Origin of the sequence: Serratia sp. PGPR-27 (assembly GCF_022678525.1) — a bacterium.
In the GTDB taxonomy this organism is placed as follows: domain Bacteria; phylum Pseudomonadota; class Gammaproteobacteria; order Enterobacterales; family Enterobacteriaceae; genus Serratia; species Serratia nematodiphila.
This window is the reverse complement of sequence record NZ_JALBYS010000011.1, coordinates 1-55,491: the sequence shown is the minus strand read 5'-3', so window position 1 is coordinate 55,491 and position 55,491 is coordinate 1. Positions and strand designations below refer to the sequence as shown.

The following is a 55,491-nucleotide window of genomic DNA, read 5'->3' as shown; positions in this document are numbered from 1 at the left end:
GGCGATGCGCCCGACGCCCAATGCGGCGAAGGCGTCGCGGCAGCGTTGCAGCGGGGCTTCGGCGCTGCGCGGCGGCGTGTCGCGCCCATCAAGGAAGGCATGCAGATAAATGGCTTTGGCGCCGCGTTGGGTGGCCAGCTTGATCATGGCCAGGATGTGCTCGTCATGGCTGTGCACGCCGCCCGGCGACAGCAGACCCATGATATGCACCGCCTTGCCGGCCGCTACGGCCTTATCGACGGCGGCGGTCAGCACCGGGTTGGTGAAGAAGTCGCCGTCGGCGATCGCTTTGTCCAGCCGGGTCAGATCCTGGTACACGATGCGCCCGGCGCCCAGATTGACGTGGCCGACTTCGGAGTTGCCCATTTGCCCATCGGGCAGGCCGACATCCAGCCCGGAGGCGGCGATCAGCGTATGCGGCTGCTCCCGCCACAGACGATCCATCACCGGGGTGCCGGCGTTCAGGATCGCGTTGTCCTGTCGCTCTTCACGGTGGCCGTAACCGTCCAGGATCACCAGGACCATCGGTTTTTTGTTGTTCGACATTGCATTGACCTCTTATGAACTTTTTAAGCTGCGAATAGCCATGCGCCCGCCGCAAGCATGGCTATTCGCCCTCGAAAAACCGGCTGATTTTACACCGCCGCCGGCGATAAATAGCCCAAAGAGATCAAGGTTGCGGCGAATCGCGCGGGCTTTTATGCTCTGACCTCGGGAATTTCTCAGCGCAGCCCGCAGTTTCTACAATCGCGCTTGCTTATTGGCTGTATTTGCCGCACTCGGCAGGTATACTCTGGAACCTTGACTTATTTATCCCTTAACTGACGGGAGTTGTTACACCCCATGCTGCAAGAAATTATGCCATTCGTAAGCAGACACCCTATTCTGAGCCTGGCTTGGATCGCTCTGCTGGTCGCCGTGATCGTCATGACCTTCAAAAGCCGTTTCTCCAAGGTCAAAGAGATCGCCCGCGGTGAAGCCATTCGCCTGATCAACAAAGAAGAAGCCGTGGTGGTCGACACCCGCAGCCGCGACGATTTCCGCCGTGGTCACCTGGCCAACGCCATCAACCTGACCGCCAGCGAAATCAAAAACGGCAGCCTGGGCGAGCTGGAAAAACACAAAGCGCAGCCGATCATCGTCGTGTGCGCCAACGGCACCGCCTCCCGCGAGCCGGCGGAGAACCTGAGCAAGGCCGGTTTTGAAAAGGTGACTATGCTGAAAGACGGCATTGCCGGCTGGAGCGGAGAAAACCTGCCGCTGGTGCGCGGTAAGTAACCGTTTAACCTATTTGAGGTGGCAATCCATGGCTAACATTGATATCTACACCAAAGCGACCTGCCCGTTCTGCCATCGCGCCAAGGCGCTGTTGAACAGCAAGGGCGCGGCGTTTAACGAGATCGCCATCGACGGCGATAGCGCCAAGCGCGAAGTGATGATCGAGCGCAGCGGGCGCACCACCGTGCCGCAGATTTTCATCGACGGCCGGCATATCGGCGGCTGCGATGATTTATATGAACTCGATGCTCGCGGCGGCCTGGATCCGCTGCTTTAAGCAGCTTGCCGGTTCACCGAGTGTCAATAAGGACGTTTAACCAAGGGTATTACTCACATGTCAGAACAAAACAGCACCGAAATGGCTTTCCAGATCCAACGTATCTATACCAAGGATATCTCCTTCGAAGCGCCGAACGCGCCGCAGGTTTTCCAGCAGGAATGGCAGCCGGAAGTTAAACTTGATCTGGATACCGCGTCCAGCCAGCTGGCTGACGAAGTGTATGAAGTGGTACTGCGCGTAACCGTGACGGCGACCCTGGGCGAAGAGACTGCGTTCCTGTGCGAAGTGCAGCAGGCTGGCATCTTCTCGGTAGCAGGCATTGAAGGCACGCAGCTGGCGCATTGCCTGGGTGCATACTGCCCGAACATCCTGTTCCCGTATGCGCGCGAGTGCATCACCAGCCTGGTTTCCCGCGGCACCTTCCCGCAGCTGAATCTGGCACCGGTCAACTTTGACGCGCTGTTCATGAACTATCTGCAGCAGCAGGCGGAAGGCGAAGGTGCCGCACCACATCAGGATGCCTGATGAACACCGTCAATGCTTCAATGACTGTTATCGGTGCCGGCTCGTACGGCACCGCATTGGCCATTACGCTGGCGCGTAACGGCCATTCCGTGGTGCTGTGGGGGCACAACCCCGCGCAAATTCAAACGTTGCAGCACGATCGCTGCAATCAGGCGTTTCTGCCCGATGTTCCCTTCCCCGATACCCTGCTGCTTGAAGCCGATTTGGCGCGTGCGCTGGCCGCCAGCCGCGACGTGCTGGTGGTGGTGCCGAGCCACGTGTTCGGCGACGTGCTGCGCCAGCTGAAGCCGCATCTGCGCCCGGATGCCCGCATCGTGTGGGCCACCAAAGGGTTGGAAGCGGAAACCGGCCGCTTGCTGCAGGACGTGGCGCGTGAGGCGTTGGGCGAGGCGATCCCGCTGGCGGTGCTCTCCGGGCCGACGTTCGCCAAAGAGCTGGCCGCCGGCCTGCCGACGGCGATCGCGCTGGCGGCGACCGATGCGCAGTTCGCCGACGATCTGCAACAGCTGCTGCACTGCGGCAAGAGCTTCCGCGTCTACAGCAATCCCGACTTCATCGGTGTGCAGCTTGGCGGCGCAGTGAAGAATGTGATCGCCATCGGCGCCGGCATGTCCGACGGCATCGGTTTCGGCGCCAATGCCCGTACCGCGTTGATTACGCGCGGGCTGGCGGAAATGAGCCGTCTGGGTTCTGCGCTGGGCGCCGATCCTTCGACGTTCATGGGCATGGCGGGGCTGGGGGATCTGGTGCTAACCTGCACGGACAACCAGTCGCGCAACCGTCGCTTCGGCATTATGCTGGGGCAGGGTAAAGGCGTGCAGGAAGCGCAGGACAGTATCGGTCAGGTGGTCGAGGGCTATCGCAATACCAAAGAGGTGTTGGCGTTGGCGCAGCGGCACGGTGTGGAAATGCCGATCACCGAACAGATTTATCAGGTGCTTTACTGCCACAAGGACGCCCGCGAAGCGGCGCTGAGCCTGCTGGGGCGAGCCCGAAAGGACGAAAAACCCAGCGCGTGACATAAAACGATATGTCGGGGCAGCTGAATGCTGACCCCGCAAATGACCTGGGCCGCTTCGCGCTACCGTGTGAAGCGGCCCGTTTGGCAAGGTAAAGGGGTATGTGATGTCGTCAGAAGAGTTGGAACAGGTCTGGAACAGCATTAAATCAGAAGCGCGAGCACTGGCTGATTGTGAACCGATGCTGGCCAGCTTTTTCCATGCGACGTTGCTCAAGCACGAGAACCTGGGCAGCGCGCTCAGCTATATGCTGGCCAACAAGCTGGCCACGCCGATCATGCCCGCCATCGCGGTGCGTGAGGTGGTGGAAGAGGCCTACAAGTCTGACAACCAGATGATCGTTTCGGCGGCGCGCGATATCCTCGCGGTGCGCCTGCGCGACCCGGCGGTCGATAAATACTCCACGCCGCTGCTTTACCTGAAGGGGTTCCATGCGCTGCAGGCTTACCGCATCGGCCACTGGCTGTGGCAGCAAGGGCGGCAGGCGCTGGCTATCTACCTGCAAAATCAAATTTCCGTCGCCTTCGGCGTAGACATCCACCCGGCGGCGACCATCGGTTGCGGCATCATGCTCGACCACGCCACCGGCATCGTGATCGGTGAAACGGCGGTGGTGGAGAACAACGTTTCTATCCTGCAGTCGGTCACCCTGGGCGGTACCGGTAAAACCAGCGGCGACCGTCACCCGAAAATCCGTGAAGGGGTGATGATTGGCGCAGGCGCCAAAATTCTCGGCAATATCGAAGTGGGCAAGGGCGCGAAGATCGGCGCGGGCTCGGTGGTCTTGCAGGCGATACCGCCGCACACCACCGCCGCCGGCGTGCCGGCGCGCATCGTCGGGCGGCCGGAGAGCGATACGCCGTCGATGGATATGGACCAATACTTCAACGGCACCAACCACGGCTTCGAGTACGGCGACGGCATCTAAGCCGTGGTTGCGGGTTCATTCAGGGGGAGCTTCGGCTCCCCCTGTGTTTTTCAGGCGGCGGTCAGCCCTGTTTCGGGAACGTGACGATGTCGTTGACCATGTCATCGATCGCCGCTTTAACTTCTTGTTCCGTGACTGGCGCACTGTCGTTGTTGACGGTTTTGCCGTAACTCTTGCGCACCACTTCCAGCACCGTTTTACCGCTATCCTGATCGATCAACTGCGCTTCCAGGAACAGCGTGGTGTTTTGCGTCCGGTGGCCAGTGGCGGCCATGGTGCTGGCCACCACGGCCGCTACCGGCACCACTTCATAGAATTTCATATCCTCATCTTCGGCAGACACGGCGGTAATCGCGACTTTGGCCAACAGCACGCGGGAACCTGTCGGGTTATTCAAAACGGTAGTGCGCTCGGCCACCGCTTTTCTCACGCTTTGGTCGGTATAGTTTCTAATTTTGTCCAGCGTTTGTTGGCTGACGCGGGCGGTGGGTTTAGCCGCCGGGTAATAAACCACGGGAGCGACATACACGCCGCGATAATTCGACTCTTTAAAGGTGGGATCGATCCAACGCAGCGTTTTATGGCCGCTTGGCGAGCTGGTTTCCTGCAGCTTGCTGTAGTCCGGCAGGAACCCCGAATATTGATTCGTTTGGGTGACTTTGGACGAGCAGCCCGCCAGCAACAGGCCCGCCGCCAGAACCGCCATGGCAACGCTCAAACGTTGTTTCTTCATATGGTTTCCTATGATGAGTGGTGATTACCCTTACAAAACATAGCGCATTATCTGCGCCTCATCGGGCTTTTTCGGGGCCGGGCGTGCCCTGCTGCGGCCTTTTTTCAGGATCGTGATGCGCCGCCGGTTTTCGCCGCCAGTGCCGGTGATAAGGCGGCGAGCAAGGCGTCCGCTCTGACCAGCGCCTGGCGTTGCTCAGCTTGCCACCGGGGCAACAAGGGCCAGAGATCCGCCTGATGCTCGGCTTGCAGGCACCAAACCTCCCGGTCGTGCCAATCACCGAGGGCGTTCTGCGCCGCTTTCAGGCTCGCCATCGCGGCGGGGGAGAGGGGAAGGCGCTGCGGATAGGCTTCAGCCGCGTAACGCAGGCGTTTTATCAGCAGCCGCAGGCGGTGGCGATCGTAGCCGGTATCGGCCAATGCCCGGCGCAATTGCCGTTGTTGGCGCTGCAGGTGTTTATTCAGGCGGTGTTTGGCGACGCGTTGCGCGCTGCGGCGAAAGCGGCGCGGCCAGGCGTGCAAAAGCGAGGGAAAGCCGATGAGCTGCGGATGGGTGAGCAGTTGACGGTAGCGGGCCTGAAATTCGCTCTGGCGCACGTTGGCCTGCCAATCGAGGCGATGTCGCGCCAGTTCGGCGATCAGCACCTCGAGATCGCGCAGCGGCGTCGTGAGCCTGCCCAATTCGGCGGCGGCCCGATCGAGCCGGGTTGCGCCGGGGCAGCCGCGTAACGGGCGCAGTAGGCTGCGAATGCGGCGCAGACAGACGCGCAAGTCGTGCAGCGCTTCGCTGTCTTGCGCCTGTTGCAGCCGCAACAGCGCCTCGTTCAGCGCCGGTTCGAGCCGGCGAAGCTGGGTGACAATCTCTGCGACGAAAGCCATATGCCGTGCCTGGAAAGGATGACTCTTCCAGTATGGCGCGACGTCGCGGATTACGCCTTGATCAGCGCACCGGCATAGCCCAGCTGCCGCCAGGCTTCATACACCACCACCGATACGGCATTCGACAGGTTCATGCTGCGGCTTTGCGCCTGCATCGGGATGCGGATTTTTTGCTGCGCGGGCAGCGCATCGAGGATGTCGGCAGGCAACCCGCGCGTTTCCGGGCCGAACAGCAGGTAGTCGCCGGCCTGGTAGCTGACGGCGCTGTGCGCCGGCGTGCCTTTGGTGGTGAGGGCAAACAGCCGCTGCGGGTTTTCGGCGGCGAGAAAGGCGGCGTAATCGGCATGGCGGCTGACGCGGGTGAACTCATGATAGTCCAGCCCGGCGCGGCGCAGGCGTTTGTCGTCCCACGGGAAACCCAGCGGTTCGATCAGGTGCAGATTAAAGCCCGTATTGGCGCACAGGCGGATGATATTGCCGGTATTGGGTGGAATTTCGGGTTCAAATAAAACGATGTTCAGCATGTTGCAGGCCCCTCGTGAACGAGGGGCGCAGGATAGCAAACTCTTACTGTTCTGTCTTAGACGATAGGCGTTGATGATGCAGCGGCAGCCACAGCACCAGCCGCAGACCGCCAAGCGGGCTGTCTTCGGCCTTCACCCAGCCGCGATGCTGATTGACCGCCGCCTCGACGATAGCCAGGCCAAGGCCGGTGCCGCCGGACTCACGGTCGCGCGCCTCATCGGTGCGGTAGAACGGACGGAAGATCTGCTCGCGGTCTTCGGCGCTGACGCCGGGGCCGTCGTCGTCAACCTGGATAGTCACGCCCTGATTGTCGGCGCTGAACGCCACGGCGATGCGGGTGTGCGAATAACGCAGGGCGTTGCGCACGATGTTTTCCAACGCGCTGTCCAGCGCGCTCGCGTTGCCGAACAGCGTCCACGGACCGGGCGGCGCAGCGATCTCCAGCTGCTTGCCCATCTGTTCGGCTTCGAAACGGGCGTTATCCAGCACGTCGGCCCACAGTTCGTTGGCCTTCAACTGCTCGCGCGCCAGCTCGCCCTTCTGCTGCCCGCGCGACAGCGCCAGCAGATCGTTGATCATCGAATCCAGCCGTTGCGCTTCGGTTTCGATGCGCGCCAGCTCGTGGCCTTCGCCGTGGCGGCGGCGCATCAGCGCGGTGGCCAGCTGCAGGCGAGTCAGCGGCGTGCGCAGCTCGTGCGAGATGTCCGAGATCAAGCGTTGCTGGGCGTTCATCATGCGTTCCAGCGCGCTGACCATCTGGTTGAAGCTGGCGCCGGTGGCCAGAAACTCCTGCGGGCCGGCCTCCAGTTCCGGATGCTGTTTCAGGTTGCCGCGCGCCACGTCATCGGCGGCGTTCTTCAGCTTGCGCGCCGGTTTCGCCAGGCTCCAGGCCAGCCACAGCAGCAGCGGGGCGCTGATCAACATGGTGACGATCAGCAGCAGCAGCGGCCGGTCGAACATCAGGTTGATGAAATCGGATTGCGGGCTGTTGGCGGGGCGGATCAGGTACAGCTGGTAGTTGTCTTCGCCGTCGCGCACCGCGAACGGCCCGACCAGTTCGACGCGGCCGTATTTTTTCTTCTTCGGATGATCCGAATTGTCGGATTGGCCGATGAAGTTGCGGACGATCTGCATTTCATTGCGCTGCGCGCCGATCACCCGGCCTTCGCTGGTGACCAGCAGCAGGCGTTGGCCCGGCGGCGCCCATTTGTCAATGGCGCGGAACAGGCGGCGCCACCACATCAGATCGTTGGCCGGATCGTTTTGCAACTCGGCCTCGACGTGCTGTTCCAGCATCAACCCCTGCCGCTGCTCGCTGTCGAGCAGCGAGGTCATTTGGCGGGAGTCGAGCTTGGGCACCATCAGCACCAGCATTAGCACCAGGGCTAACGTGAACCAGAAAATGGCGAAGATGCGTGCCGTCAAACTGTTGATCATGTTGCAGATACCATCAAATAACCACGTCCGCGCAGGGTTTTGAACCACGGATGCCCGTCTTTGCGATCCGGCAGCTTACGCCGCAGGTTGGAGATATGCATGTCGATGGCGCGATCGAACGGAGTCAGGCGTTTGCCCAGCACTTCCTGGCTCAGCAGTTCGCGCGACACCACTTGGCCGAGATGTTGCGCCAGCAGATACAGCAAGGTGAACTCGGTGCCGGTCAGATCCAGCACCTGGCCGTCGAAGCTGGCCTCCTGGCGGCCGGGGTTCAGCTGCAGGCCATCGACATCCAGCGTCGGGGCGCCGCTGTCGACCTGCTGCTGCTGTTCGCTCCAGTTGGAACGGCGCAGAATGGCGCGAATGCGCGCGACCAGTTCGCGATCGTTGAAGGGTTTCGGCAGGTAATCATCGGCGCCCAGCTCCAGGCCCAACACGCGGTCCAGTTCGCTGCCGCGCGCGGTCAGCATGATGACTGGCGTCTGGTGATGTTGGCGCAGTTCTTTCAGCGTATCGATGCCGTTTTTCTTCGGCATCATGATGTCGAGCAGCAGCAGATCGACGGAGCTGTCCAGCAGCGACAACGCCTGCTCGCCATCGTGCGCGACGACGATATTAAAACCTTCCATTTCAAGCAGTTCTTTTAACAGCGAGGTCAACTCGCGGTCGTCGTCAACTAACAGAATCTTGTTCATTATGATTTACCTCCAGACGCAAAATACGTCATCAACTGTTGCCATTCCATGACTTTACGTAGTTTTACATGCACTGACGCAGGTTTTCAGGTGCGGCGGTACACTGCTCCTCGTTGATTCGCAAAGTGAGAAAGCTTGAGGAGTTGAAATGCGTAAGGTGACCGCATTAGTTATGGCATCACTGCTGGCAATTGGTTCGACCGCTGCCTTCGCTGCCGACACTATACCGGACACAGCCCAACCTCCCGGCAACGACGCGATGACCCGAATACCCGGCCAGCACCATATGTTCGACGGTGTCAGCCTCAGCGAACAGCAGCGCCAGCAAATGCGCGATTTGATGCGCCAGGCCCGGCACGATCTGCCAGGTGTCAATGTAGCTGAAATGGAAGCCATGCATAAACTGGTGACCGCAGAGAAATTTGACGAAGCCGCCGTGTATGCCCAGGCGGAAAAGATGGCCCAACAGCAGGTCAAGCGCCAGGTCGAAATGGCCCGGGTGCGCAACCAAATGTATAACCTGCTGACGCCAGAGCAAAAAAGTGTTTTAGACCAGAAACATCAGCAGCGCATGCAGCAGATGGAGCAACAAATTTCTGGTTTGCAGCAAGCTTCTGCCCAGAAGTGAAGTACGACTGAGTAGTCCCCTGTTTTTCCTTGCCATAGACACCATCCCTGTCTTCCCCGCCATGATGGCGGGGTTTTTTTTATCCGACATTTCGCTATATTGAGCGCCATACCTTTTGACCGGGATCCCTCAATGGAACAGCGCTATGCACGCCTGGTAAAGTCCGCTGCGTTGGCCGCTACCGTGCTGGCGTCGTCGCTGTTGTTCATCAAAATCGTCGCCTGGTACCAGACCGGTTCTGTCAGCCTGCTGGCGGCGCTGGTGGATTCGCTGGTCGATATCGCCGCCTCGCTGACCAACCTGCTGGTGGTGCGCTATTCGCTGCAGCCTGCCGATGCCGAGCACACCTTTGGCCACGGCAAAGCGGAGTCGCTGGCGGCGCTGGCGCAAAGCATGTTTATTTCCGGTTCCGCCCTGTTTCTGTTTCTCACCGGCTTCCAGCATCTGTATGCACCGCAAACGCTGCGCGATCCCGGCGTTGGGGTCGTCGTGACGGTGATCGCGTTAGTCAGCACCCTGATGCTGGTCACCTATCAACGCTGGGTGGTCAGAAAAACGCGCAGCCAGGCCGTGCGCGCAGATATGCTGCATTATCAGTCAGATGTCATGATGAATGGTGCTATTCTTATCGCTCTTGGGCTAAGCTGGTACGGCTTCCAGCGGGCGGATGCGCTGTTTGCACTGGGCATCGGCGTTTACATCCTGTATAGCGCGCTGCGCATGGGCTACGAAGCGGTGCAGTCGCTGTTGGATCGGGCGTTGCCGGATGACGAGCGCCAGGCGATTATCGCCGTGGTTTCCTCCTGGCCCGGCGTGAAAGGCGCGCACGATCTGCGCACGCGGCAGTCGGGGCCGACGCGTTTCATCCAGCTGCATCTGGAGATGGACGACACGCTGCCGCTGCGCGAGGCGCACCGGTTAGCCGATCAGGTGGAACAGGCGTTGCGGCACCGTTTTGCGGGGGCGGACGTCATCATTCACCTGGATCCGTGCTCCGTGGTGCCGCCGGGTAGGCAGGGGCATTGGGAGCTATAATCATATAGAGGCATAGCGCAAAGTATTATCATGAATATCTGAGTTAGCTCAGCGTGCCATGCGGCGTTTTAACCGTTATATTGCGTGACTTGAATCAATTCAGCTGGGTGTTTTTGATATAATATCCAGCAATAAGCCATAAAGCTGGTTTTCTGCAGCCGGAGAGGTTTCAAGACGATCGGCGGAGACAGAATTCTTAAGAAATTGCATCTACACAGTTCAGAGGTAGTCATGATCAAGAAAATCGGTGTACTGACGAGCGGCGGTGATTCGCCGGGTATGAACGCTGCAATCCGCGGCGTTGTGCGTTCTGCGCTTTCAGAAGGTCTGGAAGTTTTTGGTATTTACGATGGCTACCTTGGCTTGTACGAAGATCGCATGGAGCAGCTGGATCGCTATAGCGTGTCCGACATGATCAACCGTGGCGGCACCTTCCTTGGTTCGGCCCGCTTCCCGGAATTCAGGGATGAAAACGTGCGCGCCAAGGCGATTGAAAACCTGAAGAATCGCGGCATCGACGCGCTGGTGGTGATCGGCGGCGACGGTTCCTACATGGGCGCCAAACGCCTGACGGAAGAAGGCTTCCCGTGCATCGGTCTGCCGGGCACCATCGATAACGATGTCGCCGGCACCGACTACACCATCGGTTACTTCACCGCGCTGGAAACCGTGGTGGAAGCGATCGACCGCCTGCGCGATACCTCCTCGTCGCACCAGCGCATCTCCATCGTGGAAGTGATGGGCCGTTACTGCGGCGATCTGACGCTGGCGGCGGCGATTGCCGGCGGCTGCGAATTTATCGTGCTGCCTGAAATCGAATTCAACCGCGAAGATCTGGTGTGCGAAATCAAGGCCGGTATCGCCAAAGGCAAAAAACACGCCATCGTGGCGATCACCGAGCACATCTGCGATATCGATGAGCTGGCGCGCCACATTGAGCAGGAAACCAAGCGTGAAACCCGCGCCACTGTGCTGGGCCACATTCAGCGCGGCGGTTCGCCGGTCGCCTATGACCGCATCCTGGCCTCGCGCATGGGCGCCTACGCCATCGAACTGCTGCTGCAGGGGTACGGCGGCCGCTGCGTCGGTATCCAGAACGAAAAAATGGTGCATCATGACATCATCGACGCGATCGAAAACATGAAGCGTCCGTTCAAGGGCGACTGGCTGGAAACGGCGAAAAAGCTGTACTGATACGCCACTCACCGCACGACAAAAAAGCCTCCGCTCCCGGGGGCTTTTTTATGCTCGCCGGTGACATATTCCAGAATCATCTATCCCAAAATTTTTTATTCTTTAGTTGCCGGGAAAGTTTCTGGCAGGCTCTGATGCTAAATCAACCGATTGAGGTTGCGCTTAATTTTCTGGGAGAGCCTGTCGATGCGTAAATGGGGTGTAGGTCTGACATTGGTGCTGTTGGCGTCCGGCGCCATGGCGAAGGATATTCAGTTGCTGAACGTGTCATACGATCCGACGCGTGAGTTCTATCAGGCTTACAACACGGCATTCAGCAAGCACTACCAGGCGGAAACCGGCGACAAGGTGACGGTGCGCCAGTCGCACGGCGGCTCCGGCAAGCAGGCGACGTCGGTGATCAACGGCATCGAGGCCGACGTGGTGACGCTGGCGTTAGCCTATGACGTCGACGCTATCGCCGAACGCGGGCGCATCGAGAAAGACTGGATCAAACGCCTGCCGGACAATTCGGCGCCTTACACCTCGACCATCGTCTTCCTGGTGCGCAAAGGCAACCCGAAACAGATTCATGACTGGCCTGATTTGATCAAGCCGGGCGTGTCGGTGATCACACCAAACCCGAAAACTTCCGGCGGCGCCCGCTGGAACTACCTGGCCGCCTGGGGCTACGCGTTGCACCACAACAACAACGATAAGGCCAAGGCGCAGGACTTCGTCAAAAACCTGTACAAGAACGTCGAAGTGCTGGATTCCGGCGCGCGCGGCTCGACCAACACCTTCGTTGAGCGCGGCATCGGCGACGTGCTGATCGCCTGGGAAAACGAAGCGTTGCTGGCGGAGAAAGAGCTGGGCAAAGACAAGTTCGAGATTATCACCCCGAGTGAATCGATCCTGGCCGAACCGACGGTGTCGGTGGTGGATAAGGTGGTCGACAAACGCGGTACCCGCGAGGTGGCGACCGCCTACCTGAAATATCTGTATTCGCCGGAAGGGCAGACTATCGCGGCACAGCACTATTACCGCCCGCGCGATGCGGCGGTGGCGGCCAAGTTCGCCGGGCAGTTCCCGCAGTTGAAGCTGTTCACCGTGGATGACACCTTCGGCGGCTGGACCGAAGCGCAGAAGGTGCACTTCGCCACCGGCGGCGTATTCGACGAAATCAGCAAACGCTGATGCCGTTTAAACGGCAATAAAAAACCCCGGCTTGCCGGGGTTTTTTTATGGCAAGCCTAAGGCAATCAGGCTTTTTTCGCTGCGGCAGCGGCTTTGACGATCACGGCGAAAGCGTCGGCTTTCAGCGAGGCGCCGCCAACCAGCGCGCCATCGATGTCCGGCTGGGAGAACAGCTCTGCGGCGTTCTTGTCGTTCACCGAACCGCCGTACTGGATGATGATTTCAGCGGCAACCGCGGCATCGTGCTTGGCGATGTGATCGCGGATAAATTTGTGCACGGCCTGCGCCTGCGCAGGGGTGGCGGATTTGCCGGTACCGATGGCCCAGACCGGCTCATAGGCGATCACGGTGCCTTTCATCGCCGGTGCGCCCAGCGTTTTCAGCACGGCGTCGATCTGGCGCGCGCATACTTCTTCGGTTTTGCCCGCGGCGTTTTCCGCTTCGGTTTCACCGATGCACAGCACCGGGATCAGGCCGGCTTCTTTCAGCACGGCGAATTTCTCGGCGATCACTTCGTCGCTTTCTTTGTGGTAGGTGCGACGCTCGGAGTGGCCGATGATGATGTACTGAGCGCCGACGTCTTTCAGCATGTTGGCGGAAACTTCACCGGTGAAGGCGCCGGACAGGTTAACGTCCACGTTCTGCGCGCCCAGCGCGATGCGGCTGCCGGCCAGCGCGTGCTTGGCCTGATCCAGATACATCACCGGCGGGGCGATGGCGACGCCACAGCCGTCAACGCTGCTCAGCTCATTGCGCAGACCGGCGATCAGTTCGTTGACCATGTGAGTGCTGCCGTTAAGCTTCCAGTTACCCATAACTAATGGATGACGCATGTTTTTTCCTCCAACTAGGGAACGCGAGAGTCGAAATGACAACTGCCGGACCGGCAGTTTACCTGCCCAACAGTATAGAGATCATTAAGCGCGAAGGCTTTGCTTTTCGTCATTAAATGCCGCGCCGTTACGGCTCGGAAAGCGCCAGCTTAATCGGTTCAACCGCGAAGGTGACGCCTTTATCGCCGTTGTCCGAGACGACATAGCGAATGGCGCCGACCTGCTGTTGGTAAAAACGCGATCCTTTGCCTTTTTCCAGCAGGCTGTTCACCTTGTTCTGGCTCTGTTCCACCGTCAGCGCCGGTTCGAACTGACGCATCAGCGCCGCCATGTAGTTGATGGCGATGGCGCGCGCGGCTTTTTCTTCATTGGCCTGCTGCAGCGGCAGATGCGTGATCTGCAACGTTTTGATTTTACCGGTACCTTTCTCCAGTGCGGTGGAGGCGTACAGGTTTTCGTTGAGTTTACTGGCGGCGCGCGTCAGCAGCGGCGAATCGTCTTCGGCGGCGGGAATGGCGCGGAATTCGCCAATCGGCAGCTTGGGGTTGTCGCGATTGTATTTCTCGCGGAATTTGACCACCGTCAGATCGAAGGTCGGCGCCCCGGCCAGCAGGTAAGGCGCGGTCGGTTTCGCTTCGGCGGCGGGCGGTTCGGCCCAGGCGCTGGCGGCGGCCTGCAGCAGGCAGGCGATGGCGAGGGTTTTTCTCAGCATGGCGTATGGCATCAAGGACAAAGATGGCTCCGATTAAAGCGATAACCCGCAGGCCTTGTCAAAGATCCCACGCCATTATCGGTTCGCTGACGAGAAAGCTGTGCGGCGCGCCGCGTTATGCAAGGCGGAAAACTCGGCCCGGCAGCGCCTATGTTACACTGCGGCGCAGAATATGGGCAGGCTTAGAGCGCAGGAATCGATGACGTTACAACAGTGGTGTTTTTCTTTTAAGGGCCGCATCGGGCGGCGCGACTTCTGGATCTGGATGGGGCTGTGGTTGGTGCTGATGGCGGCGGCGTTTACGCTGGCCAATTATCAATTGATCGCCATCCAATCCATCGCCTTCTTTATCGTGGCGCTGCTCTGGCCGACGGCGGCGGTGCTGGTCAAACGTCTGCACGATCGCAACAAGGCCGGCTGGTGGGCGTTGCTGCTGATCCTGGCGTGGATGCTGGCGGCGGGCAACTGGCAAATGCTGGCGCCGATCTGGCAATGGGGCGTCGGGCGTTTCATCCCGACGCTGATTATCGTGATGATGACTATCGATCTGGGTGCCTTCGTCGGCACGCCGGGAGACAATCGGTTCGGCCCGGAAGCCGAACCGGTGAAGTTCCGCTGATCCTCGGGTTACCAGTAGTGCTCGCTGGTGATGTGGCCCGGTTTGCGGCGCAGGTGCTTGCGCATTTGGCGGTGGTCTTTCAGCGTTTGCTGGGTGTCCCGCACCATCTGCGGGTTGCCGCACAGCATCACGTGGCTGGTTTCGGCGTCGATGGTCAAGCCGATCGCCGCTTCCAGCCGGCCGTCCTCGATCAGCGCCGGCACGCGGCCGGTCAGTGAACCGGGCGTCTCTTCACGGCTGACGACGGTCTGGATGCGCAGCTTGCCGTTGTAGCGTTGCTGCAGTTGCTGCATCAGCGGCAGGTAGCTCAGATCGCGCGCAAAACGCGCGGCGTGCACCAGCACCAGGTTGTTAAAGCGTTCCAGGCCGACGCCTTGCTGCAGAATCGATAAATAGGGGCCGATGGCGGTGCCGGTCGCCAGCATCCACAGCGTGTCGCAGTCGGGCACCTCATCCAGCACGAAGAATCCGGCCGCTTCTTTAGTCACCATGACATCCGAACCTGGCCGCAGCTGATTGAGGCGCGGGCTCAGTTTGCCTTCCGGCACCGTCACCAGATAGAACTCCAGGTTGGCGTCATCGGGGGCATTGACGTAGGAGTAGGCGCGTTGCACTCGTTCGCCGTCGATCTCCAGCGCCAGTTTGGCGAATTGCCCGGCGGTGAAAGGATCGATGGGGGCATTGACCACCAGGCTGAACAGCCCGTCGGTCCATTGTTTTACCTGCGTAACCTTGCCGTTTACCCATTCAGCCATACTCTAAAGCTCCCGTGGTCGAATCAAATAAGCACAATGTCGTGAGCCGGAAATGGCGTGCGTGGTGCGCTCTATCCGGTAGTCGTTGCCGAACAGGCGGTGAAACAGCTGCAGCTCGGAATTGCACAGGCTGCTGCAGTTGGAACCGGCCACGCCGATCGGACAGTGGTTTTCCACCAACAGCGCACCGTGCGGATGATCGAGCAATTCAGCCATGTAACCATCATGTTGCCGCAGACGCACCAATCGGGCTAACCGCTCTTGGTGGCTGCGCTCGGCGGACAGCTCTTCGGCATAACGCAGATAAAGCTGCTCTTCGCGCGCGTTCAGCAACGGTTCCACGCCGGCGCCGCCAAACAGCCGCAGCGCGGATGCCCGCAGCCGTTCCTGATCGGCGGCCGCAAAAGCGTGCCCTCGCGCTGTCAGCGACCAGTAGCGCGTCGGGCGGCCGACCTTGCTGCGCGCTTCTTCGTAACAAACCAACTCACGTTTTTCCAGGGATTGCAGATGTTGTCGGATGCCCATCGGCGTGATGTCCAGACGCTCCGCCAGCATTTTGGCCGAGTGCGGGCCGAGCGCCTTTAACTGCAATAAAATCAGCTCAGGTGTTTTCATGAACCAAATCCCTATGGTGTTATTTTATTTCAAGTTGATGAAAATAATTATCGATTAAATGCTAAAGCGCGGCTACTGCAAGGGCGCTATTTTTAACTCCAAAGCGTTAGACGTACAGTTTAATTTACGAGCCTGGTCGGGTTTGCTGCCAGTGTGACCTGGATCAATATCTGTCTGAAACTCGCTAAAAAAATCAGATTTGATTAGTTTATGCCGCCATAGAGGGCTGCTCGCCGTTCTGGCTGCTGCAACGGCCATACCGGGACGCTGTGACGAGTTGAAACGTTAACGAAGATAATGAGAAAACTAGAGAATTTTCACCTGCTGGTGATGCTTATCCTGTTGGTCGCCGTCGGCCAGATGGCGCAAACCATTTATGTTCCCGTTATTGCTGATATCGCCCACGATCTGTCGGTTCGCACCGGCGCCGTGCAACGGGTGATGGCGGCGTATCTGCTGACCTACGGTTTCTCCCAGCTGATTTACGGGCCGATATCGGATCGTATCGGGCGCCGCCCGGTGATCCTGACCGGCATGATGATCTTCCTGGTCGGTGCGCTGGGCGCGCTGCTGTCCACCAACCTGACGATGCTGGTTGCCGCCAGCGCGATTCAGGGCATGGGCACCGGCGTGGCGGGCGTGATGGCGCGCACCATGCCGCGCGATCTGTATGCCGGCACCGCCCTGCGCTACGCCAACAGCCTGTTGAACATGGGGATTTTGGTTAGCCCGCTGCTGGCGCCGGTGATCGGCGGCGCATTGGCGATGGTGTTCGGCTGGCGCGCCTGCTACGCCTTCCTGCTGGCGCTGTGCGCCTGCGTCGCCTTCGCCATGTTCCGCTGGCTGCCGGAAACCCGCCCGGTGCAAACGGAAAAACGTCGCATGCTGGCCAGTTTCCGCCAGCTGCTGGGTGACAGCACCTTCAGCTGCTATCTGGTGATGCTGATCGGCGCGCTGGCGGGGATTGCGGTATTCGAGGCCAGCTGCGGCGTGTTGATGGGCGGCGTGTTGGGGCTGAGTGGGCTGACCGTCAGCATCCTGTTCATTCTGCCGATCCCGGCGGCGTTTTTCGGCGCCTGGTACGCCGGGCGCGACGGCAAGACCTTCCACACGCTGATGTGGCATTCGGTGATTAGCTGCCTGCTGGCGGGGGCGATGATGTGGATCCCGGGCTGGTTCGGCGTGATGAACATCTGGACGCTGATCGTGCCGGCCGCGCTGTTCTTCTTCGGCGCCGGCATGCTGTTCCCGCTGGCGACCACCGGGGCGATGGAGCCGTTCCCTTACCTGGCCGGCGCGGCGGGCGCACTGGTGGGCGGGATGCAGAACATGGGGTCCGGTCTGGCGACCTGGCTGTCCGCCATGTTGCCGCAAACCGGGCAGTTCAGCCTCGGCTTGCTGATGTTCGCGATGGCGCTGCTGATCCTGCTGTGCTGGTGGCCGCTGTCCAATCGTATGCAGCATCAGGGGCATACCGCATAACGACAGGGCGCCATTCGGCGCCCTCATACCGTTGACAAAGGGGAGAAAAAGCGGGGTTTTTCTCCCCTTTGTGGTTATCAGCCGAAAATCAATAAATTGATTTTCCTTGTTTTTTATTCGCTGTTCTCTGCCAACACGGCAAGGGCATGAGGTTTGTCATCAATCATCAGGGCGCCATTCGGCGCCCTGTTTCGTTACAGCAGAAACTCGTGCAGCGCCGGGTCTTTGCGATCCAGATAGTGGGTCGAACGAATACGGCGGATGGTGCGCGACTTGCCGCGGATCAGCAACGTTTCGGTGGTGGCCATGTTGCCCTGGCGGCTGATGCCTTCCAGCAAATCGCCCTTGGTGATGCCGGTGGCGGAGAAGATCACGTTGTCGTTGCGCGCCATCTGATCCAGACGCAGCGCCTGGCCGGCTTCGATACCCATCTCCCGGCAGCGGGCCAACTCTTGTTCGCCGATGCGGCGGTTTTCGGCGCTGTCGCCTTTCACCTCATGACGCGGCAGCAAACGCGCCTGCATGTCACCGTCCAGCGCGCGGATCACCGCGGCTGAGATCACCCCTTCCGGCGCGCCGCCGATGCCGTACATCACATCGACCTCGCTTTCCGGCATGCAGGTGAGAATGGAAGCCGCTACGTCGCCGTCAGGAATGGCGAATACTCGCACGCCCAATTGCTGCATCTGCGCGATGACGCCGTCGTGGCGCGGTTTGGCCAATACGATCACCGTCAGCTGCGACAGCGGTTTGCCCAGTCGTTCGGCGACGTTCTGCAGGTTCTCGGCCAATGGCCGGTTGAGATCGATGGCGCCGCGCGCCGCCGGGCCGACCACCAGCTTCTCCATGTACATGTCCGGCGCGTGCAGGAAGGTGCCGCGATCGCCCACCGCCAATACCGCCAGCGCATTGGACTGGCCCATGGCGGTCATGCGGGTGCCTTCGATCGGATCGACCGCGATGTCGACTGCGTCGCCCTGACCGGTACCGACCTGCTCGCCGATATACAACATCGGTGCTTCGTCGATCTCGCCTTCGCCGATCACGATGCGCCCATCGATATCCACTTTGTTGAGCATGATGCGCATGGCGTGGACCGCCGCGCCGTCGGCGGCGTTCTTGTCGCCGCGCCCCAGCCATTTGTAGCCCGCCAGCGCGGCGGCTTCGGTAACGCGGGAGAATTCGATGGCTAATTCACGTTTCATGGCAAACCTGTCTGTGAGAAAGGGAGGAAAATATCGACAAAGTCTATCACAGCACGGTGGCGGCAGGGCGGGGCAAAAAAAAAGCGCCGCCCGCAGGCAGCGCTTGTTGGCGAAACGGCAGCTTCGGGATTACTCGTGATCTTCCCATGCCTGAGCGCGAGCCACCGCTTTTTTCCAGCCGCTGTAGCGGTAGTTGCGTTCGGTGGTTTCGATGCTTGGGCGGAATTCACGCTCAACCACCGCTTTGCTCTTCACTTCATCCAGATCGTTCCAGTAGCCGATGGCCAGGCCCGCCAGGAACGCCGCGCCCAGCGCCGTCGATTCACGCACTTCAGGGCGTTCTACGCGGGTGCCGAGAATATCGGACTGGAACTGCATCAGGAAGTTGTTGGCGACCGCGCCGCCGTCCACGCGCAGCGATTGCAGGCGGGTGTTGGCGTCGGCCTGCATGGCGTCCAGCACGTCACGGGTCTGGAAGGCGATGGATTCCAGCGTGGCGCGGATGATGTGGTTGCTGTTGGCACCACGGGTCAGGCCGAAGATGGCGCCGCGAGCATACGGATCCCAGTAGGGCGCGCCCAGGCCGGTGAAGGCCGGCACCACATAGACGCCGTTGCTGTCTTTCACCTTGGTGGCGAAATATTCGGAGTCGGCGGCGTCGCTGATCAGTTTCAGCTCGTCGCGCAGCCACTGGATAGACGCACCGCCGATGAACACCGCGCCTTCCAGCGCATAGTTCACTTCGCCGCGTGGGCCGCAGGCGATGGTGGTCAGCAGACCGTTTTTCGAGCGCACCGCTTCTTTGCCGGTGTTCATCAGCAGGAAGCAGCCGGTGCCGTAGGTGTTCTTCGCCATGCCCGGTTGAACGCACAGCTGGCCGTACAGTGCCGCCTGCTGGTCACCGGCGATACCGGCGATAGGAATACGCGTGCCGCCCTTACCGCCGATGTTGGTCTGGCCGTACACTTCGGAGGACGGGCGGACTTTCGGCAGCATGGCGCGCGGGATATCCAGCACTTCCAGCATGCGCTCGTCCCAGTCCAGTTCGTGGATGTTGAACATCATGGTGCGTGAGGCGTTGGTGTAATCGGTGACGTGTACGCGCCCCTGGGTCATTTTCCACACCAGCCAGGTATCCACGGTGCCGAACAGCAGTTCGCCGCGCTTGGCGCGCTCGCGGGCGCCTTCGACGTTGTCCAGGATCCACTTCACCTTGGTGCCGGAGAAGTACGGGTCAACCACCAGGCCGGTGTTGTGACGGATGTACTCTTCCAGGCCGTCGCGCTTGAGCTTCTCGCAGATGTCGGCGGTGCGGCGGCACTGCCAAACGATGGCGTTGTAAATCGGCTTGCCGGTCTCTTTTTCCCAGACGATGGTGGTTTCGCGCTGGTTGGTGATGCCGATGCCGGCGATCTGATCGGAATTGATGTCGGCTTTCGCCAGCACTTCTACCAGCGTCGAACTTTGCGACGCCCAGATCTCCATTGGGTCGTGCTCAACCCAGCCGGCCTTTGGATAGATCTGCGGGAATTCGCGCTGCGATACTGCAACGATGTTGGCGTCGTGATCGAGCACGACGGCACGTGAGCTGGTGGTCCCTTGGTCGAGTGCGACAATGTATTTTTTTTCTACAGTCATGGTAATTATCCTGCTGTTGTTAACCGTGTAAAACTGCACCCATCACGCTTTACGCTGCTGGGTCTTGGCGTCAGGCTCTTCTTCCGTCACGCAGACGTCGCACGGCAGGTGGCGGCCAATCAGCGCGCGGTAACCGAAAGCGCCCAGGCCACAGCCGACGATAGGGGCGAAGATCGGCACCAGGAAGTACGGGATGTCGCGTGCGCCGGTGAAGGCGACTTTGCCCCAGCCGGCCAGGTAGGCGAACAGTTTCGGCCCGAAGTCACGCGCCGGGTTCAACGCAAAGCCGGTCAATGGTCCCATGGAGGCGCCGATCACGGCAATCAGAATACCGATCAGCAGCGGCGCCAGCGGGCCGCGCGGAATGCCGTTGCCGTCGTCGGTCAGCGCCAGGATCAGGCACATCAGGATTGCAGCGATCACCATTTCTACCAGGAAGGCCTGGCCGACGGAGATGTGCGCGTTAGGGTAAGTCGAGAAGATGCCGGCCAGTTCGAGGCTTTCGTTGCTGCCGCGCACCATGTGGTGGGCCGCTTCGAAGTCGAAGAACAGATTGTAGTACAGCCCGTAGACCAAGGCCGCGGCGCAGAAGGCGCCGGCGACCTGCGCAATGATGTAAGGCACCACTTTGCGCCCGTCGAAGCAGGCGAACAGCCACAGGGCGAGGGTGACCGCCGGGTTGAGATGCGCACCGGAAATCGCGGCGGTCAGATAGATGGCCATGGCGACGCCCAGGCCCCAAATGATGCTGATTTCCCACTGGCCGAAGCTGGCGCCCGCCAGTTTCAGCGCGGCAACGCAGCCTACGCCAAAGAAGATCAGCAGCGCCGTGCCGAGGAACTCGGCGATGCACTGGCCTTTTAATGTCGGACTGGTGGTTTGGCTCATAATGTTGGTGTCCTGCAAAACGGCGGTTGTTGGTTTATAGGCTCAGCCAGGTATACATCTGACCTATGGGCACAGTTTTTTCATCTCGTCCAATTATTGAATGAGGACGTGATGTAAATTTATCGTTAACGAACATAAACGAGAAATAGCGAAATCAAAATGTGTGTGGCGCGTCATAAAATTGAGCGATTTCGCGTCGTTTAGTGTTCTTTCTGAGCCATAAAAGTGTGATCTGACCAGTGGTTTAGCGAGGGGCGTTAACAACTCGCGGCGGCGGCGATGGGGATTTTCAGTTTTTGCTGATGGCGAGGGCAGGAAAATTGCAACAGACTGCGCGATGATCCGGTATGTTGCTAGACAGGCGGAGACTGGCTACTTACAATCGTTTTTAACGAATCGAGACCGGCGCGCCTTTCGTAACGGCGCGCGTCACTGAGCGCGATGCAATATTCGCAGTAGCTGCAGCCGACGTTGCGGCCGCTACTTATAGATGTACGCCTTGCTATCATGAGGGGACTGAAGCATGTCATTTGAAGTATTTGAGAAACTGGAAGCAAAAGTACAGCAGGCGATTGATACCATCACCTTGTTGCAGATGGAAATTGAAGAGCTGAAAGACAAAAACAACTCTCTGTCGCAGGAAGTTCAGGCTGCCTCCGGCAACCACGAAGCGCTGGTGCGTGAAAACCAACAGCTGAAAGAAGAACAGCACGTATGGCAAGATCGCCTGCGCGCGCTGCTGGGCAAAATGGAAGAGGTTTGATTCCTTACGCCATGCAGCAACGAAAAGGGCGCCTGAGGCGCCCTTTTTCATGTCCGAAAATCACTCGATGTCGAGCGGGTCTTCGGAGAGGATGATGCCGGTGTTGTCGGCATACAGGTGGTCGCCTGAGAAGAAGGTGACGCCACCGAAGTTGACGCGGATATCGCTTTCGCCCACGCCTTCGCTTACGGCACCCGCCGGGATCGCCGCCATCGCCTGAATGCCGATGTCGAGCTCTTCCAGATCGTCCACCTGGCGCACCGCGCCGTACACCACGATGCCTTCCCATTCGTTCTGGGCGGCCAGGCGCGCCAGTTCGGCGTTGATCAGCGCCCGGCGTACCGAACCGCCGCCGTCGACCAACAGCACGCGGCCGCGGCCGTTTTCTTCAAGCAGATCGAATAACAGGCCGTTATCCTCAAAGCATTTCACCGTGGTGATCTGCCCGCCAAATGAAGTACGCCCGCCAAAATTGGAGAACAGAGGTTCAACAACGTTCACCTCTTCATGATAGATGTCGCAAAGTTCGGAAGTATCGTATTTCATAGGATTTTACGTCTGTTTGCCGCAGGAATGTTCAGTATATCCCTTTATTCGCCCTGTTGGCAAAATCATCAGTTTTTAACTGAGCGCCACGCCGATGGCGAACAGCAGGTTGGCCAGCAACGCCGCCTTGACCATATGCTCCAGCATCGGCCGCATGCCGACCGGCGTCGGATCGCGCAGCACGCGCAGGCCGTGGCGCACCAGCAGCGGGATCGCCAGCACGAACAGCCAACCCCACGGGCTGTGGAGGTTGAACAGCGTGAACAGCGCGAAACACAGCACCGCGCCGCCGAGCAGCAGGGCGTGGTAAATGCGCGCCTTGTGCGGGCCGAGACGCACTGCCAGCGTATTCTTGCCGTTTTCGCGATCGCTTTCGATATCGCGCAGATTGTTGATGTTGAGCACCGCCGTCGCCAGCAGGCCGCAGGCGGTGGCCGGCAGCATCACGACGCTGTCGAAGGTGTGCGTCTGCAGATAGTAGGTGCCGGCCACGCTCAGCCAGCCGAAGAACACCAGCACCGAGATATCGCCCAGCCCCAAATATCCGTAGGGCTTGTTGCCGACGGTGTAGGTGATGGCCGCCACGATGGACAGCCCGCCCAGCACCAGGAAACCCACCACGTCGCTGGGTTGCTCACAGGCGACGGCGATCAGCGAACAGCCGGCGAGGGCGATCAGCACCACCGTCACCACCAGCGCCCGTTTCATCTGCGCCTGGGTGATCATGCCTTTCTGCATGCCGCGCAATGGCCCGATGCGATCTTCTTTGTCGCTGCCTTTGACCGCATCGCCGTAGTCGTTCGCCAGGTTGGAGAGGATCTGCAGCAGGCCGGCGGTCAACAGCGCCAGGAGCGCTACTTCCGGTTTCAGGCTACCGTGCCAGGCGGCGATTGCCGAGCCGACCACGATGGAGGCAAAGGCCAGCGGCAGGGTGCGGGGGCGTAGACTTTCCAGCCAGGCGGAAATCGGGGTGGTGGAGGTTGATGAGCTCATGTTTCGCTTCTGTGTCCGTTAGAAATAATTGTGGGAGGCAATGCCTCCCACACAGATGACTGACAAGACAATGATTGAGCGATTATAGGATAAAACGACTCAAATCTTCATCCGCCACCAGTTCATCCAGATGACTGCGCACGTAATCCGCATCAATTGTAATGGATTGGCCATTAATTTCACTCGCATCGTAGGAAATATCTTCCATCAGACGCTCCAGCACGGTGTGCAGACGACGCGCGCCGATGTTCTCGGTGCTTTCGTTGACCTGCCACGCGGCTTCGGCGATGCGGCGGATGCCGTCGGCGGTGAACTCGATGTTGACGCCTTCGGTGCCCATCAGCGCTTTGTACTGCTCGGTCAGCGACGCGCTCGGCTCGGTCAGGATGCGCTCGAAGTCTTCGGTGGTCAGCGCCTGCAGCTCAACGCGGATCGGCAGACGGCCCTGCAGTTCCGGGATCAGATCCGACGGATTGGCGGTCTGGAACGCGCCGGAAGCGATGAACAGGATGTGGTCGGTCTTCACCATGCCGTGCTTGGTGGACACGGTGCAGCCTTCCACCAGCGGCAGCAGATCGCGCTGCACGCCTTCGCGCGAGACATCCGGGCCGGAGCTTTGGCCGCCGCGCTTACAGATTTTGTCGATCTCATCGATAAACACGATGCCGTGCTGCTCAACCGCTTCGATCGCCTGCTCTTTCAGCTCTTCCGGATTCACCAGCTTGGCGGCTTCTTCTTCCACCAGCAGCTTGAAGGCTTCTTTGATCTTCAGCTTGCGCGGTTTTTGCTTCTGGCCGCCGAGGTTCTGGAACATCGACTGCAGCTGGTTGGTCATCTCTTCCATGCCAGGAGGCGCCATGATTTCCACGCCCATCGGCGCGGCGGCCAGATCGATTTCGATCTCTTTGTCATCCAGCTGGCCTTCGCGCAGTTTCTTGCGGAATGCCTGGCGGGCGGCGGACGGTTCCTGATTTTCTTCCGGCTGGCCCCAGTTGTTTTTGGCCGGCGGGATCAGCACGTCGAGAATGCGCTCTTCGGCCAACTCTTCGGCGCGGGTGCGGTTTTTCTCGATCGACTGCATGCGCACCATTTTGATGGCGGCATCGGTCAGATCGCGGATGATGGAGTCCACTTCTTTGCCCACATAGCCCACTTCGGTGAACTTGGTGGCTTCAACCTTGATGAACGGCGCGTTGGCCAGCTTCGCCAGACGGCGGGCGATTTCGGTTTTACCGACGCCGGTCGGGCCGATCATCAGAATGTTTTTCGGGGTCACTTCGTGACGCAGCATCTCGTTGAGCTGCATCCGGCGCCAGCGGTTGCGCAGGGCAATGGCGACAGCGCGTTTGGCCTTGTTTTGGCCAATGATATAGCTGTCCAGTTCGCTGACGATCTCGCGCGGGGTCATTTCAGACATGGTATTCGATCCTTACGCTTTGGAAGGCAATTCTTCAATGGTGTGGAAATGGTTGGTGTAAATACAGATGTCGCCGGCGATGTTGAGGGATTTCTCAACGATGTCGCGGGCGCTCAGTTCGGTATTTTCCAACATGGCGCGGGCGGCAGCCTGGGCGTACGGGCCGCCGGAACCGATGGCGATCAGATCGTTTTCCGGCTGCACCACATCGCCGTTGCCGGTGATGATCAGCGAGGCGGTTTCATCGGCGACCGCCAGCAGCGCTTCGAGCTTGCGCAGCATGCGGTCGGTGCGCCAGTCTTTCGCCAGCTCGACGGCGGCTTTCACCAGGTGGCCCTGATGCATTTCCAGTTTGCGTTCAAACAGTTCAAACAGCGTGAAGGCGTCAGCGGTGCCACCGGCGAAACCGGCGATCACTTTGTCGTTATACAGGCGACGCACTTTCTTGACGTTACCCTTCATCACCGTATTACCCAGGGTTGCCTGGCCATCACCACCGATGACGACCTGGCCGTTGCGGCGTACGCTTACAATTGTTGTCACGAGCAGACCCTCGTTAAAGACGGAAAGAAGTCCCCGCAGCGCCTGCTTTCGCAGACGCTACGAGGCATATTGAGAGTATAGATGGGGGGGGATTGACGCTTTTCAACCCCCAACGGAGAGGGGAATGCAACTCGACATGCCGACGCCCTTCAGGCGCGAAAGGGTTTTGTCCGCTGCGGCGCGGCTGCTGTAGGGGCCGAGCACTACGCGATTCCAGCCGCCGCCGGCGGTGATGCGGCTCTCGATGCCCTCGAACGCCAGGCGCGCACGCACGGATTCAGCCTGATCGGTGGCGCGGAACGAACCGCATTGCACCATCCACTTCTGTTTCGATTCCGGTTTGGTGTCCTGCTTGGCCGTTTCCTGTTTCACTTCCGGTTTGGGCTCCGGCTTCGGTTGCGGCTTCGGCTCAGGCTGTTTCACCTGCACCGGTTGCTGGGTGGCCGGCTTCGGCTGCTGGTGCTGCTGCACCGGCGCGGTGGTGGCCCCGTTGTTGAACGGGTTGCGCGGCGGCTGAGTGACCTGCTGCGGTTGCTGTACCGGCTGCTGCTGCATTTGCTGTTGTTGCATCTGCTGCTGCTGGCGATTGCTGCGCGCGTTGGCCTGGCCCGGATCGTTATACGGCACTTCGTTCAACTGCGTCGGACGCTGCTGCATGTCGGCCTGCATTTGTTCCAGCAACTGCCGCTGTTCGGCGGTCAGCTGAGTTTTGGAATTGAGCTCGCCGCCGGCCGTCGGTTCGGTCGGGGTTTGCACGCCGATCTGCCGGTTTTCCAGCTCTTTGATATAGCGCCAGCGCTCTTCCGGCTTCGGCGGCAGGCCGTTGCCTGGGCGAGTGGTGTGTGCAGGCAACAACGGCGCGTCTTCCGGCTTGTTGTGCGTAATGAAATAGAGGCCACCGACAAAGACAACCAGCAACGCGACGGCTAACGCCAGCACGGTTTTGGAAACCTTCGGAGAACTGCGTTTTTTACGGCTGGGGGTTTTGCGCTTAGCTCCTGCTGCGCGCCCACGGCTTACATAGTCTTTTTGTGCCACTATTATTCCGCTGTGTCCTGATGAGAGGATAAGTCCGTCATGTTACTGAACCCTAAAATATTTGACTAGCGTTTCGGAGCAGCGGTGCTGCCTCTGATAATCAATTCACTGTCCAAGAGTCGGGAGCCGCTGGCCACCGTCTGGCCGTTCAACTGTTCCAACAGCAACAACATCGCCTGCTGGCCGATCTGGAAGCGCGGCTGCGCCACCGTGGTCAGCGGCGGATCGCAATACTGTGCCAGCTTGAGGTCGTCAAAGCCGACGATCGACAGATCCTGCGGTACCCGCAGCCCCATTTTCTTCGCCTGGGACAGCACGCCGATCGCCATGACGTCGCTGTGGCAGAACACCGCCGTCGGCGGTTTCGGCTGAGCCATCAGCGCCGTCAGCGCTTGCGCGCCGGCTTCGTAGGTAAAATCACCCCGGGTAATATAGCTGCTTTCGACGGTAATGCCATTACGACGTAGCGCTTGAACGTAACCCTGCAGCCGATAATGGCTCAGCGGCATCTGTTCCGGCCCGGCGACGCAGGCGATCTGCCGGTGGCCCAATTGATGCAAATAATGCACGGCTTCAAAGGCGGCGGTCAGGTTGTCGATGTGCACCGTCGGCAGTTCCAGCTCAGGGGCAAACTCGTTGGCCATCACCATCGGCGGCAGGTTGCGCTGCTCTTCCTTGCTGGCGTCAAACGGCAGGTTGGAGCCCAGCAGCAGCATACCGTCGATCTGTTTGGTGATGATCAGATTGACGAAGGTGCGCTCTTGCTGGTTCTGCTGCGCGCAGTCGCCGATCAGCACCAGATAACCTTGTTGGGCCGCGGTCTGTTCGATCCCCTGGATCACATCGGCGAAAAACGGATCGCAGATGTCGGGCACGATCACCAGGATGGTGCGGGATTCGTTGCGTTTGATATTGCGTGACAGAGCATGAGGAGAATAACCTACGGCCAGCACGGCCTGTTCCACTTTCTGGCGCGTTGGCGTTGACACCTTTTCCGGGTTCATCAGCGCACGCGATACGGTAGCCGTTGAAACGCCCGCCATTTCGGCGACGTCTTTCATGGTCGCCATGGATAACTCTTTCTTGTGTTCCAACGCCTTTCTCCTTGCGTCAGCCCCATGCCGACGCCACTACTGCTGTTTGCTCACAATGTCCGGCATGCGGTGGCGAGATTGTTGTCATTGAGCGCCACTCGCGTTCGGGCACTCCGTCGCGCTGCGATGTGGCGACAAAATTTGCCCTCGCAGACATTCTAAACAGAATACGCCCCGCCTTTGTTACCTAATTTGCATAAAAAATGTGACCTGAGAAGGTTTTTTAGCGTTCGCTCGCAATTTCAAGGGTAAACGTTTGCACTGCGGCAGCTAAATCGGACTTTTCCGGGATCAGCTGTCGATCGGATCGACATCCAGCGTCCATTTCACCTTGCGTGTTTGCGGCAGGGTGCCGATCAGCGGCAGCGAGCTTTTCATCAGCTGTTGCAGGACGCGCCGCGTCGGGTGCTGCAGCAGCAGCTGCCAGCGGAAACGGCCGCCGCGTTTGGATTGCAGCGCCGGCACCGGGCCCATCACCCACAGCGAATCGTCCTTCAGCGGGCTGGCTTCCAGCAGGTTGCGCAGCTGCTGCAGGAACAGCGGGGCCTGTTGGTTATCGTGATCTTCGGCGCGCACGATGATGTGGCTGGTGTAGGGCGGCAGAAACACGCTGCTGCGCTCCGCCAGCGTCTGTTTGGCGAAGGCGTCGTAACCTTGTTGCAGCAGCACCTGCAATAACGGGTGCTCCGGGTGGTGGGTTTGCAGCAGCACTTCACCCTGTTTGCCCGCTCGGCCCGCGCGCCCGGAGACCTGGGTATAGAGCTGAGCGAAACGCTCGGCGGAGCGGAAGTCGGCGGAGAACAACGCGCCGTCCACGTCCAGCAACGCCACCAGCGTGACGTCGGGAAAATGGTGGCCCTTGGCCAGCATCTGCGTGCCGATCAGAATGCGCGCTTCGCCGCGATGAATATCCGCCAGGTGCTGCTCCAGCGCCCCTTTACGGCTGGTGGTGTCGCGATCGATGCGGGTGATCGGCGTGTCGGGGAACAGCGGCGCCAGCTCCTGCTCCAGCTGCTCGGTGCCGACGCCGACTGATACCAGGTGGGTGGAGCCGCACTGCGGGCATTGGTGCGGCACCGGCCGCTGGCTGTCGCAGTGGTGGCAGCGCAGCTGGCGCTGATGCTGGTGGAAGGTGTAATAGTGATCGCAGCGCTGGCACTCGGCGATCCAGCCGCATTCGTGGCACAACAGCGCCGGGGCATAGCCGCGGCGGTTGAGGAACAGCATCACCTGATTGCCAGCTTTTAAATGGTGCTGCATGCTTTTCAAAAGCGGCTGCGACAGGCCGACCTTCAGCGGCAAACCTTTCAGATCGATCAGATGCTGCGCCGCCGGTTTGGCGTTGCCCGCGCGCTGGGTGAGCTTTAACTGGCGATATTTGCCCAGCTGCACGTTGTGCAGCGTTTCCAGTGCCGGCGTGGCGGAGCCCATCACCATCGGGATGTCCTCTTCCCGGGCGCGAAACACCGCCAGATCGCGGGCATGGTAGCGCCAGCCTTCCTGCTGTTTATAAGAGCTGTCGTGCTCTTCGTCGATGATGATTACGCCCAGTTGCCGGAACGGCGTGAACAGCGCCGAGCGGGTGCCGATGACGATCGCGGCTTCGCCGCTGCGCGCGCGCAGCCAAACCGCCAGCCGTTCGCTGTCGTTCAGTCCGGAGTGCAGCACGTCCACCGGCGCGTTGAAGCGCTCGCGAAAGCGGGCGATGGTTTGTGGCGTCAGGCCGATTTCCGGCACCAGCACCAGCGCCTGCCGGCCTTTGGCCAACACGTTCTCCAGCACGCTGAGATACACCTCGGTCTTGCCGGAGCCGGTGACCCCGGCCAGCAGCCAGGCGGCGAACTGCTCATCCTCGCTTCTGATCGCCCCGACGGCGGTGGCCTGTTCGGTATTCAGCCGCAGCCGCTCGCCAAGCACCGCGAAATTGGGGCGCCAGTCCTGCGTGGCCGCGACCTGAGCACGCAGGTCGATCAGCCCTTTGGCGCGCAGCGCCTGTAGAGCGCTTTCCGTCAGCTCAAGCTGGCTGACCTGATGGCGATAGACCGGGCGTTGCAACAGCGCCGCCAGCGCCTGCTGCTGTTTCGGCGCGCGTTTCAGGCTTTCGGGCGGCGTGGCGCGCCCCTCTTCGGTGGCGAACCACTGCCACAGCGGCGCGGCCTCGGCCGGTTTGCCTTGGCGCAGCAGGATCGGCAGCGCATGGAACAGCACTTCACCGATGGGATAGTGATAGTAATCGCTGGCCCAGCGCAGGATGCGCCACAGGCTGGGAGAGAACAGCGACTCGGTGTCGATCACGCTGTCGATCGGTTTGAGCTTGTCCAGCGGCAGTTCGCTGGTGTCGCTGCAGCCGGTGACTATGCCGATTGCATGCTGCCTGCCCCAGGGCACGCCCACGCGCGCGCCGGCCACCGGCTGCATGCCGGGCGGCAGCAGATAGTCGAAGGTGCGGGCGAGGGGGACCGGCAAAGCAACGTGTACGACGGGCATGATCTCATCCAAATTGAAAAAAAGTGGGCATCAGTTTACACGGCGCATCGGCAAATGTACGGTTCCGATTGCGCGCCCCGGCTAATGCTGTATAATTTGCCGCCTTTGGTATAATTCGATACCAAAATTCTATTATCAACCACGTGTGGTGTCTGGCGAAACAGGGCTGGATAGCGACACGGCCTTAACTGAGGTTTCCCATGAAACAAGGTATCCACCCAAAATACGAAGAAGTTACTGCTAACTGCTCTTGCGGTAACGTGATGAAGATCCGCTCCACCGTGGGCCACGATCTGAACCTGGACGTTTGTGGCGCATGCCACCCGTTCTACACTGGCAAGCAGCGTGACGTTGCTACCGGTGGCCGCGTTGACCGCTTCAACAAGCGTTTCAGCGTACCAGGCGCTAAGAAATAAGATTTCTTATCGACCGATGAAAAAGGCGCCCTGGGCGCCTTTTTTCTTTTCTGCCGCCGGCGTTCGCCGGGCGGTTCTTAATATTCCCAGGTATCGGGATCGACACCCAGTTCGCGCATCAACGCTTTTGCGGCTTCCGGGATTTCATCGCTGCGCTCTTTGCGCAGGTCTTCATCGTTCGGCAGCGGCTGGCCGGTAAAGGCATGCAGAAACGCTTCGCACAGCAGTTCGCTGTTGGTGGCGTGGCGCAGGTTGTTCACCTGGCGACGGGTCCGTTCGTCGGTAAGGATTTTCAGGACCTTCAGCGGAATGGATACCGTGATCTTTTTGACTTGCTCGCTTTTTTTACCGTGTTCAGCGTAAGGGCTGACATACTCGCCGTTCCACTCAGCCATGGGACACCTTAACTTTGTCAGAAAAATTACAAAATTCTAAAAACCGGCCAATTATGCCCGATCTTCACTGTTCTCACTAAATAAATGTCAATTTTACGCGACCAGGGTCACTGAATGCCCCGCTTCGGCCAGGCATTGCCGCTTAACATCTTATCGTCATGTCATATCGGCATAATTTTAGCGGGTATTGTGTCATTGCTCAATCTATACGCAAAGAAGTTTAGATGTCCAGATGTATTGACGTCTATCAATCCTGCGATTACTCTTTAGGCCTCATCCACCGAACCGAGAGCCGAGCGAGCCCATGACGCGTAAACCAGCCACGATTGCCGTACGCAGCGGCCTGAACGACGACGAACAGTACGGCTGCGTTGTCCCGCCGATTCATTTGTCCAGCACCTATAACTTTACCGACTTCAACCAACCCCGAGCCCATGACTACTCGCGCCGCGGCAACCCGACGCGCGACGTAGTGCAGCGCGCGTTGGCGGAGCTGGAAGGCGGCGCCGGCGCGGTGATGACCGGTAGCGGGATGTCGGCGATCCATCTGGTGACCACCGTGTTGTTGAAGCCCGGCGATCTGCTGGTGGCGCCGCACGACTGCTACGGCGGCAGCTATCGGCTGTTCGACAGCCTGAGCAAGCGCGGCGCCTATCGCGTGCTGTTCGTCGATCAGGGTAATGAAGAAGCCCTGCAGCAGGCGCTGGCGCAGAAGCCGAAGCTGGTGCTGATAGAAAGCCCCAGCAATCCGCTGCTGCGGGTGGTGGACATCGCGGCGATCTGCGCTGCCGCGCATGCGGCGGGCGCGTTGACGGTGGTGGACAACACCTTCCTCAGCCCGGCCCTGCAACAGCCGATCGAACTCGGTGCCGATCTGGTGGTCCATTCTTGCACCAAATACCTGAACGGGCATTCGGACGTGGTGGCCGGGGCGGTGATTGCCAAAGATCCCGAGCTGGCGGTCGAGTTGGCCTGGTGGGCAAACAACATTGGCGTGACCGGCGGCGCGTTCGACAGTTATCTGCTGCTGCGCGGCATGCGCACGCTGTCGCCGCGCATCAAGGCGGCGCAACAAAACGCTGAAGCGATTGTTGACTATTTACAGCAGCAACCGCTGGTGAAAAAGCTGTATCATCCCTCCCTGCCGGAGAATCCGGGGCATGAGATCGCCCGCCGTCAGCAGCGCGGTTTCGGCGCGATGCTGAGTTTTGAACTGGACGGCGATGAAGCGGTGCTGCGCCGTTTTCTCTCTGCCCTTGAGCTGTTTACTCTGGCAGAATCGTTGGGCGGCGTAGAAAGCCTGATCTCGCATGCAGCGACCATGACTCACGCCGGCATGGCGGCGGAGGCGCGGGCAGCGGCCGGCATCTCCGAGAGCCTGCTGCGCATTTCCGTGGGTATTGAAGACAGTGAAGATTTGATTGCCGATCTGGAACGCGCTTTCCAGGCGGCGGCAACGAGGTAAGCATGAATGCAATTGCTGTAGCAGGGCCGGTGAGCGGGCGTCAACTGCACAAGTTTGGCGGCAGCAGTCTGGCGGATGTGAAGTGTTATCTGCGTGTGGCCGGGATTATGGCGGAATACAGCCAGCCGGGCGACATGATGGTGGTATCGGCCGCCGGCAGTACCACCAACCAGTTGATCAACTGGCTGAAGCTCAGCCAGAGCGATCGCCTGTCTGCGCATCAGGTGCAGCAGACGTTGCGTCGCTATCACAGCGATCTTATCAGCGGCCTGTTGCCGCCGGAAAGCGCCGAGCCGCTGATCGCCGAGTTCATTCAGGATCTGGAACGTCTGGCGGCGCTGCTGGACGGCAACGTCGACGAGGTATGCTATGCCGAAGTGGTCGGGCACGGCGAGATCTGGTCGGCGCGCCTGATGGCGGCGGTGCTTAATCAGCTGGATATGCAGGCGGCCTGGCTGGACGCGCGTGATTTCCTGCGCGCTGAGCGCGCCGCGCAGCCGCAGGTGGATGAAGGCCGTTCTTACCCGCTGCTGCAGCAATTGATGGCTCAACATCCGGGCAAACGCCTGGTGGTGACCGGGTTCATTTCGCGCAACGACGCCGGGGAAACCGTGCTGTTGGGGCGTAACGGCAGCGACTACTCCGCCACTCAGGTCGGCGCGTTGGCCGGCGCTGCGCGCGTCACCATCTGGAGCGACGTGGCCGGGGTATACAGCGCCGATCCGCGCAAGGTGAAAGACGCCTGCCTGCTGCCGCTGCTGCGTCTGGACGAAGCCAGCGAGCTGGCGCGCCTGGCGGCGCCGGTATTGCACACCCGCACCCTGCAGCCGGTCTCCGGCAGCGATATCGATCTTCAGCTGCGCTGCAGCTATCAGCCGGAGCAGGGCTCGACGCGCATCGAGCGCGTATTGGCGTCCGGCACCGGCGCCAAGATTGTCACCAGCCACGACGATGTGTGCCTGATTGAACTGCACGTTGCCGCTCAGAATGACTTCAAACTGGCGCAGAAAGAGTTGGATCTGGTGCTCAAGCGCGCGCAGATCAAACCGCTGGCGGTGGGCATCCACCCTGACCGCAACCTGGTGCAGCTGTGCTACACCTCCGAGGTGGTCAACAGCGCGCTGGTGACGCTGCAGGCCGCGGCGCTGCCAGGCGAGCTGCGCCTGCGTGAAGGGTTGGCGCTGGTGGCGATGGTCGGCGCCGGGGTGTGCAAGAACCCGCTGCACAGCCACCGTTTCTATCAGCAGTTGAAAGATCAGCCGGTCGAGTTCATCTGGCAGGCGGAAGATGGCATCAGCCTGGTGGCGGTATTGCGCCAGGGGCCGACCGCGCTGCTGATCCAGGGGCTGCACCAAAGCCTGTTCCGCGCCGAGAAGCGCATCGGTCTGGTGCTGTTCGGCAAGGGCAATATCGGCTCGCGCTGGCTGGAGCTGTTCGCCCGTGAGCAGACCAATATCTCCGCGCGCAGCGGCTTCGAATTTATCCTGGCGGGGGTGGTGGACAGCCGCCGCAGCCTGCTGAACTATGACGGGCTGGACGCCAGCCGCGCGCTGGCATTCTTTGAGGACGAAGCGCAGGAGCTGGATGAAGAATCGCTGTTCCTGTGGATGCGCGCGCACCCGTTCGACGATCTGGTGGTGCTTGACGTGACCGCCAGCGAAGAGCTGGCCGGGCAGTATCTGGATTTCGCCAGCTACGGTTTCCACGTGATCAGCGCCAACAAGTTGGCGGGGGCCTCGTGCAGCGACAGCTATCGCCAAATTCGCGACGCCTTCGCCAAAACCGGCCGCCACTGGCTGTATAACGCCACCGTCGGCGCCGGCCTGCCGGTCAACCACACGGTGCGCGATCTGCGCGACAGCGGCGACAGCATTCTGGCGATCAGCGGCATCTTCTCCGGCACGCTCTCCTGGCTGTTCCTGCAGTATGACGGCACGGTGCCGTTCACCGAGCTGGTGGATCAGGCCTGGCAGCAGGGGCTGACCGAACCGGATCCGCGGGTCGATCTCTCCGGCCAGGACGTGATGCGCAAGCTGGTGATCCTGGCGCGCGAAGCGGGCTACGACATCGAACCGAACCAGGTGCGGGTCGAGTCGCTGGTGCCGGCGGGCTGCGAGCTGGGCTCTGTCGATCAGTTCTTCGAGAACGGTGAGGCGCTGAACCAGCAGATGCAGCAGCGCTTTGAGGCCGCCAGCGAAATGGGCCTGGTGCTGCGCCACGTGGCGCGTTTCGACGCCAACGGCAAGGCGCGGGTCGGCGTGGAGGCGGTGCGCCCTGAGCATCCTCTGGCCTCGCTGCTGCCGTGCGACAACGTGTTCGCCATCGAAAGCCGCTGGTATCGCGATAATCCGCTGGTGATCCGCGGGCCGGGCGCCGGCCGCGACGTCACCGCCGGCGCGATCCAGTCAGACCTTAACCGATTGGCGCAGCTGCTTTAATCCTCTGCGGGCGCGGGTTCACCGCGCCCCTTTGCTTTTCCTGCCATACTTATCCCTGCCGCTGTCATGAAATTTCCTCTTTGAGCGGGTGAGGATTAATCATCTTATTCCCCTCATTTTCCTGTTGACTCTTTAGCCAACATGCGGCATTTTCTATCTAGACGTCTAAACGTATAGACGCTCATCAAGATGAAATAAAAACAGTGATCGAGAAGAGGTGAGCAGGGTATGAGTTTTTTCCACGCAAACCAGCGGGAAGCGCTGAATCAGAGTCTGGCGGAGTTGAACGGCCAGATCAACGTATCATTCGAGTTCTTCCCGCCACGCACCAGCGAGATGGAAGAGACCCTGTGGCAGTCGATCGATCGTCTGAGCATCCTTAAACCCAAATTCGTTTCCGTCACCTACGGCGCCAACTCCGGCGAGCGCGATCGCACCCACAGCATCATCAAGGGGATCAAGGAACGCACCGGCCTGGAGGCGGCGCCGCACCTGACCTGCATCGACGCCAGCCCGGCGCAGCTGCGCGACATCGCGACCGATTACTGGAACAGCGGCATTCGCCATATCGTGGCGCTGCGCGGCGATCTGCCGCCGGGCGGCGGCAAGCCGGACATGTACGCGACCGATCTGGTGGCGCTGCTGAAAGACGTGGGCGACTTCGACATTTCCGTCGCCGCCTACCCGGAAGTGCACCCGGAGGCGAAGAGCGCCCAGGCGGATTTGATTAACCTGAAGCGCAAGATCGACGCTGGCGCCAGCCGCGCCATCACTCAGTTCTTCTTCGACGTCGAGAGCTACCTGCGCTTTCGCGACCGCTGCGTCGCCGCCGGTATCGACGTGGAAATCGTGCCGGGCATTCTGCCGGTGTCCAACTTCAAGCAGCTGCAGCGCTTCGCCACCATGACCAACGTGCGGGTGCCAAGCTGGATGACCAGCATGTTCGAAGGGCTGGACGACGATGCGGAGACCCGCAAAATGGTCGGTGCCAATATCGCCATGGACATGGTGAAGATCCTCAGCCGCGAAGGGGTGAAAGATTTCCACTTCTATACGCTGAACCGCGCCGAGATGAGCTACGCCATCTGCCACACGCTGGGCGTGCGCCCGGTGGCCGCCGCCTGACGGGCTTGTTCCATTGAAAAAGGGCGTCGCTTTACCGCGGCGCCCTTTTTTTGTGGGGGAAGGCATAAAAAAACGGCCCCGATAAACGGGGCCGCGATGAGGCTCACTAGCCGGTGTTGCGCATCCCGGCGGCGACGCCGGCGATGGTGACCATCAGCGCCTGCTCGACGCGGGCGTCCGGCTGCTCCTGCTGGCGCGAACGGTGCAGCAGTTCGGCCTGCAGGACGTTCAGCGGGTCGGTATAGACGTTGCGCAGCGCGATGGATTCGGCGATCCACGGCAGGTCTTCCATCAGGTGCGCATCGTTGGCGATGGTCAGCACTACCTTGATGTCGCTTTCCAGCTGATCGCGCAGCTGTTGGCCCAGCGGCCACAGCGATTTATCCACCAGGCGCTGATCGTAGTATTCCGCCAGCCATAGGTCGGCCTTGGCGAACACCATTTCCAGCATGGCGATGCGGGTGGAGAAGAACGGCCAGTCGCGGCACATCGCCTCCAGCTCCGCCTGTTTGCCGGCCTTCACCGCTTCCTGCAATCCGGCGCCGGCGCCGAGCCAGGCCGGCAGCATCAGGCGGTTCTGCGTCCAGGCGAAGATCCACGGAATGGCGCGCAGGCTCTCTACGCCGCCGTTCGGCTTGCGTTTGGCCGGGCGCGAGCCCAGCGGCAGTTTACCCAGCTCCAGTTCCGGCGTGGCCGCGCGGAAGTAAGGCACGAAGTCCGGGTTTTCACGCACGTAGCCGCGATACATCCGGCAGGAGGTCTCGGACAGGTCGTCCATCAACGCCCGCCATTCTTTCTTCGGTTCCGGCGGCGGCAGCAGATTGGCCTCGAGGATCGCCCCGGCATACAGCGCCAGGCTGCTGATGGTGACTTCCGGCAGGCCGAATTTGAAGCGGATCATCTCGCCCTGTTCGGTGACGCGCAGGCCGCCCTTCAGGCTGCCCGGCGGCTGCGACAGCAGCGCCGCATGCGCCGGTGCGCCGCCGCGGCCGATGGAACCGCCGCGCCCATGGAACAGCGTCAGCGCCACGCCGGCTTTTTCACAGGTTTTGATCAACGCGTCCTGCGCACGGTACTGCGCCCAGGAAGCGGCCATCACGCCGGCGTCTTTCGCCGAGTCGGAATAGCCGATCATCACCATCTGTTTGCCCTGAATAAAGCCGCGATACCAGTCGATATTCAGCAACTGGGTCATTACGTCGTCGGCGTTGTTCAGATCGTCGAGGGTTTCGAACAGCGGAGCGACCGGCAGCGCGAACGGGCAGCCGGCCTCTTTCAGCAGCAGGTGCACCGCCAGCACGTCGGAAGGCGTGCGCGCCATCGAAATCACGTAGGCGGCGATTGAGCCCTGCGGCGCTTCGGCGATCACCCGGCAGGTTTCCAGCACTTCCTGCGTGTCGGCGCTCGGTTGCCACTTCAGCGGCACCAGCGGGCGTTTGGAGTTCAGTTCGCGGATCAGGAACGCCTGTTTATCGGCTTCCGACCAGCTTTCATAGTCGCCCAGCCCCAGATAGCGGGTCAGCTCGGCGATGGCTTCGGTATGGCGGGTGCTTTCCTGGCGCACGTCGATGCGCACCAGCGGCACGCCGAAGCAGCGCACGCGGCGCAGGGTATCCAGCAGTTGACCGTTGGCGATGATGCCCATGCCGCAGGCCTGCAGCGACTGGTAGCAGGCATACAGCGGCTCCCACAGCTGCTCGTTGTTCACCAGCAGGTCGTGCGGCTTCAGCACGCGCTCGCCCTTCAGGCGACCTTCCAGATAAGCCTGGGAACTCATCAGCTGGCTACGCAGCTGCTTCATGATTTCGCGGTACGGCTCCTGCACCTCATCGCCGCCGGCGCGGGCGCGCAGCTCAGGGGTGCACTCGGTCATCGACAGCTCGGAGACCAGCACCTGGATATCGCGGGTAAACAGGTCGCAGGCTTTCCAGCGGCTGAGCAGCAGCACATGGCGGGTGATTTCGGCGGTGACGTTCGGGTTGCCGTCGCGATCGCCGCCCATCCAGGAGGTGAAGCGCACCGGCACCGCTTCCACCGGCAGGCTGTAATCGATGGAGTTTTCCAGCTGTTCGTTGAATTCGCGCAGGAACGCCGGCACGCCTTCCCACAGGCTGTTTTCCACCACCGCAAAGCCCCATTTGGCTTCGTCGATCGGGGAGGGGCGATGTTTGCGAATTTCATCGGTGTGCCACGACTGGGCCACCAGCTGACGCAGGCGGCGCATGATCTTGTTGCGCTCGTAGTCGGCCAGATCGTTGTGATCGAGCTGGCTGAGGCAGGTGTTGACCTCCACCAGCTTGTGGATCAGGGTGCGGCGGGTGATCTCCGTCGGGTGCGCCGTCAGCACCAGCTCGATGGAAAGTTGCGACACCGCGTGCTGCAGCTCTTTGTCGCTGAGCTTTTTGTCTTTGAGGCGGCTGAACAGCTGCGCCAGCGCTTCCGGGTTGCTGGCGGCTTCGCCGTTGGGCGAAATGCTGTGGTACTGCTCGGCGACGTTGGTCAGGTTGAGGAACTGGCTGAAGGCGCGCGCCACCGGCAGCAGCTCGTCGTTGGACAAGTTCTGCAGGGTGGAGAGCAGCTCCTGGCGATGCGCTTCGTTGCCGGCGCGTGAAGATTTGGAAAGCTTACGGATGGTCTCAACGCGATCGAGAATATGCTCGCCCAGCGCTTCTTTGATGGTATCGCCGAGCAATTTGCCGAGCATACTGACATTACTGCGCATTGCCGAATATTGTTCGTTCATATAACCCCTGACCCAGTTCTGTATGATTTTTATCTTGTAAATAAATTTCACGCGTCAGGCGCAGACCGCCTGCCTGATCACATCGCGTTCCTGTCCAATCGTCAATTGACACTATTTTTAGCAAAAAAACATCAAAATCGGCGCATTTTCTGAAATTTAATTACGCCTCGTCGGTTATCAGCATGGCTTATTTCGCTGTTTTCTACTTATTTTGAGGTAGTGGAAAGCATAAGGCATTTCCCCTGTTAAATGTCGGGTTTATTGCCGGCAAAAGTGACTGACCAGCTGGCCCAGCAGTTTGCGCGTCGGTTCGATAAACGCGGTATCGATGTACTCGTCCGGCTGGTGGGCCTGATCGATGGAACCGGGGCCGAGCACCAGGGTCGGGCATACCTGTTGCACGAACGGCGCCTCGGTACAGTAGTTGACCACCTGCGTGCGGGTGCCCAGCAGCTCCTCGATCACCGCCACCATGCGGTGGTCGGTCGGGCACTCGTAGCCCGGCACCGACGCGTGCAGCTCTTCGATGGTCAGGCGGCCCGGCCAGCGTTGGCTCACCGGCTCCAGCGCCTGATGCATCAGTTCGTTGATGTTGTCGAGCGTCATGCCGGGCAGCGGGCGGATATCCAGGTGCAGCTCGCAACAGGCGCAGATGCGGTTGGCCGCGTCACCGCCGCTGATATGGCCGAAGTTCATGGTGGGATAAGGCACGGCGAACGCCGGGTTGTTGTAGCGCTCCTGCAGGGTCTTGCGCAGCTCCATCAGGCGGCCGATGGACTCGTGCATCAGATCGATGGCGTTGACGCCGCGCGCCGGATCGCTGGAGTGGCCGGACTGGCCGACGATGCGAATGGCGTTGGCCATGTGGCCCTTGTGCGCGCGCACCGGCTGCAGCGAGGTCGGCTCGCCGATGATGGCGAAATCCGGCCGAATGGCGGTAGAGGCGGCGAAGTAACGCGCGCCGGCCATCGTCGTTTCTTCATCTGCGGTGGCTAAAATGTACAGCGGCTTGGTCAGCTTGCTCGCGTCGATATCGCGCACCGCATCCAGAATAAAGGCGAAGAAGCCTTTCATGTCGGCGGTGCCCAGCCCGTAGAGCTTGTTGTCGTGCTCGGTCAGGGTGAAGGGATCGCGTGTCCAGCGGCCTTCGTCGTAAGGCACCGTATCGGTATGGCCGGCCAGCAGCAGGCCGCCGCTGCCTTCACCAATGCTGGCCAGCAGGTTGAATTTGTGGCGCGACTCCGGCACCGGCTGCACGTCGACTCGGAAGCCCAGGTCGGCAAACCATCCGGCCAGCAAGTTGATTAACGCCTCATTGCTCTGATCGAGGCCGGCATCGGTGGCGCTGATTGACGGAGTGGCGATCAACGCCCGGTACAGCTCAATAAATGGAGGTAATTTCATCTTCACTGTTGACAGCCTTTGGTTAGGATAGTATCAATATTCATGCATTTATTTTGAATAAAAATACAGTAAGCCGAAGCGTAAGGGAACCCGATGCCCGGATGTTTATAAAAGCATCAACGCCTGGCTCCGTGGGTGAACGGCGCAACAACGCTGGCTAGCCCTGTTACCTGGGTCGCAAGCGACCGCACGTCAGTTTAGAAGGTGAAAGGCCACATGTTGAATACGCTGATCGTTGGTGCCAGCGGTTACGCCGGAGCGGAGCTCACGGCTTACCTGAATCGCCACCCACACATGAACATAACCGCTTTAGCGGTTTCAGCGCAAAGTGCAGATGCAGGAAAGTTGCTTTCCGATCTCCATCCCCAGTTGAAAGGCATCGTCGATCTGCCGCTGCAGCCGTTGACCGACGTCGCCAAGGCGGCGCAGGGCATCGACGTGGTGTTCCTCGCCACCGCTCATGAAGTCAGCCACGATATCGCACCGGCCTTCCTGGCGGCAGGCTGCGTGGTGTTCGATCTGTCCGGCGCCTTCCGCGTGCAGGACGCCGGTTTTTATACCCAGTACTACGGTTTCGAGCATCAGCATGGCGCCCTGCTGGAGCAGGCGGTGTACGGCCTGGCGGAGTGGCAGAGCGACAAGATCAAACAGGCGCAGCTGATCGCGGTGCCGGGCTGCTACCCGACGGCGGCGCAGCTGGCGCTGAAACCGTTGATCGAAAAGCAACTGCTGAACCTCGACCAGTGGCCGGTGATCAACGCCACCAGCGGCGTCAGCGGCGCCGGGCGCAAGGCCAGCATGACCACCAGTTTCTGCGAAGTGAGCTTGCAGCCGTACGGTATTTTCACTCACCGGCACCAGCCGGAGATCGCCGCGCACCTGGGCGTGCCGGTTATCTTTACGCCGCACCTGGGCAATTTCCCGCGCGGCATTCTTGAAACCATCACCTGCCGCCTGAAAGCCGGCGTGACCGCGCAGGACGTGGCCGCCGCCTATCATGCCGCCTATGACGACAAGCCGCTGGTGCGGCTGTACGACCAGGGCGTGCCGGCGCTGAAAGCGGTGGTGGGGCTGCCGTTCTGCGACATCGGTTTTGCGGTGCAGGGCGAGCATCTGATCGCCGTGGCGGCGGAAGATAACCTGCTGAAAGGCGCGGCGGCGCAGGCGGTGCAATGCCTGAATATCCGTTTCGGCTTCCCGGAAACCCAATCACTCCTTTAAACCAGCGTGAGTAAACAGCAATGAACCCGTTAATTATCAAGTTAGGTGGCGTGTTATTAGACAGTGAAGAAGCGCTGGAGCGTCTGTTTACCGCGTTGGACAGCTATCGGCAGCAGCACCAGCGCCCGCTGGTGATCGTGCACGGCGGCGGCTGCGTGGTGGACGAACTGATGAAGCAGCTCGCTTTGCCGGTGGTGAAAAAGAACGGCCTGCGGGTCACGCCGGCCGATCAGATCGACATCATCACCGGCGCGCTGGCTGGCACCGCCAACAAAACGCTGCTGGCGTGGGCGATTAAACACCAAATCAACGCTGTCGGCCTGAGCCTGGCGGACGGCGGCAGCTCGGTCGTGACCCCGCTCGATCCGGCATTGGGCCACGTCGGCAACGCGCAGCCCGGCTCGCCCGCGCTGCTCAATACCCTGCTGGGCGCCGGCTACCTGCCGGTTATCAGCTCCATCGGCATCACCGCCGAAGGGCAGTTAATGAACGTGAACGCCGATCAGGCGGCGACGGCGCTGGCCGCGACGCTGGGGGCGGATCTGATCCTGCTGTCGGACGTCAGCGGCATCCTCGACGGCAAGGGCCAACGCATTGCGGAAATGACGGCGCAAAAAGCGGAACAACTGATCGCGCAAGGCATCATCACCGATGGTATGGTGGTGAAGGTGAATGCGGCGCTCGACGCCGCCCGCACCCTCGGCCGCCCGGTGGATATCGCCAGCTGGCGCCATGCCGATCAGCTTCCTGCTTTGTTTAACGGCGTGTCGATTGGCACCCGGATCCTCGCTTAATTTTAGAATTAGAAAGGAATAGATCATGCAAAACCAAGGCATCAAAAAAATCGTTCTGGCGTACTCCGGCGGCCTGGATACCTCGGCCATCATTCCATGGCTGAAAGAGAACTACGGCGGCTGTGAAGTGGTGGCGTTCGTGGCGGACATCGGCCAGGAGCGCAGCGATCTGGAAGGCGTGGAGCAAAAAGCCCTGCAGTCCGGTGCCTCTGAATGTCACGTGGTCGATCTGCGTGAAGAATTTATCCGCGATTACGTTTATCCGGTGCTGCAGACCGGCGCCCTGTACGAAGGCAGCTACCTGCTGGGCACCTCGATGGCGCGGCCGATCATTGCCAAGGCGCAGGTCGAGCTGGCGTTGAAAGTGGGCGCGGACGCGCTGTGCCACGGCGCAACCGGCAAAGGCAACGATCAGGTGCGCTTCGAAACCACCTACACCGCGCTGGCGCCGCAGCTGAAAGTGGTGGCGCCGTGGCGTGAGTGGAACCTGCGTTCCCGTGAAGCGCTGCTGGATTACCTGAAAGAGCGCAATATCCCGACCACCGCATCGCTGGAGAAAATCTACAGCCGCGATGAGAACGCCTGGCACATCTCCACCGAAGGCGGCGTGCTGGAAAGCCCGTGGAATGCGCCGAACAAGGATTGCTGGGTATGGACCGTCGATCCGCAGGAAGCGCCGGATCAGCCTGAGCAGGTGACCGTCACCGTTGAGAAAGGCCGCGTTGTGGCGGTTAACGGGAAAGCGTTGTCGCCTTACCAGTGCCTGGAAACCTTGAACGCGCTGGGCGCCAAGCACGGCGTCGGCCGGATCGACATCGTGGAAAACCGTCTGGTGGGCATCAAATCCCGCGGCTGCTATGAGACCCCGGGGGGCACCATCATGGTGGCGGCGCTGCGCGCCATCGAGCAGCTGGTGCTGGATCGCGACAGCTTCAAATGGCGCGAGCAGCTGGGCCTGGAGATGTCCTATGTGGTGTACGACGGCCGTTGGTTCGCGCCGCTGCGCCGCTCGCTGCAGGCCTCTGCCGAAGCATTGGCTGAAGAGGTGAACGGCGAAGTGGTGCTGCAGCTGTACAAAGGCCAGGTGACGGCGATCCAGAAAAAATCCGCCAACAGCCTGTACTCCGAAGAGTTCGCCACCTTCGGCGAAGACGAAGTTTACGATCACAGCCACGCGGGCGGCTTTATCCGCCTGTTCTCTCTGTCTTCACGCATCCGCGCGTTGAACGAGAAAAAGAATAAATAACCGATTGGCGTGACTCTGCAAGGGCGCAGCATGCTGCGCCCTTTCGCATAAAAATTCAGGAGTAAAGGTATGGCACTTTGGGGCGGACGGTTCACTCAGGCGGCGGATCAGCGGTTCAAACAACTCAACGATTCGCTGCGGTTCGATTATCGCCTGGCGGAGCAAGATATCGTGGGCTCGGTGGCCTGGTCGAAGGCGCTGGTGACCGTTAACGTGTTGACGGCAACGGAGCAACAGCAGCTGGAGCAGGCGCTGAATGCCTTGCTGACGGAAGTCCAGGCCGATCCTTTGGCGATCGTCCAAAGCGATGCCGAAGACATCCACAGCTGGGTGGAGCAGAAGCTGATCGAGAAGGTCGGCGATTTGGGCAAGAAGCTGCACACCGGCCGCAGCCGCAACGATCAGGTGGCGACCGATCTGAAGCTGTGGTGCAAACAGCAGATCGGCGATCTGCATCAGGCGATCGTCCAGCTGCAGCAGGCGCTGGTGGAGACCGCCGAAGCCAACCAGGATGCGGTGATGCCGGGGTATACCCACCTGCAACGCGCGCAGCCGGTGACTTTCGCGCACTGGTGCCTGGCCTATGTCGAGATGCTGGCGCGCGATGAAAGCCGCCTGCAGGATACCCTGAAACGGCTGGACGTCAGCCCGCTGGGCAGTGGCGCGCTGGCCGGCACTGCTTATCCTATCGATCGCGAGCAGCTGGCCGGCTGGCTGGGCTTCGCCTCGGCGACCCGCAACAGCCTGGACAGCGTATCCGATCGCGATCACGTGTTGGAACTGCTGTCCAACGCCGCCATCAGCATGGTGCATCTGTCGCGCTTCGCCGAAGATCTGATCTTCTTCAACAGCGGCGAGGCGGCGTTTGTCGAGCTGTCCGACCGCGTGACCTCCGGCTCTTCGTTGATGCCGCAGAAGAAAAACCCGGACGCGCTGGAGCTGATCCGCGGCAAGTGCGGCCGCGTACAGGGCGCGCTGACCGGCATGATGATGACGCTGAAAGGCCTGCCGCTGGCGTACAACAAAGACATGCAGGAAGACAAAGAAGGGTTGTTCGACGCGCTCGACACCTGGATGGACTGCCTGCAGATGGCGGCGCTGGTGCTGGACGGCATTCAGGTGAAGCGCCCGCGCTGCCGGGAAGCGGCGGAGCAGGGCTATGCCAACGCCACCGAGCTGGCGGATTACCTGGTCGCCAAGGGCGTGCCGTTCCGCGAAGCGCACCATATCGTCGGTGAGGCAGTGGTAGAAGCGATTCGCCAGGGCAAACCGCTGGAAGCGCTGCCGCTGGCGGATTTGCAGCAGTTCAGCGCGACGATCGCTGACGATGTCTACCCGATCCTGGCGTTGCAATCCTGCCTGGACAAGCGTGCGGCCAAAGGCGGCGTCGCGCCGCAACAGGTGGCCGCGGCAATCGCCGCAGCGAAACAGCGTTTGGCTTGACGACGACAAGGGCGGCCTGGCGCCGCCCTTGAACCTCTACCCCGCCAGGCGGGCGCACAGATAACGGTTCAGGCTCACGCCTTCTTCCATCGCGCCGATCGCCAGCCGGCGATGCTGTTCCGGCGTCATGCGCAACACCAGTTTTCCGCTGAAGTTCTTTTCCGCCAGCGCCTGCGGCGGCGTTTCGCCTTGCGCCAGCATATCGGCGATCGTTTCGCTCACCACTTTCTCGATACCCTCCAATGCGCCGGTACGCGTGGCGGCCAGCCAGGACAGCGAGGGGAATTCGGCGCACAGCCCGACATATTCACGATCTTCCGCTGACCAGGTGATGCGATAGGTATAGTGTTCATGCTTTTCCATGCTCTTCCTCCATTCTGGCTCTGCTCTCCATTTTAGTGTCATTATTGATATCACTTCAATGCCAAAGCATAAAAATGCGTGCAGGAGGGCCGTGAGGCAAGAGGAGGGAGGAAAATCTGGAAAGCGCTGCGCAAAAAAATCGGGCCTGAAGGCCCGGTGGGTATGAATGGAGAATGAGGGGTTATTCGCCCGGGCAGCGCTGGCAGCGCTCGATTTCGGCCGCGCCGAGTTTGAGCTTCGCCTGCAGGTCGCGCAGCGCGGTGCGCAAGCCTTCTTCGATCACTGGATGATAGAACGGCATGTCCAGCATCTGATCGACGGTCATCTGCTGCTGGTGCGCCCAGGCCAACAGGTGCGCAATGTGTTCGGCGTCCGGGCCGATCATTTCCGCGCCGAGGAAACGGCCGGTGCCCTGTTCGCCGTAAACGTGCAGAACGCCCTTGTTGCGCAGCATCACCCGAGAGCGGCCCTGATTCTCAAACGAGACCTTGCCCACTTCAAAACAGCCGCAGGCGCTGAACTTCTCGCTCAGCTCGCGGAAGGTCGAGCCGACCATGGCGATCTGCGGATCGGAGAACACCACCGAAATCGCGCTGCGGCGCAGACCCGGATTGATCTCCGGGAAGCTGCCGGCGTTGGCGCCGGCGATGCGCGCCTGATCGCTGGCCTCATGCAGCAGCGGCAGCTGGTTGCTGGCGTCGCCGGCGATGAAGATATGCGGCACGCTGGTTTGCATCGTCAGGCGGTCGGCCAGCGGCACGCCTCGAGCGTCGAGCTGCAAACCGGTGTTTTCGAGGCCTAACCGATCGACGTTGGGGCGGCGGCCAGTGGCGGCCAACACGTAGTCCACCAGGATCTCCTGCGGTTGGCCCTGCAGATCCCGATAGCGGATAAACACCTTGTCGCCTTCGCGCTGCATCATCTCCACTTTCACGTCGGCGTCGAGATAGAACTCTTCCCCCAACGTTTTCGCGGCGTAATCGCGCACGGCGCTGTCGGTGAGCGGCCCGACGGCGCCGCCGATGCCGAAGACCCGGGTGTCGACCCCGAGGCGGTGCAGCGCTTGCCCCAGTTCCAGCCCGATGACGCCGGGGCCGAACACCGCTACGGACTGCGGCAAATCATCCCAGTTGAAGAGATCGTCGTTGACGATCAGGCGATCGCCCAGTTCGTTCCACGGCGCCGGCCAGCTGGGGCGGGAGCCGGTGGCGATTACGATGCGCTGCGCCACAATGCGCGTATGCTCATCGACCTGCAGCGTGTTGTCGTCGATAAAGCGGGCATAGCCCTGAATTTTGTCGCCGGCCGGGATCTCGTCCACGCCTTCCAGCACGAAGCCGACGAAACGATCGCGTTCGCGTTTGACGCGAGCCATCACCTCGCGCCCGTCAATGCGCGTTTTGCCGGTTGGGTGCACGCCAAAGCCCGGTGCACGTTCGATTTGATGCACCGCTTCGGCGGCGGCGATCAATAATTTGGATGGCATGCAGCCAACGCGCGCACAGGTGGTGCCATAAGGCCCGCCTTCGATCATCACCACACTGGGGGTAGACAGTTTGGCCGCTCGGTAGGCGCCGAGCCCTGCGGTGCCGCCGCCGATGACCGCGACATCAACGTTCAACAGTTTCATATCCGCTCCTGAAAGGTAAAAAAAAGGCGGGCCGTAGCCCGCCAAAGTTCACGTTGGCTTTGTTATTACTTATTAAGCTGACAGGAAGGTTTCCAGATCGTCGCTGCCGCCGATGTGACGGCCGCCGATGAATACCTGCGGCACCGTGGCGCGGCCGCTGACGGCGCGCAGGCTGACGGTGGTGGCGTCTTTGCCCAGCACGATCTCTTCATACTGAATGCCGCGCTCTTGCAGCATCTGCTTGGCTTTGGCGCAGAATGGGCAGCCCGGTTTGGTGAACAGGGAGACCGATTCCTGCACTTTGAATTCCGGCGCCAGGTATTTCAGCATGGTGTCGGCGTCGGACACTTCAAACGGGTCGCCCGGCTTGTTTGGTTCGACAAACATTTTCTCGACCACGCCGTCGCGCACCAGCATCGAGTAGCGCCATGAGCGAGGGCCAAAGCCCAGATCCGCTTTCTCAACCAGCATGTTCATACCTTTGGTGAATTCACCGTTGCCGTCCGGCACGAAAGTGATGTTTTCCGCATGCTGATCGGCTTTCCAGGCGTTCATGACGAAGGTGTCGTTCACCGAGACGCAAAGAATGCTGTCGACGCCGTGCTGCTTGAATACGCTGGACAGCTCGTTGTAACGCGGCAGATGGCTCGAAGAACAGGTCGGCGTAAACGCGCCCGGCAGCGAGAACACGATAACGGTTTTGTTTTTGAACAGGTCATCAGTGGTCACATCAATCCATTGGTCGCCCTGACGGGTGTGGAAAGTAACCTGAGGAACTTTCTTGCCTTCTTGACTGGTAAACATTGATTAACCCCTTAATTAGGAAAAGTAATTTTTAGCATTTAGCGCGATATCGCTTCGTTGGGACACATTATTGTCGCTGGGGCTTGATAGATCTAATCGCTCATTGCTATCTTATCTATCGCCATGAGCTATCATGGAATGGAGGGAAACAATGAATATTCGTGATTTAGAGTATCTGGTCGCCTTGGCCGAGCACCGGCACTTCCGCCGCGCGGCCGATTCATGCCATGTGAGCCAGCCCACGCTGAGCGGGCAGATCCGCAAGCTGGAAGACGAGTTGGGCGTCATGCTGCTCGAGCGCACCAGCCGCAAGGTGCTGTTCACCCAGGCCGGTCTGTTGCTGGTGGAGCAGGCGCGTACCGTGCTGCGCGAAGTGAAAGTGTTGAAGGAGATGGCCAGCCAGCAGGGCGAAGCCATGTCCGGGCCGCTGCACATCGGCCTGATCCCGACCGTGGGGCCTTATCTGCTGCCGCAGATCATACCGACACTGCACAAAACCTTCCCGAAACTGGAAATGTACCTGCACGAAGCGCAAACCCACCAACTGCTGGCGCAACTCGACAGCGGCAAACTGGACTGCGCCATTCTGGCGTTGGTGAAGGAAACCGAGGCGTTTATCGAAGTGCCTCTGTTCGATGAACCGATGAAGCTGGCGGTGTACTCCGATCACCCGTGGGCGCAGCGCGAGCGCGTGGCGATGCCGGATTTAGCGGGAGAGAAGCTGCTGATGTTGGAAGATGGCCACTGCCTGCGCGATCAGGCGATGGGCTTCTGCTTCCAGGCGGGCGCGGACGAAGATACTCACTTCCGCGCCACCAGTCTGGAAACGTTGCGCAATATGGTCGCTGCCGGCAGCGGCATTACCCTGCTGCCGTCACTGGCGGTGCCGCCGCAGCGCGAACGCGACGGCGTGTGCTATCTGGATTGCTACAAGCCGGAGCCGAAGCGCACCATCGCGTTGGTGTATCGCCCCGGTTCCCCACTGCGCAGCCGTTATGAGCAGTTGGCCGAAGCGATCCGCGAGCACATGCAGGGCTACATCGACAGCGCGTTAAAACAGGCGGTTTAAGCCGTTAAGCGCCGCCACCCGGTAGGCTTCGGCCATGGTCGGATAGTTGAAGGTCGTATTAACGAAATACTCGATGGTATTGCCTTCACCTTTCTGTTCCATGATCGCCTGACCGATGTGGATGATCTCCGCCGCACGCTCGCCGAAGCAGTGGATCCCGAGGATCTGCAGGGTGTCGCGATGGAACAGGATCTTCAGGCTGCCGACGTTCATCCCGGCTATCTGCGCGCGCGCCAGATGCTTGAACTGGGCGCGGCCCACTTCATACGGCACCTTCATCGCGGTCAGTTCCTGCTCGGTTTTGCCGACGGAGCTGATTTCCGGAATGGTGTAGATGCCGGTCGGGATATCTTCGATTAAGTGACCGCTGGCTTCGCCGGAGGCGATCGCTTGCGCGGCGATGCGGCCCTGATCGTAGGCGGCGGAAGCCAGGCTCGGATAGCCGATCACGTCACCGACCGCATAGATGTGCGACAGCGCGGTCTGATACATGCTGTTCACTTTCAGCAGCCCGCGGCTGTCCGACTCCAGACCGACGTTCTCCAACCCCAACGAATCGGTGTTGCCGGTACGGCCGTTAGCGTACAGCAGGCAGTCCGCTTTCACCTTCTTGCCGGACTTCAGGTGCACGATCACGCCGTCTTCGGTGCCTTCGATCTTCTCGAATTCTTCGTTGTGGCGGATCACCACGCCGTTGTTCCAGAAGTGGTAAGAGAGCGAATCCGACATCTCTTGATCGAGGAACGCCAGCAGCCGATCGCGGGTGTTGATCAGATCCACCTTGACGTTCAGGCCGCGGAAGATAGACGCATATTCGCAGCCGATCACCCCGGCGCCGTAAATGATCACGTGGCGCGGCTCATGGCTCAGCTCGAGAATGGAGTCGCTGTCGTAGATGCGCGGGTGATTGAAATCGACGCTGGCCGGATGGTAAGGGCGCGAGCCGCAGGCGATCACGATGTGGTCGGCGCGGATGGTGTCCTGGGTGCCGTCCATGTAGCTGACGCTGACGGTGTTGGCGTCGATGAAGCGCGCGTCGCCGGCGAACAGCTTGCACTGGTTCCGCTCATAGAACCCTTGGCGCATGCGGGTCTGCTGGCTGATGACGTTATCGGCGTGGCGTAAAATGTCAGGGAAGGTCGCGCTAAGCGTGCGCGAATTGTTGTAAAGCGGGTTCTGGTTGAATTCGATAATGCGGCTGACGGCGTGGCGGAGGGCTTTGGAAGGGATGGTGCCCCAATGGGTACATCCGCCGCCTACGTTGTTGTACCGTTCGATAACGGCCACACGGGCGCCCTGTTTCACCAGCCCCATGGCGGCACCTTCACCACCAGGGCCCGAGCCAATCACTATGGCATCAAATTGATAGTGCTGTTGCATGTAGGAGAGACCTGTTTTTTTATACAAGATTACAACGGTATCTTAACATCATAGCGCTGCTCACCCAATCACCATTAGGCTTTTTGAGTCAAAGCACAATCGGCTCAGGGCGGAAGTGTGATAGAGCGCGTTAGTATAAATGCTGTTGCAATAAAATTTGCTATATTGCCGAGTCTAGGGCGTTAGACTGAGAGAATGGAACCTATCCGGATATGCATATGGGCGTCAGAGCACAACAAAAAGAACGGACTCGTCGTTCCCTGATCGAAGCCGCATTCAGCCAGCTGAGCGCCGAACGCAGCTTCGCCAGCCTGAGCCTGCGGGAAGTTTCACGCGAGGCGGGCATCGCGCCCACGTCGTTTTATCGCCATTTCCGCGACGTGGATGAGCTGGGGCTGACCATGGTGGATGAAAGCGGCCTGATGCTGCGTCAGTTGATGCGCCAGGCGCGCCAACGCATCGCCAAGGGCGGCAGCGTGATCCGCACCTCGGTGTCCACCTTTATGGAATTTATCGGCAACAACCCGAACGCCTTCCGCCTGCTGCTGCGCGAGCGCTCCGGCACGTCGGCGGCATTTCGTGCGGCGGTGGCGCGCGAGATCCAGCATTTCATCGCCGAACTGGCGGACTACCTCGAGTTGGAAAACCACATGCCGCGCAGCTTTACCGAAGCGCAGGCGGAAGCGATGGTCACCATCGTGTTCAGCGCCGGCGCGGAAGCGCTGGATATCGACGTCGAGCAGCGGCAGCAGCTGGAAGAACGGCTGGTGCTGCAGCTGCGGATGATCTCCAAAGGGGCGTATTACTGGTATCGTCGCGAACAAGAAAAAGCTTCTGTGTCCCACGTATAAAAAAGGTAAAAAATGATGGAAAAACCAGGCCGTGAAAATGGCACCTTACTGCTGGCGTTGATTGCCGGCCTTTCGATCAACGGTTCCTTTGCCGCGCTGTTCAGCTCGGTGGTGCCGTTTTCGATCTTCCCGCTGATTGCGTTGGTGCTGGCGGTGTACTGTCTGCATCAGCGTTACCTGAACCGCGCCATGCCGGACGGCATGCCGAAGCTGGCGGCGGCCTGCTTCCTGCTGGGGCTGTTGATGTACAGCGCCATCGTGCGCGCCGAATACCCGCAGATCGGCTCCAACTTCCTGCCGTCGGTGATCTGTGTGGCGCTGGTGCTGTGGATTGGGGTCAAGCTGAAGGCGCGCAAGGCGCTGGATGCGCCGACTCAAGAGCCGTAATGAAACGGGGCGCCATCATGGCGCCCCTGTCGTATCAGCGGTGTTTTTCCAGCAACACGCCGCATTCCATGTGATGGGTATACGGGAACTGGTCGAACAGCGCCAGGCGGCTGACCCGGTGCGTGGCCTGCAGCGTTTCCAGGTTGGCGCACAGCGTTTCCGGATTGCATGAAATATACAAAATGCGCGGGTAAGCCTGCACCATCTTCACCGTTTCCGCGTCCAGCCCGCTGCGCGGCGGATCGACGAAAATCGTCTCGCAGTTGTAGCCGCTCAGATCGATGCCTTTCAACCGGTTGAATTCGCGTACTCCGTTCATCGCCTGAGTGAAGTCTTCCGCCGCCATGCGGATGATCTGCACGTTGTCGATATGGTTGGCGGCGATGTTGTACTGCGCCGCCGCCACCGACGGCTTGGCGATCTCGGTCGCCAGCACGCGCTCGAAATTGCGCGCCAACGCCAGCGAGAAGTTGCCGTTGCCGCAGTACAGCTCCAGCAAATCGCCTTTGGAACCGACGGTGACCGCCAGCGCCCATTCCAGCATCTGCACGTTCATGGCCGCGTTGGGTTGAGTAAAGCTGTTTTCCACCTGTCGGTAGATCATATCGCGGCCGGCGACCGTCAGCACTTCGTCAACATAATCCTGGTCGAGCATGATCTTGGTCTTCGACGCCCGGCCGATCAGCTGCAGGTCGAAACCCTGCGCGCGCAGCTCGTCGCGCAGTTGCTCGGCGCGCTGCTGCCAAGCGTCATCCAGCTTGCGGTGGTACAGCAGCGAGGCGATGATTTTACCGCTTTGCGTCGACAGATAATCGATCTGGAACAGCTTGTGACGCAGGATCGGCTCCGGTTTCAGCGCGGCGATCAGGGCGCTCATCAGGCGGTTGATCAGTTCGCTGGCGGCCGGGAATTGATCGACGCGAATACGCTGCTTGGTCTGCTGATCGAACATGATGTGATACATGTCGTCCGCATCGTGCCAGATGCGGAACTCGGCGCGCATGCGGTAGTGGTCGACTGGCGAGCGGAACACTTCCGGCTCGGGCGCCGCGAACGGTGACATCAACGTCTTCAGGCGGGCGACTTTCTCCGCCAGTTGGTCATCGTAACGTTCAATAGGCAAATTCTCGGGCGTCATGTGTGTCTTCTCGTCAGGCAAATTTGATCAGCGGGGATTGTAGGGAATCAGCCCGTGAAGTCCAGTTTTGTCGCGTTTATTATTTGTAACATTAGTAGCAGTCTAGACATCTATTTGCATTGATCGTAGCATTGCCGTCCGGCCTCAAGCAGCGAGTGAAAAGGGAATCCGGTGTGAATCCGGAGCTGACGCGCAGCGGTAAGGGGAAGTCACGGCGATAGCGTTTTGACGCAGACACTGTCCACTGCAGGATGGGAAGTCATCGCCCGTTGCCGGTCGCGCCCCGCGGCCCGCAAATCCCAAGCCCGAAGACCTGCCGGTGTTACGTCGCAATATCCGTGGCCGTCGCGAACTACCGGCCATGATCCTGCGGCATCCGCCAATTAAGTTTGGATGCTTTTCTCATGACAATTACAAAAAATACGCTGCTGGCGGTGGTCTCCTCCGTCACGGCTTTTTCTGGATGGGCGCAAGACAACACTACAGCCACGAATGGCGATAACCTGGTGGTAACCGCCAACCGTTTCCCGCAGCCGGTTTCTTCCGTGTTGGCGCCGACCTCCGTCGTCACCCGTAACGATATCGATCGCTGGCAGGCCAAGAGCCTGACCGACGTGATGCGCCGTTTGCCAGGCGTGGACATTGCGCAGAATGGCGGCCTGGGGCAGCAAAGTTCGTTGTTTATTCGCGGCACCAATTCCAGCCATGTGCTGGTGTTAATTGACGGTATTCGCCTTAATCAGGCGGGCGTCAGCGGCTCTTCCGATCTCAGCCAAATCCCGATCTCGCTGGTGCAGAAAGTCGAATACATTCGCGGACCGCGTTCGGCGGTATACGGTTCCGACGCCATCGGCGGCGTAGTCAACATTATTACCACCCGCGAAAAGAACGGCACGACGCTGGCTGCCGGCGTCGGCTCCAACGGCTATCAATCCTACGATGCGTCGACGCAACAGCCGCTGGGCGACAGCACCGTGGCGACGGTGGCGGGGAACTACACCTATACCAAAGGGTATAATGTTATAGCGAACTTGCCGGACAGCTTCGGCAATCCTGCACAGCCTGACCGCGACGGCTTTATGAGCAAATCTCTGTATGGCGGCATTGAGCACAAGTTCAATGAGGCGTTCAGCGGCTTTGTTCGTGGTTATGGTTATGACAATCGCACGGCCTATGACGGTAATTACAGTTATTCGGATCCGGCGCATTTAGATGCGTTGCCTGACACTCGCCAACTCTATAGCCAAAGTTGGGATAGCGGTCTGCGCTATCAGGACGGCATCTATGCTACGCAGTTGATCGCGAGCTATAGCCATACCAAAGACTATAACTACGATCCCAAATACGGCCCTTATTCTGCGTCTGCAACCCTGGATGACTCCACGCAATACAATGTGCAGTGGGGCAATACGTTCCAGGTTGCTCAAGGCCATATCAGTACGGGTGTCGATTGGCAGAATCAGAAAATCGAACCGGGTACGGCTTACATCACTGAGAGCAAGAGCCAACGTAATACCGGGCTTTATCTGACGGCGCAGCAACAAGTGGATGCCTTTACTTTGGAAGGTGCGGTGCGCGGTGATGATAACTCGCAGTTTGGTTGGCATGGCACTTGGCAAACCAGCGTGGCTTGGGAATTTGTTGAGGGCTATCGCGCCATCGCGTCTTATGGTACTGCGTTTAAAGCGCCAAATTTGGGGCAGCAGTACGGCAGCTTTGGCGGCAACCCGGATTTGAAACCGGAAGAAAGCAAACAGTGGGAAGGGGGCTTTGAGGGGCTGACCGGCCCGGTCACCTGGCGCGTTACCGGTTATCGCAATGATATAGATAATCTGATCAGCTATGCATCAAGCGGTTCAGGTTCAGCCTATTACAATGTTAATCAGGCAAGGATTAAAGGTGTTGAAGCGACGGCGTCTTTTGATACCGGCCCGCTGACGCATCAGATTGGTTACGATTATGTCGACCCGCGCAACGCCAAGACCAACGAAGTGCTGTTGCGCCGCGCCAAACAGCAGGTGAAATATGAGCTGGACTGGCAGCTGTATGACTTTGATTGGGCGGTAACCTACCAGTATCTGGGAGAGCGCTACGACGGTGATTACAGCGGCTACACTACGCGTACGGTTAAACTTGGCGGCGTGAGCCTGTGGGATCTCGCAGTTTCGTATCCGGTCACATCTCATCTGACAGTTCGTGGTAGAATTGCCAACCTGTTTGATAAAGATTATGAGACGGCCTATGGCTACGCTACTCCAGGAAGAGAATACTACCTCACTGGAAGCTATACCTTCTAACAGCACCGCCACACCTCGCCCGACGGTGCTGGTTTTTGATTCCGGCGTCGGCGGGCTGTCGGTGTATCAGGAGATTCGGCAGTTGCTGCCGGATCTCCACTATATATACGCGTTCGACAACGTGGCGTTCCCCTACGGCGAGAAGTCCGAAGAGTTTATCGTTGAGCGCGTGCTGGAGATTGTCGGCGCGGTGCAGCAGCGTCATCCTCTGGCGATTGTCGTCATCGCCTGCAACACCGCCAGCACGGTCTCCTTGCCGGCCCTGCGCGAGCGTTTCAGTTTCCCGGTCGTGGGCGTGGTGCCCGCCATCAAACCTGCGGCCCGTCTTACCGTCAACGGCATTGTCGGCCTGTTGGCGACCCGCGGCACCGTACAGCGCAGCTACACCCATGAGCTGATTTCCCGGTTCGCCACCGATTGCAAGATTGAGCTGCTGGGCTCTTCTGAACTGGTGGAGCTGGCGGAAGCCAAGCTGCACGGCGAAGCCGTGCCGCTGCCGGTGCTGAAGAAGATCCTGCATCCTTGGCTGAGCATGCGCGAGCCGCCGGATACGGTCGTGCTGGGCTGCACCCATTTTCCTCTGTTAGCTGAAGAGCTGATGCAGGTGTTGCCCGAAGGCACCCGATTGGTGGATTCCGGCGCGGCGATTGCCCGCCGCACCGCCTGGCTCATCTCTACGCAGGAAAGCCTGGTCTCGAGCCAGGAAGAGAATCTGGCGTATTGCATGGCGTTAAATGAAGATACTGACGCTTTATTGCCCGTTTTGCAGGGCTACGGCTTTAAATCGTTGAAAAAACTGCCGCTTTAACGGTGTTTTGGTCAAACATTCAACGGTTGGAAAAAATATTGAAATTAGGGGTTGCGGCTCGCCGAGAACTCCCTATAATGCGCCTCCACTGACCGGGAACAACGACTGACAAGCC

53 protein-coding genes and 1 riboswitch (1 of these 54 only partly in view) are annotated in these 55,491 nt (G+C 60.0%); of the genes, 25 read left to right on the top strand and 28 right to left on the bottom strand.

From position 1 onward, the window contains the following. On the bottom strand, nt 1-546 hold the start of the coding sequence (gene gpmM / locus MMS95_RS08455; RefSeq protein ID WP_242141568.1) for a 2,3-bisphosphoglycerate-independent phosphoglycerate mutase. 999 nt of this gene lie to the left of the window's left edge; only the first 546 of its 1,545 coding nucleotides appear in the window; it begins with the start codon at nt 544-546; its stop codon lies beyond the left edge, outside the window. A 297-nt stretch (nt 547-843) separates the two neighbouring features. Here gpmM and MMS95_RS08450 point away from each other — a divergent pair, with 297 nt between their 5' ends. The 5 genes from MMS95_RS08450 to cysE all read left to right on the top strand — a co-directional run bounded on the left by MMS95_RS08450 (nt 844) and on the right by cysE (nt 4,030). Then, a complete protein-coding gene (locus tag MMS95_RS08450) occupies nt 844-1,278 on the top strand; it encodes a rhodanese-like domain-containing protein (protein ID WP_015379424.1) in 435 nt (144 codons plus the stop codon). 28 nt (nt 1,279-1,306) lie between these two features. Further along, nucleotides 1,307-1,555 carry a glutaredoxin 3 gene (grxC, locus tag MMS95_RS08445; protein WP_019452217.1) on the top strand — a complete coding sequence of 83 codons (249 nt, stop codon included), beginning with the start codon at nt 1,307-1,309 and terminating at the stop codon, nt 1,553-1,555. 57 nt (nt 1,556-1,612) lie between these two features. After that, the gene (gene secB, locus MMS95_RS08440; RefSeq protein WP_004931139.1) at nt 1,613-2,083 is read left to right on the top strand and encodes a protein-export chaperone SecB; all 471 of its coding nucleotides are present in this window, start codon (nt 1,613-1,615) and stop codon (nt 2,081-2,083) included. Then, nucleotides 2,083-3,102 carry an NAD(P)H-dependent glycerol-3-phosphate dehydrogenase gene (gpsA, locus tag MMS95_RS08435; RefSeq protein WP_075684470.1) on the top strand — a complete coding sequence of 340 codons (1,020 nt, stop codon included), beginning with the start codon at nt 2,083-2,085 and terminating at the stop codon, nt 3,100-3,102. The genes secB and gpsA overlap by 1 nt, the downstream gene beginning before the upstream one ends. Before the next feature lie 106 nt (nt 3,103-3,208). Continuing rightward, nucleotides 3,209-4,030 (top strand): serine O-acetyltransferase, encoded by an 822-nt coding sequence (gene cysE, locus MMS95_RS08430; protein WP_004931135.1) that lies wholly within the window; start codon nt 3,209-3,211, stop codon nt 4,028-4,030. A 61-nt stretch (nt 4,031-4,091) separates the two neighbouring features. Here cysE and MMS95_RS08425 read toward each other — a convergent pair whose 3' ends face one another. From MMS95_RS08425 to cpxR, 5 genes are all read right to left on the bottom strand, one after another. Further along, nucleotides 4,092-4,763, bottom strand: a complete 672-nt coding sequence (locus tag MMS95_RS08425) for a DUF3313 domain-containing protein (protein WP_004931134.1) — start codon at nt 4,761-4,763, stop codon at nt 4,092-4,094. Between the two features lie 104 nt (nt 4,764-4,867). Further along, on the bottom strand, nt 4,868-5,641 hold the full coding sequence (locus MMS95_RS08420; RefSeq protein WP_118892632.1) for a CHAD domain-containing protein: 774 nt from the start codon (nt 5,639-5,641) through the stop codon (nt 4,868-4,870). A 50-nt stretch (nt 5,642-5,691) separates the two neighbouring features. After that, a complete protein-coding gene (gene trmL / locus MMS95_RS08415) occupies nt 5,692-6,165 on the bottom strand; it encodes a tRNA (uridine(34)/cytosine(34)/5-carboxymethylaminomethyluridine(34)-2'-O)-methyltransferase TrmL (RefSeq protein WP_015379422.1) in 474 nt (157 codons plus the stop codon). A gap of 43 nt (nt 6,166-6,208) precedes the next feature. Continuing rightward, nucleotides 6,209-7,603: an envelope stress sensor histidine kinase CpxA gene (gene cpxA / locus MMS95_RS08410; protein WP_015379421.1), complete on the bottom strand. Its 1,395-nt coding sequence runs from the start codon at nt 7,601-7,603 to the stop codon at nt 6,209-6,211. Continuing rightward, a complete protein-coding gene (gene cpxR, locus MMS95_RS08405; RefSeq protein ID WP_004931124.1) occupies nt 7,600-8,298 on the bottom strand; it encodes an envelope stress response regulator transcription factor CpxR in 699 nt (232 codons plus the stop codon). The genes cpxA and cpxR overlap by 4 nt, the downstream gene beginning before the upstream one ends. A 148-nt stretch (nt 8,299-8,446) precedes the next feature. Here cpxR and cpxP point away from each other — a divergent pair, with 148 nt between their 5' ends. The 4 genes from cpxP to MMS95_RS08385 all read left to right on the top strand — a co-directional run bounded on the left by cpxP (nt 8,447) and on the right by MMS95_RS08385 (nt 12,331). Continuing rightward, nucleotides 8,447-8,926, top strand: a complete 480-nt coding sequence (gene cpxP, locus MMS95_RS08400; RefSeq protein WP_004931122.1) for a cell-envelope stress modulator CpxP — start codon at nt 8,447-8,449, stop codon at nt 8,924-8,926. A gap of 132 nt (nt 8,927-9,058) precedes the next feature. Continuing rightward, complete coding sequence (fieF, locus tag MMS95_RS08395) at nt 9,059-9,961, top strand: CDF family cation-efflux transporter FieF (RefSeq protein ID WP_242141567.1); 903 nt, start codon at nt 9,059-9,061, stop codon at nt 9,959-9,961. Between the two features lie 231 nt (nt 9,962-10,192). Then, entirely contained in the window at nt 10,193-11,155 is a 963-nt protein-coding gene (pfkA, locus tag MMS95_RS08390; RefSeq protein ID WP_004931116.1) for a 6-phosphofructokinase, read from the top strand. A 186-nt stretch (nt 11,156-11,341) separates the two neighbouring features. Beyond that, nucleotides 11,342-12,331 (top strand): sulfate ABC transporter substrate-binding protein, encoded by a 990-nt coding sequence (locus tag MMS95_RS08385; RefSeq protein ID WP_015379419.1) that lies wholly within the window; start codon nt 11,342-11,344, stop codon nt 12,329-12,331. A 65-nt stretch (nt 12,332-12,396) separates the two neighbouring features. Here the strand turns inward: MMS95_RS08385 and tpiA are convergent, their stop codons facing one another. Next, nucleotides 12,397-13,164: a triose-phosphate isomerase gene (gene tpiA / locus MMS95_RS08380; RefSeq protein ID WP_004931113.1), complete on the bottom strand. Its 768-nt coding sequence runs from the start codon at nt 13,162-13,164 to the stop codon at nt 12,397-12,399. A gap of 127 nt (nt 13,165-13,291) precedes the next feature. Continuing rightward, entirely contained in the window at nt 13,292-13,876 is a 585-nt protein-coding gene (locus tag MMS95_RS08375) for a DUF1454 family protein (RefSeq protein WP_021504458.1), read from the bottom strand. Nucleotides 13,877-14,075: 199 nt separating this feature from the next. Between MMS95_RS08375 and MMS95_RS08370 the strand changes: the two genes are divergently transcribed. Beyond that, nucleotides 14,076-14,495, top strand: a complete 420-nt coding sequence (locus MMS95_RS08370) for a DUF805 domain-containing protein (protein WP_004931108.1) — start codon at nt 14,076-14,078, stop codon at nt 14,493-14,495. 8 nt (nt 14,496-14,503) lie between these two features. Here MMS95_RS08370 and fpr read toward each other — a convergent pair whose 3' ends face one another. Next, a complete protein-coding gene (fpr, locus tag MMS95_RS08365) occupies nt 14,504-15,250 on the bottom strand; it encodes a ferredoxin--NADP(+) reductase (protein WP_004931107.1) in 747 nt (248 codons plus the stop codon). 3 nt (nt 15,251-15,253) lie between these two features. Next, nucleotides 15,254-15,865, bottom strand: coding sequence for an HTH domain-containing protein (locus MMS95_RS08360; RefSeq protein ID WP_004931104.1), 612 nt, complete (start codon nt 15,863-15,865; stop codon nt 15,254-15,256). 297 nt (nt 15,866-16,162) lie between these two features. Between MMS95_RS08360 and emrD the strand changes: the two genes are divergently transcribed. Then, the gene (gene emrD / locus MMS95_RS08355; RefSeq protein WP_004931102.1) at nt 16,163-17,347 is read left to right on the top strand and encodes a multidrug efflux MFS transporter EmrD; all 1,185 of its coding nucleotides are present in this window, start codon (nt 16,163-16,165) and stop codon (nt 17,345-17,347) included. 194 nt (nt 17,348-17,541) lie between these two features. Here emrD and glpX read toward each other — a convergent pair whose 3' ends face one another. The 3 genes from glpX to MMS95_RS08340 form a co-directional block, all read right to left on the bottom strand. After that, a complete protein-coding gene (gene glpX / locus MMS95_RS08350) occupies nt 17,542-18,552 on the bottom strand; it encodes a class II fructose-bisphosphatase (RefSeq protein ID WP_016929713.1) in 1,011 nt (336 codons plus the stop codon). A 129-nt stretch (nt 18,553-18,681) separates the two neighbouring features. After that, the gene (glpK, locus tag MMS95_RS08345) at nt 18,682-20,190 is read right to left on the bottom strand and encodes a glycerol kinase GlpK (protein ID WP_004931097.1); all 1,509 of its coding nucleotides are present in this window, start codon (nt 20,188-20,190) and stop codon (nt 18,682-18,684) included. A gap of 42 nt (nt 20,191-20,232) precedes the next feature. After that, nucleotides 20,233-21,078 carry an MIP/aquaporin family protein gene (locus MMS95_RS08340; protein ID WP_015379417.1) on the bottom strand — a complete coding sequence of 282 codons (846 nt, stop codon included), beginning with the start codon at nt 21,076-21,078 and terminating at the stop codon, nt 20,233-20,235. Nucleotides 21,079-21,601: 523 nt separating this feature from the next. Here MMS95_RS08340 and zapB point away from each other — a divergent pair. After that, nucleotides 21,602-21,841: a septal ring assembly protein ZapB gene (zapB, locus tag MMS95_RS08335; RefSeq protein ID WP_004931092.1), complete on the top strand. Its 240-nt coding sequence runs from the start codon at nt 21,602-21,604 to the stop codon at nt 21,839-21,841. Between the two features lie 60 nt (nt 21,842-21,901). Here zapB and rraA read toward each other — a convergent pair whose 3' ends face one another. From rraA to priA, 7 genes are all read right to left on the bottom strand, one after another. Beyond that, nucleotides 21,902-22,387: a ribonuclease E activity regulator RraA gene (gene rraA, locus MMS95_RS08330; RefSeq protein WP_004931090.1), complete on the bottom strand. Its 486-nt coding sequence runs from the start codon at nt 22,385-22,387 to the stop codon at nt 21,902-21,904. Between the two features lie 75 nt (nt 22,388-22,462). Beyond that, nucleotides 22,463-23,380 (bottom strand): 1,4-dihydroxy-2-naphthoate polyprenyltransferase, encoded by a 918-nt coding sequence (locus MMS95_RS08325; RefSeq protein WP_015379416.1) that lies wholly within the window; start codon nt 23,378-23,380, stop codon nt 22,463-22,465. Between the two features lie 82 nt (nt 23,381-23,462). Continuing rightward, on the bottom strand, nt 23,463-24,797 hold the full coding sequence (gene hslU, locus MMS95_RS08320; RefSeq protein ID WP_004931086.1) for an HslU--HslV peptidase ATPase subunit: 1,335 nt from the start codon (nt 24,795-24,797) through the stop codon (nt 23,463-23,465). 12 nt (nt 24,798-24,809) lie between these two features. Beyond that, nucleotides 24,810-25,340: an ATP-dependent protease subunit HslV gene (hslV, locus tag MMS95_RS08315; protein ID WP_004931085.1), complete on the bottom strand. Its 531-nt coding sequence runs from the start codon at nt 25,338-25,340 to the stop codon at nt 24,810-24,812. Nucleotides 25,341-25,442: 102 nt separating this feature from the next. Continuing rightward, nucleotides 25,443-26,378 carry a cell division protein FtsN gene (gene ftsN, locus MMS95_RS08310; RefSeq protein WP_044030104.1) on the bottom strand — a complete coding sequence of 312 codons (936 nt, stop codon included), beginning with the start codon at nt 26,376-26,378 and terminating at the stop codon, nt 25,443-25,445. Nucleotides 26,379-26,443: 65 nt separating this feature from the next. Further along, complete coding sequence (cytR, locus tag MMS95_RS08305) at nt 26,444-27,472, bottom strand: DNA-binding transcriptional regulator CytR (RefSeq protein ID WP_004931082.1); 1,029 nt, start codon at nt 27,470-27,472, stop codon at nt 26,444-26,446. A gap of 291 nt (nt 27,473-27,763) precedes the next feature. After that, complete coding sequence (gene priA / locus MMS95_RS08300; protein WP_044030102.1) at nt 27,764-29,959, bottom strand: primosomal protein N'; 2,196 nt, start codon at nt 29,957-29,959, stop codon at nt 27,764-27,766. A 200-nt stretch (nt 29,960-30,159) separates the two neighbouring features. Here priA and rpmE point away from each other — a divergent pair, with 200 nt between their 5' ends. Continuing rightward, the gene (gene rpmE, locus MMS95_RS08295) at nt 30,160-30,375 is read left to right on the top strand and encodes a 50S ribosomal protein L31 (RefSeq protein ID WP_004931078.1); all 216 of its coding nucleotides are present in this window, start codon (nt 30,160-30,162) and stop codon (nt 30,373-30,375) included. Between the two features lie 77 nt (nt 30,376-30,452). Here the strand turns inward: rpmE and metJ are convergent, their stop codons facing one another. Further along, on the bottom strand, nt 30,453-30,770 hold the full coding sequence (gene metJ / locus MMS95_RS08290; RefSeq protein ID WP_004931076.1) for a met regulon transcriptional regulator MetJ: 318 nt from the start codon (nt 30,768-30,770) through the stop codon (nt 30,453-30,455). 304 nt (nt 30,771-31,074) lie between these two features. On the opposite strand from metJ, the gene metB reads away from it, so the two are divergent. The 3 genes from metB to metF all read left to right on the top strand — a co-directional run bounded on the left by metB (nt 31,075) and on the right by metF (nt 35,798). After that, the gene (gene metB, locus MMS95_RS08285; RefSeq protein WP_015379413.1) at nt 31,075-32,235 is read left to right on the top strand and encodes a cystathionine gamma-synthase; all 1,161 of its coding nucleotides are present in this window, start codon (nt 31,075-31,077) and stop codon (nt 32,233-32,235) included. A 2-nt stretch (nt 32,236-32,237) separates the two neighbouring features. Beyond that, on the top strand, nt 32,238-34,673 hold the full coding sequence (locus MMS95_RS08280; protein WP_242141566.1) for a bifunctional aspartate kinase/homoserine dehydrogenase II: 2,436 nt from the start codon (nt 32,238-32,240) through the stop codon (nt 34,671-34,673). 228 nt (nt 34,674-34,901) lie between these two features. Next, complete coding sequence (gene metF, locus MMS95_RS08275) at nt 34,902-35,798, top strand: methylenetetrahydrofolate reductase (protein ID WP_004931071.1); 897 nt, start codon at nt 34,902-34,904, stop codon at nt 35,796-35,798. Between the two features lie 106 nt (nt 35,799-35,904). Here metF and ppc read toward each other — a convergent pair whose 3' ends face one another. Continuing rightward, nucleotides 35,905-38,541 (bottom strand): phosphoenolpyruvate carboxylase, encoded by a 2,637-nt coding sequence (ppc, locus tag MMS95_RS08270; RefSeq protein WP_004931070.1) that lies wholly within the window; start codon nt 38,539-38,541, stop codon nt 35,905-35,907. 258 nt (nt 38,542-38,799) lie between these two features. Beyond that, complete coding sequence (argE, locus tag MMS95_RS08265) at nt 38,800-39,945, bottom strand: acetylornithine deacetylase (protein ID WP_033631320.1); 1,146 nt, start codon at nt 39,943-39,945, stop codon at nt 38,800-38,802. Nucleotides 39,946-40,161: 216 nt separating this feature from the next. On the opposite strand from argE, the gene argC reads away from it, so the two are divergent. The 4 genes from argC to argH all read left to right on the top strand — a co-directional run bounded on the left by argC (nt 40,162) and on the right by argH (nt 44,649). Next, complete coding sequence (gene argC, locus MMS95_RS08260) at nt 40,162-41,166, top strand: N-acetyl-gamma-glutamyl-phosphate reductase (RefSeq protein WP_004931065.1); 1,005 nt, start codon at nt 40,162-40,164, stop codon at nt 41,164-41,166. A gap of 20 nt (nt 41,167-41,186) precedes the next feature. Then, nucleotides 41,187-41,960: an acetylglutamate kinase gene (gene argB / locus MMS95_RS08255; RefSeq protein ID WP_033631319.1), complete on the top strand. Its 774-nt coding sequence runs from the start codon at nt 41,187-41,189 to the stop codon at nt 41,958-41,960. A 25-nt stretch (nt 41,961-41,985) separates the two neighbouring features. After that, entirely contained in the window at nt 41,986-43,206 is a 1,221-nt protein-coding gene (locus MMS95_RS08250) for an argininosuccinate synthase (protein ID WP_046897398.1), read from the top strand. Nucleotides 43,207-43,275: 69 nt separating this feature from the next. After that, the gene (gene argH / locus MMS95_RS08245) at nt 43,276-44,649 is read left to right on the top strand and encodes an argininosuccinate lyase (protein WP_242141565.1); all 1,374 of its coding nucleotides are present in this window, start codon (nt 43,276-43,278) and stop codon (nt 44,647-44,649) included. Between the two features lie 36 nt (nt 44,650-44,685). On the opposite strand, the gene MMS95_RS08240 is transcribed toward argH, so the two are convergent. From MMS95_RS08240 to MMS95_RS08230, 3 genes are all read right to left on the bottom strand, one after another. Next, nucleotides 44,686-45,012, bottom strand: a complete 327-nt coding sequence (locus MMS95_RS08240) for a toxin-antitoxin system HicB family antitoxin (RefSeq protein ID WP_019452249.1) — start codon at nt 45,010-45,012, stop codon at nt 44,686-44,688. Nucleotides 45,013-45,193: 181 nt separating this feature from the next. Then, nucleotides 45,194-46,642 (bottom strand): dihydrolipoyl dehydrogenase, encoded by a 1,449-nt coding sequence (locus MMS95_RS08235; protein WP_131165396.1) that lies wholly within the window; start codon nt 46,640-46,642, stop codon nt 45,194-45,196. 72 nt (nt 46,643-46,714) lie between these two features. After that, entirely contained in the window at nt 46,715-47,446 is a 732-nt protein-coding gene (locus MMS95_RS08230) for a glutathione peroxidase (RefSeq protein ID WP_004931051.1), read from the bottom strand. Nucleotides 47,447-47,597: 151 nt separating this feature from the next. Here MMS95_RS08230 and oxyR point away from each other — a divergent pair, with 151 nt between their 5' ends. After that, nucleotides 47,598-48,515: a DNA-binding transcriptional regulator OxyR gene (oxyR, locus tag MMS95_RS08225; RefSeq protein WP_015379402.1), complete on the top strand. Its 918-nt coding sequence runs from the start codon at nt 47,598-47,600 to the stop codon at nt 48,513-48,515. Here oxyR and sthA read toward each other — a convergent pair. Then, nucleotides 48,498-49,895, bottom strand: a complete 1,398-nt coding sequence (gene sthA, locus MMS95_RS08220) for a Si-specific NAD(P)(+) transhydrogenase (protein WP_004931047.1) — start codon at nt 49,893-49,895, stop codon at nt 48,498-48,500. The genes oxyR and sthA overlap by 18 nt on opposite strands. A 218-nt stretch (nt 49,896-50,113) precedes the next feature. On the opposite strand from sthA, the gene fabR reads away from it, so the two are divergent. Together fabR and MMS95_RS08210 are read left to right on the top strand one after the other, a co-directional pair. Beyond that, the gene (gene fabR, locus MMS95_RS08215; protein ID WP_004931044.1) at nt 50,114-50,746 is read left to right on the top strand and encodes an HTH-type transcriptional repressor FabR; all 633 of its coding nucleotides are present in this window, start codon (nt 50,114-50,116) and stop codon (nt 50,744-50,746) included. Nucleotides 50,747-50,761: 15 nt separating this feature from the next. Next, a complete protein-coding gene (locus MMS95_RS08210; RefSeq protein WP_004931042.1) occupies nt 50,762-51,133 on the top strand; it encodes a YijD family membrane protein in 372 nt (123 codons plus the stop codon). Between the two features lie 34 nt (nt 51,134-51,167). On the opposite strand, the gene trmA is transcribed toward MMS95_RS08210, so the two are convergent. Next, on the bottom strand, nt 51,168-52,271 hold the full coding sequence (gene trmA, locus MMS95_RS08205; RefSeq protein WP_156866547.1) for a tRNA (uridine(54)-C5)-methyltransferase TrmA: 1,104 nt from the start codon (nt 52,269-52,271) through the stop codon (nt 51,168-51,170). A 122-nt stretch (nt 52,272-52,393) separates the two neighbouring features. Continuing rightward, nucleotides 52,394-52,607: riboswitch (cobalamin riboswitch) on the top strand. Nucleotides 52,608-52,675: 68 nt separating this feature from the next. On the opposite strand from trmA, the gene btuB reads away from it, so the two are divergent. Together btuB and murI are read left to right on the top strand one after the other, a co-directional pair. Further along, nucleotides 52,676-54,568 carry a TonB-dependent vitamin B12 receptor BtuB gene (gene btuB / locus MMS95_RS08200; protein ID WP_156866546.1) on the top strand — a complete coding sequence of 631 codons (1,893 nt, stop codon included), beginning with the start codon at nt 52,676-52,678 and terminating at the stop codon, nt 54,566-54,568. Then, on the top strand, nt 54,513-55,376 hold the full coding sequence (gene murI, locus MMS95_RS08195; protein WP_033631312.1) for a glutamate racemase: 864 nt from the start codon (nt 54,513-54,515) through the stop codon (nt 55,374-55,376). Before btuB ends, murI begins: the two co-directional genes overlap by 56 nt. Nucleotides 55,377-55,491: the final 115 nt, after the last annotated feature.

What these genes read in the sequence shown, in the direction of transcription:
- MMS95_RS08450 (WP_015379424.1), top strand. Translation starts at nt 844, where the DNA reads ATGCTGCAAGAAATTATGCCATTCGTAAGCAGACACCCTATTCTGAGC.
- grxC (WP_019452217.1), top strand. Translation starts at nt 1,307, where the DNA reads ATGGCTAACATTGATATCTACACCAAAGCGACCTGCCCGTTCTGCCAT.
- secB (WP_004931139.1), top strand. Translation starts at nt 1,613, where the DNA reads ATGTCAGAACAAAACAGCACCGAAATGGCTTTCCAGATCCAACGTATC.
- gpsA (WP_075684470.1), top strand. Translation starts at nt 2,083, where the DNA reads ATGAACACCGTCAATGCTTCAATGACTGTTATCGGTGCCGGCTCGTAC.
- cysE (WP_004931135.1), top strand. Translation starts at nt 3,209, where the DNA reads ATGTCGTCAGAAGAGTTGGAACAGGTCTGGAACAGCATTAAATCAGAA.
- MMS95_RS08425 (WP_004931134.1), bottom strand. Translation starts at nt 4,763, where the DNA reads ATGAAGAAACAACGTTTGAGCGTTGCCATGGCGGTTCTGGCGGCGGGC.
- MMS95_RS08420 (WP_118892632.1), bottom strand. Translation starts at nt 5,641, where the DNA reads ATGGCTTTCGTCGCAGAGATTGTCACCCAGCTTCGCCGGCTCGAACCG.
- trmL (WP_015379422.1), bottom strand. Translation starts at nt 6,165, where the DNA reads ATGCTGAACATCGTTTTATTTGAACCCGAAATTCCACCCAATACCGGC.
- cpxA (WP_015379421.1), bottom strand. Translation starts at nt 7,603, where the DNA reads ATGATCAACAGTTTGACGGCACGCATCTTCGCCATTTTCTGGTTCACG.
- cpxR (WP_004931124.1), bottom strand. Translation starts at nt 8,298, where the DNA reads ATGAACAAGATTCTGTTAGTTGACGACGACCGCGAGTTGACCTCGCTG.
- cpxP (WP_004931122.1), top strand. Translation starts at nt 8,447, where the DNA reads ATGCGTAAGGTGACCGCATTAGTTATGGCATCACTGCTGGCAATTGGT.
- fieF (WP_242141567.1), top strand. Translation starts at nt 9,059, where the DNA reads ATGGAACAGCGCTATGCACGCCTGGTAAAGTCCGCTGCGTTGGCCGCT.
- pfkA (WP_004931116.1), top strand. Translation starts at nt 10,193, where the DNA reads ATGATCAAGAAAATCGGTGTACTGACGAGCGGCGGTGATTCGCCGGGT.
- MMS95_RS08385 (WP_015379419.1), top strand. Translation starts at nt 11,342, where the DNA reads ATGCGTAAATGGGGTGTAGGTCTGACATTGGTGCTGTTGGCGTCCGGC.
- tpiA (WP_004931113.1), bottom strand. Translation starts at nt 13,164, where the DNA reads ATGCGTCATCCATTAGTTATGGGTAACTGGAAGCTTAACGGCAGCACT.
- MMS95_RS08375 (WP_021504458.1), bottom strand. Translation starts at nt 13,876, where the DNA reads ATGCTGAGAAAAACCCTCGCCATCGCCTGCCTGCTGCAGGCCGCCGCC.
- MMS95_RS08370 (WP_004931108.1), top strand. Translation starts at nt 14,076, where the DNA reads ATGACGTTACAACAGTGGTGTTTTTCTTTTAAGGGCCGCATCGGGCGG.
- fpr (WP_004931107.1), bottom strand. Translation starts at nt 15,250, where the DNA reads ATGGCTGAATGGGTAAACGGCAAGGTTACGCAGGTAAAACAATGGACC.
- MMS95_RS08360 (WP_004931104.1), bottom strand. Translation starts at nt 15,865, where the DNA reads ATGAAAACACCTGAGCTGATTTTATTGCAGTTAAAGGCGCTCGGCCCG.
- emrD (WP_004931102.1), top strand. Translation starts at nt 16,163, where the DNA reads ATGAGAAAACTAGAGAATTTTCACCTGCTGGTGATGCTTATCCTGTTG.
- glpX (WP_016929713.1), bottom strand. Translation starts at nt 18,552, where the DNA reads ATGAAACGTGAATTAGCCATCGAATTCTCCCGCGTTACCGAAGCCGCC.
- glpK (WP_004931097.1), bottom strand. Translation starts at nt 20,190, where the DNA reads ATGACTGTAGAAAAAAAATACATTGTCGCACTCGACCAAGGGACCACC.
- MMS95_RS08340 (WP_015379417.1), bottom strand. Translation starts at nt 21,078, where the DNA reads ATGAGCCAAACCACCAGTCCGACATTAAAAGGCCAGTGCATCGCCGAG.
- zapB (WP_004931092.1), top strand. Translation starts at nt 21,602, where the DNA reads ATGTCATTTGAAGTATTTGAGAAACTGGAAGCAAAAGTACAGCAGGCG.
- rraA (WP_004931090.1), bottom strand. Translation starts at nt 22,387, where the DNA reads ATGAAATACGATACTTCCGAACTTTGCGACATCTATCATGAAGAGGTG.
- MMS95_RS08325 (WP_015379416.1), bottom strand. Translation starts at nt 23,380, where the DNA reads ATGAGCTCATCAACCTCCACCACCCCGATTTCCGCCTGGCTGGAAAGT.
- hslU (WP_004931086.1), bottom strand. Translation starts at nt 24,797, where the DNA reads ATGTCTGAAATGACCCCGCGCGAGATCGTCAGCGAACTGGACAGCTAT.
- priA (WP_044030102.1), bottom strand. Translation starts at nt 29,959, where the DNA reads ATGCCCGTCGTACACGTTGCTTTGCCGGTCCCCCTCGCCCGCACCTTC.
- rpmE (WP_004931078.1), top strand. Translation starts at nt 30,160, where the DNA reads ATGAAACAAGGTATCCACCCAAAATACGAAGAAGTTACTGCTAACTGC.
- metJ (WP_004931076.1), bottom strand. Translation starts at nt 30,770, where the DNA reads ATGGCTGAGTGGAACGGCGAGTATGTCAGCCCTTACGCTGAACACGGT.
- metB (WP_015379413.1), top strand. Translation starts at nt 31,075, where the DNA reads ATGACGCGTAAACCAGCCACGATTGCCGTACGCAGCGGCCTGAACGAC.
- MMS95_RS08280 (WP_242141566.1), top strand. Translation starts at nt 32,238, where the DNA reads ATGAATGCAATTGCTGTAGCAGGGCCGGTGAGCGGGCGTCAACTGCAC.
- metF (WP_004931071.1), top strand. Translation starts at nt 34,902, where the DNA reads ATGAGTTTTTTCCACGCAAACCAGCGGGAAGCGCTGAATCAGAGTCTG.
- ppc (WP_004931070.1), bottom strand. Translation starts at nt 38,541, where the DNA reads ATGAACGAACAATATTCGGCAATGCGCAGTAATGTCAGTATGCTCGGC.
- argE (WP_033631320.1), bottom strand. Translation starts at nt 39,945, where the DNA reads ATGAAATTACCTCCATTTATTGAGCTGTACCGGGCGTTGATCGCCACT.
- argC (WP_004931065.1), top strand. Translation starts at nt 40,162, where the DNA reads ATGTTGAATACGCTGATCGTTGGTGCCAGCGGTTACGCCGGAGCGGAG.
- argB (WP_033631319.1), top strand. Translation starts at nt 41,187, where the DNA reads ATGAACCCGTTAATTATCAAGTTAGGTGGCGTGTTATTAGACAGTGAA.
- MMS95_RS08250 (WP_046897398.1), top strand. Translation starts at nt 41,986, where the DNA reads ATGCAAAACCAAGGCATCAAAAAAATCGTTCTGGCGTACTCCGGCGGC.
- argH (WP_242141565.1), top strand. Translation starts at nt 43,276, where the DNA reads ATGGCACTTTGGGGCGGACGGTTCACTCAGGCGGCGGATCAGCGGTTC.
- MMS95_RS08240 (WP_019452249.1), bottom strand. Translation starts at nt 45,012, where the DNA reads ATGGAAAAGCATGAACACTATACCTATCGCATCACCTGGTCAGCGGAA.
- MMS95_RS08235 (WP_131165396.1), bottom strand. Translation starts at nt 46,642, where the DNA reads ATGAAACTGTTGAACGTTGATGTCGCGGTCATCGGCGGCGGCACCGCA.
- MMS95_RS08230 (WP_004931051.1), bottom strand. Translation starts at nt 47,446, where the DNA reads ATGTTTACCAGTCAAGAAGGCAAGAAAGTTCCTCAGGTTACTTTCCAC.
- oxyR (WP_015379402.1), top strand. Translation starts at nt 47,598, where the DNA reads ATGAATATTCGTGATTTAGAGTATCTGGTCGCCTTGGCCGAGCACCGG.
- sthA (WP_004931047.1), bottom strand. Translation starts at nt 49,895, where the DNA reads ATGCAACAGCACTATCAATTTGATGCCATAGTGATTGGCTCGGGCCCT.
- fabR (WP_004931044.1), top strand. Translation starts at nt 50,114, where the DNA reads ATGGGCGTCAGAGCACAACAAAAAGAACGGACTCGTCGTTCCCTGATC.
- MMS95_RS08210 (WP_004931042.1), top strand. Translation starts at nt 50,762, where the DNA reads ATGGAAAAACCAGGCCGTGAAAATGGCACCTTACTGCTGGCGTTGATT.
- trmA (WP_156866547.1), bottom strand. Translation starts at nt 52,271, where the DNA reads ATGACGCCCGAGAATTTGCCTATTGAACGTTACGATGACCAACTGGCG.
- btuB (WP_156866546.1), top strand. Translation starts at nt 52,676, where the DNA reads ATGACAATTACAAAAAATACGCTGCTGGCGGTGGTCTCCTCCGTCACG.
- murI (WP_033631312.1), top strand. Translation starts at nt 54,513, where the DNA reads ATGGCTACGCTACTCCAGGAAGAGAATACTACCTCACTGGAAGCTATA.